General features: G+C 65.4%; 48 protein-coding genes, 3 tRNA genes, 1 pseudogene and 1 riboswitch (2 of these 53 cut by a window edge). Of the genes and pseudogenes, 24 read left to right on the top strand and 28 right to left on the bottom strand.

Translation table 11 applies throughout. From position 1 onward, the window contains the following. Window positions 1-4,956: the 5' portion of an Lhr family helicase gene (locus ACZY0Q_RS13990; RefSeq protein ID WP_463917739.1), read on the bottom strand. Its footprint begins 231 nt before the window's first position; only the first 4,956 of its 5,187 coding nucleotides appear in the window; its start codon is at window positions 4,954-4,956; its stop codon lies off the left edge, out of view. A 56-nt stretch (window positions 4,957-5,012) separates the two neighbouring features. Further along, window positions 5,013-6,566, bottom strand: coding sequence for an FAD-dependent oxidoreductase (locus ACZY0Q_RS13985; RefSeq protein WP_463917737.1), 1,554 nt, complete (start codon window positions 6,564-6,566; stop codon window positions 5,013-5,015). Between the two features lie 146 nt (window positions 6,567-6,712). Here ACZY0Q_RS13985 and ACZY0Q_RS13980 point away from each other — a divergent pair, with 146 nt between their 5' ends. The 5 genes from ACZY0Q_RS13980 (at window position 6,713) to ACZY0Q_RS13960 (ending at window position 13,005) form a co-directional block, all read left to right on the top strand. After that, complete coding sequence (locus ACZY0Q_RS13980) at window positions 6,713-7,756, top strand: LacI family DNA-binding transcriptional regulator (RefSeq protein WP_463917735.1); 1,044 nt, start codon at window positions 6,713-6,715, stop codon at window positions 7,754-7,756. After that, window positions 7,753-8,727, top strand: a complete 975-nt coding sequence (locus tag ACZY0Q_RS13975) for an ABC transporter permease (RefSeq protein WP_463917733.1) — start codon at window positions 7,753-7,755, stop codon at window positions 8,725-8,727. Before ACZY0Q_RS13980 ends, ACZY0Q_RS13975 begins: the two co-directional genes overlap by 4 nt. Before the next feature lie 7 nt (window positions 8,728-8,734). Continuing rightward, window positions 8,735-9,694 carry a carbohydrate ABC transporter permease gene (locus tag ACZY0Q_RS13970; RefSeq protein ID WP_463917731.1) on the top strand — a complete coding sequence of 320 codons (960 nt, stop codon included), beginning with the start codon at window positions 8,735-8,737 and terminating at the stop codon, window positions 9,692-9,694. A gap of 87 nt (window positions 9,695-9,781) precedes the next feature. Beyond that, window positions 9,782-11,389, top strand: a complete 1,608-nt coding sequence (locus ACZY0Q_RS13965; protein WP_463917729.1) for an ABC transporter substrate-binding protein — start codon at window positions 9,782-9,784, stop codon at window positions 11,387-11,389. 104 nt (window positions 11,390-11,493) lie between these two features. Further along, complete coding sequence (locus ACZY0Q_RS13960) at window positions 11,494-13,005, top strand: glycoside hydrolase family 32 protein (protein ID WP_463917728.1); 1,512 nt, start codon at window positions 11,494-11,496, stop codon at window positions 13,003-13,005. 30 nt (window positions 13,006-13,035) lie between these two features. On the opposite strand, the gene ACZY0Q_RS13955 is transcribed toward ACZY0Q_RS13960, so the two are convergent. From ACZY0Q_RS13955 to ACZY0Q_RS13935, 5 genes are all read right to left on the bottom strand, one after another. Next, window positions 13,036-13,659 (bottom strand): DUF4232 domain-containing protein, encoded by a 624-nt coding sequence (locus tag ACZY0Q_RS13955; RefSeq protein ID WP_463917726.1) that lies wholly within the window; start codon window positions 13,657-13,659, stop codon window positions 13,036-13,038. A gap of 104 nt (window positions 13,660-13,763) precedes the next feature. Then, window positions 13,764-14,498, bottom strand: coding sequence for a YcnI family copper-binding membrane protein (locus tag ACZY0Q_RS13950; RefSeq protein WP_463917724.1), 735 nt, complete (start codon window positions 14,496-14,498; stop codon window positions 13,764-13,766). A gap of 87 nt (window positions 14,499-14,585) precedes the next feature. Beyond that, entirely contained in the window at window positions 14,586-15,209 is a 624-nt protein-coding gene (locus ACZY0Q_RS13945; protein WP_463917722.1) for a hypothetical protein, read from the bottom strand. 76 nt (window positions 15,210-15,285) lie between these two features. Beyond that, window positions 15,286-16,626, bottom strand: a complete 1,341-nt coding sequence (locus ACZY0Q_RS13940; RefSeq protein WP_463917720.1) for a hypothetical protein — start codon at window positions 16,624-16,626, stop codon at window positions 15,286-15,288. A gap of 70 nt (window positions 16,627-16,696) precedes the next feature. Continuing rightward, complete coding sequence (locus ACZY0Q_RS13935; protein ID WP_463917718.1) at window positions 16,697-17,773, bottom strand: NAD(P)H-dependent flavin oxidoreductase; 1,077 nt, start codon at window positions 17,771-17,773, stop codon at window positions 16,697-16,699. Window positions 17,774-18,212: 439 nt separating this feature from the next. Here ACZY0Q_RS13935 and ACZY0Q_RS13930 point away from each other — a divergent pair, with 439 nt between their 5' ends. Continuing rightward, window positions 18,213-18,554, top strand: a complete 342-nt coding sequence (locus ACZY0Q_RS13930) for a hypothetical protein (protein ID WP_463917717.1) — start codon at window positions 18,213-18,215, stop codon at window positions 18,552-18,554. Window positions 18,555-18,657: 103 nt separating this feature from the next. Then, window positions 18,658-19,437 (top strand): type 1 glutamine amidotransferase domain-containing protein, encoded by a 780-nt coding sequence (locus ACZY0Q_RS13925; RefSeq protein WP_463917715.1) that lies wholly within the window; start codon window positions 18,658-18,660, stop codon window positions 19,435-19,437. A gap of 183 nt (window positions 19,438-19,620) precedes the next feature. Here ACZY0Q_RS13925 and ACZY0Q_RS13920 read toward each other — a convergent pair whose 3' ends face one another. Next, complete coding sequence (locus ACZY0Q_RS13920) at window positions 19,621-19,980, bottom strand: hypothetical protein (protein ID WP_463917713.1); 360 nt, start codon at window positions 19,978-19,980, stop codon at window positions 19,621-19,623. Between the two features lie 100 nt (window positions 19,981-20,080). Beyond that, window positions 20,081-20,602: a DUF5336 domain-containing protein gene (locus ACZY0Q_RS13915; RefSeq protein ID WP_463917712.1), complete on the bottom strand. Its 522-nt coding sequence runs from the start codon at window positions 20,600-20,602 to the stop codon at window positions 20,081-20,083. Between the two features lie 103 nt (window positions 20,603-20,705). Between ACZY0Q_RS13915 and ACZY0Q_RS13910 the strand changes: the two genes are divergently transcribed. The 3 genes from ACZY0Q_RS13910 to ACZY0Q_RS13900 all read left to right on the top strand — a co-directional run bounded on the left by ACZY0Q_RS13910 (window position 20,706) and on the right by ACZY0Q_RS13900 (window position 22,365). Next, entirely contained in the window at window positions 20,706-21,557 is an 852-nt protein-coding gene (locus ACZY0Q_RS13910; RefSeq protein WP_463917710.1) for a hypothetical protein, read from the top strand. Next, window positions 21,550-21,855, top strand: coding sequence for a hypothetical protein (locus ACZY0Q_RS13905; protein WP_463917708.1), 306 nt, complete (start codon window positions 21,550-21,552; stop codon window positions 21,853-21,855). The genes ACZY0Q_RS13910 and ACZY0Q_RS13905 overlap by 8 nt, the downstream gene beginning before the upstream one ends. An 87-nt stretch (window positions 21,856-21,942) precedes the next feature. Next, entirely contained in the window at window positions 21,943-22,365 is a 423-nt protein-coding gene (locus ACZY0Q_RS13900) for a hypothetical protein (protein ID WP_463917706.1), read from the top strand. 391 nt (window positions 22,366-22,756) lie between these two features. Here ACZY0Q_RS13900 and ACZY0Q_RS13895 read toward each other — a convergent pair. Next, a tRNA-Ser gene (locus tag ACZY0Q_RS13895) sits at window positions 22,757-22,846 on the bottom strand. A gap of 175 nt (window positions 22,847-23,021) precedes the next feature. Between ACZY0Q_RS13895 and ACZY0Q_RS13890 the strand changes: the two are divergent. The 5 genes and pseudogenes from ACZY0Q_RS13890 (at window position 23,022) to ACZY0Q_RS13870 (ending at window position 29,050) form a co-directional block, all read left to right on the top strand. Beyond that, window positions 23,022-24,812, top strand: a pseudogene (locus tag ACZY0Q_RS13890) (HNH endonuclease signature motif containing protein). A 241-nt stretch (window positions 24,813-25,053) separates the two neighbouring features. Next, window positions 25,054-26,115: a zinc-dependent alcohol dehydrogenase gene (locus ACZY0Q_RS13885; protein WP_463917704.1), complete on the top strand. Its 1,062-nt coding sequence runs from the start codon at window positions 25,054-25,056 to the stop codon at window positions 26,113-26,115. Between the two features lie 3 nt (window positions 26,116-26,118). Next, window positions 26,119-26,514 carry a 6-pyruvoyl trahydropterin synthase family protein gene (locus ACZY0Q_RS13880; RefSeq protein ID WP_463917702.1) on the top strand — a complete coding sequence of 132 codons (396 nt, stop codon included), beginning with the start codon at window positions 26,119-26,121 and terminating at the stop codon, window positions 26,512-26,514. 4 nt (window positions 26,515-26,518) lie between these two features. After that, window positions 26,519-27,772 carry a glycosyltransferase gene (locus ACZY0Q_RS13875; protein ID WP_463917700.1) on the top strand — a complete coding sequence of 418 codons (1,254 nt, stop codon included), beginning with the start codon at window positions 26,519-26,521 and terminating at the stop codon, window positions 27,770-27,772. A gap of 90 nt (window positions 27,773-27,862) precedes the next feature. Further along, entirely contained in the window at window positions 27,863-29,050 is a 1,188-nt protein-coding gene (locus tag ACZY0Q_RS13870) for a DNA glycosylase AlkZ-like family protein (protein WP_463918652.1), read from the top strand. Here the strand turns inward: ACZY0Q_RS13870 and tadA are convergent. After that, entirely contained in the window at window positions 29,047-29,550 is a 504-nt protein-coding gene (gene tadA, locus ACZY0Q_RS13865; RefSeq protein WP_463917698.1) for a tRNA adenosine(34) deaminase TadA, read from the bottom strand. The two genes, ACZY0Q_RS13870 and tadA, sit on opposite strands and share 4 nt — an antisense overlap. Window positions 29,551-29,686: 136 nt before the next feature. Here tadA and ACZY0Q_RS13860 point away from each other — a divergent pair, with 136 nt between their 5' ends. From ACZY0Q_RS13860 to ACZY0Q_RS13845, 4 genes are all read left to right on the top strand, one after another. Further along, complete coding sequence (locus ACZY0Q_RS13860; protein WP_463918651.1) at window positions 29,687-30,379, top strand: phosphatase PAP2 family protein; 693 nt, start codon at window positions 29,687-29,689, stop codon at window positions 30,377-30,379. A gap of 42 nt (window positions 30,380-30,421) precedes the next feature. Beyond that, on the top strand, window positions 30,422-31,057 hold the full coding sequence (gene upp / locus ACZY0Q_RS13855) for a uracil phosphoribosyltransferase (protein WP_463917696.1): 636 nt from the start codon (window positions 30,422-30,424) through the stop codon (window positions 31,055-31,057). Between the two features lie 63 nt (window positions 31,058-31,120). Next, window positions 31,121-31,495 (top strand): VOC family protein, encoded by a 375-nt coding sequence (locus ACZY0Q_RS13850; protein ID WP_463917694.1) that lies wholly within the window; start codon window positions 31,121-31,123, stop codon window positions 31,493-31,495. 45 nt (window positions 31,496-31,540) lie between these two features. Next, a complete protein-coding gene (locus ACZY0Q_RS13845; protein ID WP_463917692.1) occupies window positions 31,541-32,239 on the top strand; it encodes an HAD-IA family hydrolase in 699 nt (232 codons plus the stop codon). Here the strand turns inward: ACZY0Q_RS13845 and ACZY0Q_RS13840 are convergent. From ACZY0Q_RS13840 to ACZY0Q_RS13825, 4 genes are all read right to left on the bottom strand, one after another. Next, window positions 32,220-32,663 (bottom strand): DUF1905 domain-containing protein, encoded by a 444-nt coding sequence (locus ACZY0Q_RS13840; RefSeq protein WP_463917690.1) that lies wholly within the window; start codon window positions 32,661-32,663, stop codon window positions 32,220-32,222. The genes ACZY0Q_RS13845 and ACZY0Q_RS13840 overlap by 20 nt on opposite strands. Window positions 32,664-32,838: 175 nt before the next feature. Next, the gene (locus ACZY0Q_RS13835) at window positions 32,839-33,579 is read right to left on the bottom strand and encodes an aggregation-promoting factor C-terminal-like domain-containing protein (protein ID WP_463917688.1); all 741 of its coding nucleotides are present in this window, start codon (window positions 33,577-33,579) and stop codon (window positions 32,839-32,841) included. Between the two features lie 5 nt (window positions 33,580-33,584). Beyond that, a riboswitch (cyclic di-AMP (ydaO/yuaA leader) is annotated at window positions 33,585-33,737 on the bottom strand. 100 nt (window positions 33,738-33,837) lie between these two features. Beyond that, window positions 33,838-35,388 carry a sensor histidine kinase gene (locus tag ACZY0Q_RS13830; RefSeq protein ID WP_463917686.1) on the bottom strand — a complete coding sequence of 517 codons (1,551 nt, stop codon included), beginning with the start codon at window positions 35,386-35,388 and terminating at the stop codon, window positions 33,838-33,840. A gap of 7 nt (window positions 35,389-35,395) precedes the next feature. Further along, on the bottom strand, window positions 35,396-36,136 hold the full coding sequence (locus ACZY0Q_RS13825) for a response regulator transcription factor (protein ID WP_463917684.1): 741 nt from the start codon (window positions 36,134-36,136) through the stop codon (window positions 35,396-35,398). Window positions 36,137-36,742: 606 nt separating this feature from the next. Between ACZY0Q_RS13825 and ACZY0Q_RS13820 the strand changes: the two genes are divergently transcribed. Both ACZY0Q_RS13820 and ACZY0Q_RS13815 read left to right on the top strand, forming a co-directional pair. Further along, window positions 36,743-37,609, top strand: a complete 867-nt coding sequence (locus tag ACZY0Q_RS13820; RefSeq protein WP_160677712.1) for a winged helix-turn-helix domain-containing protein — start codon at window positions 36,743-36,745, stop codon at window positions 37,607-37,609. Window positions 37,610-37,770: 161 nt separating this feature from the next. Further along, window positions 37,771-38,298, top strand: a complete 528-nt coding sequence (locus tag ACZY0Q_RS13815) for a SixA phosphatase family protein (protein WP_463917681.1) — start codon at window positions 37,771-37,773, stop codon at window positions 38,296-38,298. Here ACZY0Q_RS13815 and ACZY0Q_RS13810 read toward each other — a convergent pair. Beyond that, window positions 38,276-39,220, bottom strand: a complete 945-nt coding sequence (locus ACZY0Q_RS13810; RefSeq protein WP_463917679.1) for a LysR family transcriptional regulator — start codon at window positions 39,218-39,220, stop codon at window positions 38,276-38,278. The genes ACZY0Q_RS13815 and ACZY0Q_RS13810 overlap by 23 nt on opposite strands. Before the next feature lie 72 nt (window positions 39,221-39,292). Here ACZY0Q_RS13810 and ACZY0Q_RS13805 point away from each other — a divergent pair, with 72 nt between their 5' ends. Next, window positions 39,293-40,333, top strand: coding sequence for an EamA family transporter (locus tag ACZY0Q_RS13805; RefSeq protein WP_463917677.1), 1,041 nt, complete (start codon window positions 39,293-39,295; stop codon window positions 40,331-40,333). 573 nt (window positions 40,334-40,906) lie between these two features. On the opposite strand, the gene ACZY0Q_RS13800 is transcribed toward ACZY0Q_RS13805, so the two are convergent. The 5 genes from ACZY0Q_RS13800 to ACZY0Q_RS13780 all read right to left on the bottom strand — a co-directional run bounded on the left by ACZY0Q_RS13800 (window position 40,907) and on the right by ACZY0Q_RS13780 (window position 46,210). After that, window positions 40,907-41,521 (bottom strand): TetR/AcrR family transcriptional regulator, encoded by a 615-nt coding sequence (locus ACZY0Q_RS13800; RefSeq protein WP_463918650.1) that lies wholly within the window; start codon window positions 41,519-41,521, stop codon window positions 40,907-40,909. 113 nt (window positions 41,522-41,634) lie between these two features. Beyond that, window positions 41,635-43,671, bottom strand: a complete 2,037-nt coding sequence (locus tag ACZY0Q_RS13795; RefSeq protein WP_463917675.1) for a YhgE/Pip family protein — start codon at window positions 43,669-43,671, stop codon at window positions 41,635-41,637. Continuing rightward, the gene (locus ACZY0Q_RS13790; RefSeq protein WP_463917674.1) at window positions 43,668-44,375 is read right to left on the bottom strand and encodes an ABC transporter ATP-binding protein; all 708 of its coding nucleotides are present in this window, start codon (window positions 44,373-44,375) and stop codon (window positions 43,668-43,670) included. The genes ACZY0Q_RS13795 and ACZY0Q_RS13790 overlap by 4 nt, the downstream gene beginning before the upstream one ends. 120 nt (window positions 44,376-44,495) lie before the next feature. Next, window positions 44,496-46,004: a dihydrolipoyl dehydrogenase family protein gene (locus ACZY0Q_RS13785; protein WP_463917672.1), complete on the bottom strand. Its 1,509-nt coding sequence runs from the start codon at window positions 46,002-46,004 to the stop codon at window positions 44,496-44,498. A 132-nt stretch (window positions 46,005-46,136) separates the two neighbouring features. After that, a tRNA-Arg gene (locus ACZY0Q_RS13780) sits at window positions 46,137-46,210 on the bottom strand. A 275-nt stretch (window positions 46,211-46,485) separates the two neighbouring features. Here ACZY0Q_RS13780 and ACZY0Q_RS13775 point away from each other — a divergent pair. Then, complete coding sequence (locus ACZY0Q_RS13775; RefSeq protein WP_463917671.1) at window positions 46,486-48,312, top strand: phosphoenolpyruvate carboxykinase (GTP); 1,827 nt, start codon at window positions 46,486-46,488, stop codon at window positions 48,310-48,312. Window positions 48,313-48,465: 153 nt separating this feature from the next. Here ACZY0Q_RS13775 and ACZY0Q_RS13770 read toward each other — a convergent pair whose 3' ends face one another. From ACZY0Q_RS13770 to ACZY0Q_RS13755, 4 genes are all read right to left on the bottom strand, one after another. Further along, window positions 48,466-49,626 carry a globin domain-containing protein gene (locus tag ACZY0Q_RS13770; protein WP_463917669.1) on the bottom strand — a complete coding sequence of 387 codons (1,161 nt, stop codon included), beginning with the start codon at window positions 49,624-49,626 and terminating at the stop codon, window positions 48,466-48,468. 154 nt (window positions 49,627-49,780) lie between these two features. Then, complete coding sequence (locus ACZY0Q_RS13765; RefSeq protein WP_463917668.1) at window positions 49,781-50,230, bottom strand: RrF2 family transcriptional regulator; 450 nt, start codon at window positions 50,228-50,230, stop codon at window positions 49,781-49,783. Between the two features lie 17 nt (window positions 50,231-50,247). Next, complete coding sequence (locus ACZY0Q_RS13760) at window positions 50,248-50,757, bottom strand: hypothetical protein (RefSeq protein ID WP_463917667.1); 510 nt, start codon at window positions 50,755-50,757, stop codon at window positions 50,248-50,250. Further along, on the bottom strand, window positions 50,744-52,162 hold the full coding sequence (locus ACZY0Q_RS13755; RefSeq protein ID WP_463917665.1) for a phosphomannomutase/phosphoglucomutase: 1,419 nt from the start codon (window positions 52,160-52,162) through the stop codon (window positions 50,744-50,746). Before ACZY0Q_RS13755 ends, ACZY0Q_RS13760 begins: the two co-directional genes overlap by 14 nt. A 96-nt stretch (window positions 52,163-52,258) precedes the next feature. On the opposite strand from ACZY0Q_RS13755, the gene ACZY0Q_RS13750 reads away from it, so the two are divergent. Next, window positions 52,259-54,439: a RecQ family ATP-dependent DNA helicase gene (locus ACZY0Q_RS13750; protein WP_463917663.1), complete on the top strand. Its 2,181-nt coding sequence runs from the start codon at window positions 52,259-52,261 to the stop codon at window positions 54,437-54,439. Here the strand turns inward: ACZY0Q_RS13750 and ACZY0Q_RS13745 are convergent. The 3 genes from ACZY0Q_RS13745 to ACZY0Q_RS13735 all read right to left on the bottom strand — a co-directional run. Then, window positions 54,363-55,916: an MFS transporter gene (locus tag ACZY0Q_RS13745; RefSeq protein ID WP_463917661.1), complete on the bottom strand. Its 1,554-nt coding sequence runs from the start codon at window positions 55,914-55,916 to the stop codon at window positions 54,363-54,365. The two genes, ACZY0Q_RS13750 and ACZY0Q_RS13745, sit on opposite strands and share 77 nt — an antisense overlap. 232 nt (window positions 55,917-56,148) lie before the next feature. Then, window positions 56,149-56,236, bottom strand: a tRNA-Ser gene (locus ACZY0Q_RS13740). A gap of 169 nt (window positions 56,237-56,405) precedes the next feature. Beyond that, window positions 56,406-56,450, bottom strand: the 3' end of a protein-coding gene (locus ACZY0Q_RS13735; protein WP_463917659.1) for an N-acetyltransferase family protein. The gene runs 453 nt beyond the window's last position; only the last 45 of its 498 coding nucleotides appear in the window; its start codon lies beyond the right edge, outside the window; the stop codon is at window positions 56,406-56,408.

Below are 56,450 nucleotides of genomic sequence, written 5' to 3'. Positions count from 1 at the left end.
GGCGCCGTCCACCATAACCACCAGTGCGCCGGCTTTCCGCCCAGGCCGGTGCCCAGTCCCTGCTTCTACGTTGAGTGCCGGCCACGGCAGCGCCGCGCCATAGGGGTTGGCGGGATCCGTGGCTGCAAGGGCCAGTGCCATTGGCTCGGGCTTGGCGAGCTGGGTGTCCTCGGAATAGGAGCGCAGCCGGTCCACGGTTGCGGGAACAGCAAACTGTGCGGCCCCAAGGTGCTCTATAAAGTACCCGCGGCGGCAGCGTCCAGCCTCTTCCAGCCGGGCCAGGACCTTGTACATCAGGCCGAACCCGCCGAGGATCTGCTCCGCCATGACGGATCCCCGGGTCACTACGCCATAACGGTCCAGCAACAGTTCAGCCGTTACGCGGGCGTGGATGGTGGCGTCGAGCTCGGGCGAGGGCAGGGCAGACCAACGCCCCGCGGCCATTGGCGGGGTTGCCGCCGTGCCCGACAACGAGCCGTACCGTCCGCCGCCCAGCGCAGGGGAGCCCAATCCAGGGGAACCCACCCCGGGCGAGCCCAGCAGGCCGGTACCGTGTGAGCGGCCCAGCCTGCTCAGCCTGGGGGCACGGGCGCGCGGCGAACGGGCCACTTGGCGGTGCGCCGTGTGGCCGCCGGCGATAAGGGCGCGGACCGGGGCGAACGTGTCGCCGGTGATGCGGCCCGCCCACGCCAGATCCCATAGCGCTGACACCACTTCCTGGTCGCTGAGCACCGAGTCCATGCCCCCGGCCACGTCCTTCAGCTGGCGGAAGAAATAACCGCCGCCGTTGTTCCTCAGATGCTCAAGCAGGCGCTGCTGCGCGTCCCCGGGTTCATATTCGATGGCGGGATTCAGTGTCAGTTCGGCGGAATCGGCCAAGTGGAGGCTGACCCAGCCGTCGTTTCCAGGCAGTGATCCGGCCCCGGACCAGAGGAGCTCGCCAGCGGCCATAAGCTCGTCCAGCATGGCGGGCTGGTAGTTGGAAACCCTGCTGGCCAGGACCAGTGGCTCCCACGCCGAAGCAGGTACCGGCACGCCGGAAAGCTGGTCGATCGCGGTGACAATACCGTCCAGCCCCCGCAGGGACGGCTGCCCGCGCCCGGCCCCGGGCGTTCGGACGTGCTGCCAGGCCGGCAGGAAACGCCCATACGCGGCGCCGTCCACCGGTTCCACTTCGGCGCGCAATGCTGCGAGCGAACGACGTCGGAGCTTCCGGAGCACTTCGGCGTCGCACCATTCGCTGGTGGTTGGGGCGGGAAGGTGCGTCTGCGTGGATTCCGCCGACAGTGCCTGAGCTGTTTCGGCATCCTCAACTGCGGCTTCGTCCGATGGCCCGCCGCTGGCCGCTTGCTCCGGCGGGGCGGCGTGCGGCCGGAACTCGCCTTCCACCACCCGGCCGTCCGCGGCGAGCCGTTTCAGTGCGGTGCTGACCACGGCGACGCCAAGCCCCAGGCGTGCCGCGGCTTCCGCCGAGGTGAAAGGCCCGTGTGTGCGGGCGTACCGGGAGACGAGGTCACCCAGGGGGTCTGCCACCGGTTCGATGAAGGCCAGGGGAACGCCCATGGGCAGCGGAACACCGATGGCATCACGGAGCCGCGCGGCATCCTCGACGGCGGCGTAGCGCTCGGCCCCGCCGATATTCACTTTGATGGCCCGGTTGGCCCGCAGGAGTGCGGCCAGGTGCGTCGTGGCCAGCGGGGTATCGGCATGCGTGGTTTCGGCGGGTTCAACCGCAGGGTCCTCCACCGGGGTTTCGACAGGCTCAACCACCGGCGCTGCCTCAACCAGCGGGTCGGGCTCCGCCACCGGGGTTTCGACAGGCTCAACTACCGGTTCCAGGCGGGCCGCGACTTCTGCCGGGGTCAGCGGACCCAGTAACCTGAGCAGGTCGGCAACGCCTTCCATGCCGCGGGCCCGGCGGTCCGGCGCGAGGCGCTGGAGTTCAAGCTCGGTGGCGTCGATGACCTTCGCGTCGAGCAGTTCGCGGAGTTCAACCCTGCCGAGCAGCTCGTTCAGGAGCGTCGAATCCAGGGCCAGGGCTGCGGCCCGGCGCTCGGCCAGGGGCGAGTCCCCTTCGTACAGGAACTGGGCCACGTAGCCGAACAGCAGTGACTTGGCGAACGGCGACGGCTGCTGCGTGGTGGTCTGCACGATCCTGAGTTCGCGGCGTTCCACCGAGGCCGCGATGTCCTTCAACGCTGGAAGGTCGTACACGTCCTGAAGGCATTCGCGGACAGTCTCCAGCACGATGGGAAACGTAGGATACTTCCGCGCGACATCAAGCAGTTGCGCGGACCGCTGGCGCTGCTGCCACAGCGGCTGCCGCTTGCCGGGGGTTTGGCGGGGCAGCAGCAGGGCACGCGCGGCACACTCCCGGAAACGGGAGGCGAAGAGCGCACTGCCTCCCACCTCGGCGGTGACAATCTGCTCCAGCTCATCGGGATCAAACAGGAAAAGTTCGGCGCCGGGAGGCTCGTCTTCCATCATCGGGACCCGCAGCACGATGCCGTCGTCCGCCGCCATGGCCGACCCGTCCATGCCATACCGTTGGTGCAGGCGCTGCCCGACGGCGAGTGCCCAAGGGGCGTGCACCGGCATCCCGAACGGGCTGTGCAGGATCACCCGCCAGTCGCCCAGCTCGTCGTGGAAGCGCTCCACCACCAGCGTGGTGTCGCAGGGGACCACCTCGGTGGCGAGCTTCTGTTCACTGAGGTACTGGATGAGGTTGTTCGCGGCGAATTCGTCCAGCCCGCTGGCTTTGCAGCGTTCGGTGGCAGGGCCGACGTCGGACGCGGACAGTTCACGCACGAAGGCGCCCAGCGCACGGCCCAGGTCAACGGGCCGTCCCAGCGAGTCCCCCTTCCAGAAGGGGAGTTTGCCCGGCTGGCCGAAGGCGGGAGAAACCAGGACGCGGTCATGGGTGATGTCCTCGATCTTCCAGCTGGTGGCGCCCAGCGCAAAAATGTCACCCACCCGGGACTCGTAGACCATCTCCTCGTCGAGCTCGCCCACGCGCCGGCCGCCCTTCGCAGGGGACGCGGCGGGTTTGCCGTCCGCTCCCGGCGCACCGGAGCCTTCCACCTCGGTGCCGATGATGTAGACGCCGAAGAGGCCGCGGTCCGGAATGGTGCCGCCGGAAGTTACAGCCAGCCGTTGGGCCCCGGGCCTGCCTTCGATGGTGCCGGCGTTCCGGTCCCAGATGATCCGGGGCCGCAGTTCGGCGAATTCATCGGACGGGTACCGGCCGGCCAGCAGGTCAAGGGTTGCCTCGTAGGCGGACCGGGGGAGGGACGCGAACGGGGCGGACCGCCGGACAGTGGCGAACCAGTCCTCTACATCGATGCTGCCCAGGGCGGTGGCCGCGACGGTCTGCTGGGCCAGGATGTCCAGCGGATTGGCCGGGACAAAGAGCCGCTCGATCTTCCCTTCGAGCATCCGCTCCACGGTGATGGCCGTGTGCACCAGGTCTGCGCGGTGCTTGGGAAACAGCACGCCCTGCGAAATTTCGCCCACCTGGTGGCCGGCACGGCCCACCCGTTGAAGCCCGCTGGCCACCGACGGCGGCGATTCCACCTGCACCACGAGGTCCACGGCGCCCATGTCGATTCCCAGTTCCAGGGACGAAGTGGCCACCACGCAGCGCAGCCGGCCGGACTTGAGGTCGTCCTCGATCAGGGCCCGCTGGTCCTTGGATACGGAACCGTGGTGGGCGCGGGCCAGCAAAGGATCGGCTCCCGCCGTGCTGCCGGCCTGCGCCATCATGTGGGCCGGAGTGGCGGTGGACGCAGGAGTCGAGGCAGGTGTGAACGCAGGCGTGAAGGCAGGACTGAGTGCAGGGGCGGCGGGCGGAAACCCGGAGTCTGCGGCACCTGCGTCAGGCGGGTCCCAGCCACCGCCCACGGCGATCAGCTGCCGTTCGGCGTAGATCTCGTTAAGGCGGGCGGTGAGCCGCTCGGCAAGCCGGCGCGAGTTGGCGAAAACAATGGTGGACTGGTTGGCCAGCACCAGGTCCACGATCTTCTCCTCCACATGGGGCCAGATCGATGCCTGGGGCTGCAGGCCTGACGCGGGACCGGAGTCGAAGGCGCCCGCGGCACCCTGGAGATCTGACATGTCCTCCACAGGCACGGAGACGGTCAGGTCCCAGTTTTTCCGCGACGGCGGGGCCACGATTTCCACCGGTGCGGAACCGGCCAGGAACTGGGCCACCAGCTCGCGCGGCTCCACGGTTGCGGAGAGCCCGATCCGCTGGGCGGGCTTGGGCAGCAGCGCATCCAGCCGTTCCAGGGAGACCGCCAGATGCGCGCCACGCTTGGTTCCGGCGACGGCATGGACCTCGTCAACGATGATGGTGTCCACCTCGGTGAGGGTCTCGCGCGCCTTGGACGTGAGCATCAGGAACAGTGATTCCGGGGTGGTGATGAGGATGTCCGGTGGGTTGGTGAGCAGCGCGCGACGGTCCGCCGTCGTGGTGTCACCGGACCTGACCCCCACTGTGATCAGCGGGGCGGGAAGTCCAAGCCGCTTGGCCGTCTGGGTGATCCCGATCAGGGGCGAGCGGAGGTTGCGTTCCACGTCCACGCCGAGGGCTTTCAGCGGCGAGATGTACAGGACGCGGGTCTTTCGTTTGGGCGGGCGGGGGCGCCTTCCTTTAGCCGGCTTAGCCCCCTTGGCCGGAGCAGCCTCGAGTCCAGGCAGTTCCGGATCGGGGGCCGGCGCCGAGACGAGCAGCCTGTCCAGCGCCCAGAGGAATGCCGCGAGCGTCTTGCCCGACCCGGTAGGTGCCACCACCAGCGCGTGCGAGCCGGACGAGATGGCGTTCCAGGCGCCGGTCTGGGCCGGGGTAGGCTCCGCAAAGGCGCCCAGGAACCACTCCCGCGTGGGCCGGCTAAAACGGCCCATGGGAGTGCCCGGAACGGCGTCCGGCTCCGCTCCCGGCGGTTGTTGCTCCTGCATTCCTCCATCATGCCCTAACCCACTGACAGGATTGCTGGCGCCGCTGGAAGCGTGGATCAACCCTGCTCGAGCCTGGGCAGGTCTTCGGTGGCGGGTCCTTCCAGGAGCTTGCCGTCGGCGCTGAAACGCGATCCGTGGAGCGGGCAGTCCCAGGTCAGTTCACTGTCGTTCCAGTGGACAATGCCGCCCAGATGCGTGCAGACGGCGGAGAGCCTGCACGTGCTGCCGTCCACTGTGGAGACCGCCGCGGGCCGGGCGCCGTCGCGGTAGACTCTTCCGCCGTCGTCGGCCGGTCCTGGACCTCCGGTGGTTGAGCCTGCCGATACCGGGGTTTCGACAGGTTCAACTACCGGCGTGCCACCACCTGCCTTCCCAACCGCCAGTTTCCCCCAGTCAGTAGCGAGCCGCGCAGCCACACCCGCGTTGACGGCGACGGCGGTCAGCGCCCCGCCGGGCGACGTCACGCGGCGATGGATGGTGTTTGCCCAGCGAAGGCTGCCGCCGAGGATGTCCGCGGAGATGCCTAGGGCGGCGGCCACCGCGTTGGTCATGCCCCACTTGTTGTATCCGGTGCCGAAGAAGATGTGGCCCCGGCCCCGCGGCAGTTTGCCAAAGAAGGGCATGAGGTTGGTGGCCTGGTAGTCCTGCGCCGACCACGTGTGCGTGGCTGCCGCGCCCGGGAAGTGCCCGGTAGCCCAGTCCAGCAGACCCGACAGATGGGACTTCTCCGAGTCGGTCCGCCCCACCTGGTGCCCGTGCCCGCCCACCAGCAGGAACTGACGGCCGCTCGTTTCATAGTCCCGCAGCGAGTGGGTGGGTTCCTCGGCGGAGAGGTACATTCCGGGCGGCGCGGTGACTCCTGCCGGCAGTTCAAGGGCCGCGGCGTAGGAGCGCAGGGGCTTGAGCTTGGTGAAGTAGAGCCCGCGGTCCAGGACAGGGATTCCAGTGGCCAGAACAACGTTGCTTGCTGTCACTGTGCCCTGGTCCGTGTGGACAGTTAACGGCCCGCTCCCTGAGACATTCCGCAGCCGGGTCCCGCCCACTACGCTCCCGCCGCGGGCCCGGACGTCCCCGAGTAGGGCATCCAGGACGTCCATGGGATTGATCTGGGCCTGATCGGGCAGCAGCAGGGCGCCTTGGACGGGAAAGGGCAGGCGTGCATCGCGGACATACTCGACGTCCAGGCCGGCGGTTGTCGCTGCGCCGAGTTCCTCAAGCAGCCGCTCGGTCCCCTGGGCGGTGGTGGCGTAGGTGTAGGCGTCCCGGCGCTGATACGGCACCTGGTGTTCGTCGAGATAGCGGAGCAGCCACGACTGCCCCTCCCGGTTGGCCTCCACGTAGGCTCCAACCTGCTTCTGCGCATACTGCCTTGCCAGGGCAGCCAGGACGGTCCCCTGCAGCAGACTCACTTTCGCCGTGGTGTTTCCCGTGGTCACTGCCCCGGGAAACCGGGCCTCCAGGACCAGGACCCGCTGCCCGGAGCGGGCCAGCAGCAGCGCGGTGACCAGCCCTGTCAGCCCGGCCCCCGCCACCACTGTGTCGTAGCCGGTGCCGGCTTCGAACGTGTCAGTGATGAATGATTGCCCGCGGTCCAACCAGAGCGACGTCATGGAAGCTAAGTGTACTTATTGTCGACGCTGAGGCCCAGAGTCTGGGAGACGCAGCACACTATTGACCCCCGATGTGATGCACGCTACAGTTATCCGGAGTTATACGAATAACCCACAAAAGCAACTGGCCCGAGGAGGTGCCCATCATGGCTGGATCACGGCCCAAGTCAGGACCGACAATGCACGACGTCGCTGCTGCTGCCGGCGTTTCGCAGGCCACCGTTTCGCTGGTGCTGAATTCAGCCTCCGGGTCCAGGTTCTCCGAGGATACCCGTAAGCGCGTTCGGGACGCCGTGAACCGGCTCGGCTACCGCACGAACGCCCACGCCAAAGTCCTCCGCGAAGGCGTAGCCGGCATGATCGGGTTCATCGGCGATTCCGTGGCCACCACTCCTTTTGCGGGCGCCATCATCGAAGGCGCTCAGCAGCGGGCGTGGGAGGACGGACTCCTCCTGCTCTCGGTAAACACCGGTGGTGATAAGCAGCTCGAGGCCGCATCCTTGGACACCATGCTCTCTTATAAGGTCGCCGGCGTGGTCTACGCCGCCATGTATCACCGGCGGCTGGACGTTCCGGAAGCCCTGGCGGGCGTCAGGTCCGTGGTGCTGAATTCGCAGGACCGTGCCGGCCGGGTCGCGAGCGTCGCCCCGGACGAGGTCAAGGGCGGGTACGCGGCCACCAGTCGACTGCTCGAGGCAGGCCACACCAGGGTGGGAATGATCAATATCGAAACCCTGGAGAGCGGTCTTCCTGCCGCCGTCGGCCGCTATGAGGGCTACTGCGCTGCACTTGAAGACGCGGGGCTGGACGTTGATCCGTCGCTGGTCCGCTTCGGTCAAGGCGGTGAGGAGCATGGCTACAAGTACGCGATGGAGCTCATGACCTCCAAGAACCCACCCACCGCGATCTTCTGCGCTAACGATCGTGGCGCCTGGGGTGCCTATCAGGCAGTCTCGGACCTGCGTCTCTCCATCCCCGGGGACGTGTCGATCGTGGGATTTGATAATCAGGCAACTCTGGCGCCGTTTCTTCGCCCGGGATTGACCACTTTTGAATTGCCGTTCGTCGCCATGGGCCGGCGCGCGGTTGACCTGATCCTCCAGGACGCGGAACCCGATGGCCGGGTCGAGCTCATGGACTGCCCTTTGATCGAACGGAACTCAGTGACCCACCCTAAGGAGATGCCATGAGCCGCACCATCCCGGCCCGACGCGGGCGTCCTGTTGCGGCGCCGTTGCCGCAGCGAAAAACTTCTCTTTCGCTCCGCTTGAAGAGGATTTCCCGTGCTTGGCAGTTATACGTATTACTAGCCCCCGCGATCATCTACATCCTGGTCTTCAAGTACTGGCCGATGTACGGCGTGCAGATCGCGTTCAAGAACTACAACCCGGTGGACGGGTTCACTGACAGCCCCTGGGTGGGCCTGACGCACTTCATCAGGTTCGTGAACTCGTACCAGTTCGGCCAGGTGGTTGGTAACACCTTGTGGATCGCCGTACTCGGGCTGTTGCTGGCCTTCCCCATTCCGATCATCCTGGCTTTGCTGGTCAACCAGCTCCAGAGCGAGAGGTTCAAGAAGTTCACCCAGACGGTGCTGTATTCACCCGCGTTCATCTCCACCGTGGTGGTGGTGGGCATCATGTTCGTGGTTCTTTCCCCACGGTCGGGGCTGGTGAACAACGCCATCCAGCTGGGCGGTGGTGAGCCGATCTTCTTTATGGGTTCGGCGGAGTGGTTCCGCCCCATCTACGTCATCTCTGATGTCTGGCAGAACGCCGGCTTCTCCATGATCGTGTACCTCGCGGCCCTGGCGGCCATCGACCCGGCGCTCCATGACGCTGCCAAGGTGGACGGTGCCTCCAAGCTGCAGCGTATCCGGCACATTGACCTCCCGGGCATCATGCCGGTGGTGACCATCCTGTTCATCCTGGCCATCGGCAACCTGCTCAACGTCGGTTTCGAGAAGGCACTGCTGATGCAGACGCCCCTGAATATCTCGACCTCGGAGATCATCCAGACGTACGTCTACCACGCGGGCCTGCAGCAGGCGCAGTTCAGCTATTCGGCCGCAATCGGCCTGTTCAACTCCCTCCTCAACCTGGCGCTGTTGCTCGTCTTCAACACGATTGCGCGCCGGGCCAACCAAGCGACCCTGTGGTGATGCCGAAATGTCTCTGACAACCAACCCCCGCACTACCGAGAACCCGATCCGGCCACTCAGCCAGGTTCGGCCCAAGCAGACCCTGCGGGACAAATACGGCGACCGTGCCTTCAACATCGCCGCCACCGCTGTCCTTCTGCTCTCCATTCTGGCCGTGGTGTACCCGCTGTACTTCATTGTCATCGCTTCCATCAGTGACCCGAATGCCGTGTACGAAGGCAAGGTCTGGCTGTTCCCGTCCGGTGTGACTACCGAGGGCTACGAACGGATCTTCGCCGACAGCCGCATCTGGAACGGCCTGGGCAACACCGTCATCTACACCGTGCTCGGCACCGCCATCAGCGTCAGCACCATCCTCTGCGGCGCCTACGCCCTGTCACGCAAGGACATGCCGGGCCGGAAAATCCTCATGCTCCTGTTCGTGATCACCATGTTTTTCGACGGCGGACTCATCACCAAGTACCTGGTGGTCCGCGACCTGGGCATGCTGGACACCGTCTGGGCCGTGGTCCTGCCGGGAGCGGTGGGTGTATGGAACCTCATCATCGCCAGGTCCTTCTTCGAGCACACCATCCCCAACGAGCTGCGCGAAGCCGCCCAGATGGACGGGGCAACCGACTTCAAATTCTTCTTCAAGATGGTGCTCCCACTGTCCAAGCCGCTGATCATGCTCATGATCATGGTCCACGTCGTGGCTCAGTGGAACTCGTTCTTTGACGCACTGATCTTCCTCAATGACGACTCCAAATACCCGCTGCAGCTCGTCCTGCGCAACATCCTCATCCAGTCAGACGTCTCATCCACCGGAACCACCGGCGGAGACATCGAATCCTATGCCGCCGCGCAACGGATAGCAGAGCTCACCAAGTACGCCATGATCGTCGTCTCGAGCCTGCCACTGATGATTGCCCTGCCATTCATGCAGAAGCACTTCACCAAGGGCGCCATGATCGGCGCCGTCAAATAGTTCCTCCCCGCACACAGACCGCCCGGGCAACCGCCATCGGACGGCAGCACACCCACCCTCAAAATCCACCTCAGAATAGGAATGACCATGGCACTCAGCCGTAAATACGCCGCCCTCGGCGCCGTCCTGGCCGGAACATTGATGTTCACCGCCTGCTCCGGCGGCGGCTCAGGCACCGCGGAAATCAAAGACGCCTCCGCGGACTTCGGTTTCCAGGAAACAGGCTTCCCGATCGTCAGCAAGCAACTCGACCTGACGTTCTCCGGCACCAAGGCAGCACTTGCTCCGGACTACAACACCATGACCGTGGTGAAGGAATGGGAAAAGGCCACCAACGTCCACATCAACTGGGAGAACCTGCCCGAAACGGTCTTCCAGGAAAAGAAGAACCTCATCCTCGCCAGTGGTGACCTGCCCGACGCTTTCTTCAACACCGGATTGACCGACGCCGAGATCGCCACGTACTCCGCCAGTGGCACGCTCATCCCGCTCGAGGGACTCATCGAGAAGAACGCACCCAACCTCTCCAAGCTGCTCTCGGACCGGGCCGACATCAAGGCAGCCATCACCTCCTCGGACGGGCACATCTACTCCCTGCCGTCGATCGAGGAACTCGGCCTGGTCCAGTTCCCCAACGAACTTGCCATCAACACCTCCTGGCTGAAGAAGCTCAACATCCCGATGCCGAAAACCATCGATGAGTTCCACGACGCACTGCTGGCCTTCAAGACCCAGGACGCCTCCGGGACCGGAAAGACCATTCCGCTGAGCTTCATGCCGGGCTCCTGGTGCGGGGACATCGTTGACCTGATCGCCGCCCTCGGGGGAGTACCGGACAACATGGACCACCGCATTGTCCAGGACGACAAAGTCATCTTCACCCCCACCCAGGACGGTTACAAAAAAGCCATCCAGACCCTGCACCAGTGGTACCAGGAAGGCCTGATCGACCCCGAATCCTTCTCCCAGGATGATAAGGCCTACCTGGCCAAGGGCAAGGCGGCCACCGAAAACCTCGGCTCCTTTGTCTGGTGGGAAGTCCCTGAAATGGTCGGCGCTGACCGCGCCAACAACTACTCCCTGGTCCCGGTCCTTGAAGGCGTGAACGGCAAGCGGATCGCCAGCCAGTCCAACAACCAGGAAATCGCCCGCGGCGCCTTCGCCATCACCCGGACCAACAAATACCCGGCCGCGACCATGCGCTGGGCCGACAACCTCTACGACCCCATCCAGTCCGCCCAGGCCAACTGGGGGCCCATCGGTGAAACCCTGCAAAAGGACGCCAGCGGCCTCCTGACCCAGATCCCCGCCGCGGCCGGGACCAGCGAGGGCGAACGACGCCAGAAGGTCGCCCCGGGTGGCCCGAAGGCCAATACCGCCGAGAACTTCACCACCGTTGTCGCTCCCGAACCGCGCGCCGCAGCACGCCAGAAAACCGTCAACGAGAACTACAAGCCCTTCGCCGGCAACGACGGGTACCCCCCGGTGGCCCTCTCCAACGAAGAACTGCAGCAGATCAGCACCATCCAGACGGACATCACCTCCCTGGTGAAGCAGAACATGGCCAAATGGATTGTCTCCGGCGGCATCGAGCAGGAATGGGACGGCTACGTCTCACAGCTCAAGAACGTCGGCGTCGAGAAAATGGTCGAGGTCTACCAGCAGGCCTACGACCGCTACAAGAAGAACTCCTAGCTCCACAACCGGGGTGGGCCGGCGCAACCGGCCCACCCCACCTTCAGGGAGCCCAGCGGACCAGGGTTCTCCACAGAACTGCACAGAAACGAGACCTCACCTTCATGACTGCCGCGACCGCCACCACGGCCGACACCTTCCGGCCGGCCCTGCACTACGCCGCCCGGAACACCTGGCTCAATGACCCCAACGGCCTGATTTTTCACGAAGGCGTCTACCACCTCTATTACCAGAACAACCCACTGGATAACGTCTGGGGCAACATGTCCTGGGGACACGCCACCTCCCCGGACCTGACCACCTGGACCGAACACGCCGTCGCCATCTCCTGGGATGAGGAAGAAGACATCTTCTCCGGGAGCATCGTCTTCGACCGGGACAACACCAGCGGATTCGGGACCGACTCGGCCCCACCCCTGGTGGCCGTCTACACCAGCGCCTTCAAATCCGGGTCCGCACACGCTGGGCTTCAGGCCCAGTCCCTCGCCTACAGCCGCGACGGCGGCTACACCTGGACCAAGCACACGGCCAACCCTGTCCTGAACCGCGGATCCGCCGAGTTCCGCGACCCCAAAGTCATCAGGTACGACGGCGCCGCAGCCAGTTACTGGGTCATGGTCGCCGTGGAAGCGACGGACTTCCAGGTGGTGTTCTACAAGTCCGAGGACCTGAAGAGCTGGGAGCTGCTGAGCACGTTCGGCCCGGCCAACGCCACCGGCGGCGTCTGGGAATGCCCGGACCTCTTCCCCCTTCCCGTCGACGGCGACCCGCAGAACCTGCAGTGGGTCCTCACCGTGAACCTCAACCCGGGTGGGCCCAACAACGGCTCCGCCGGACAGTACTTCGTAGGGGACTTCGACGGGACCACGTTCACCTCGGCCAGCACCGTGACCGAAGGCCTCCAGGACCCGGACCGGCTGGGCGAGTACCAGTGGCTGGACTGGGGCCGGGACTACTACGCCGCAGTCTCCTTCAGCGATGCGCCCGACAACCGCCGCCTCATGATCGCCTGGATGAACAACTGGGAATACGCGAACCAGATCCCCACGTCGCCCTGGCGGAGCCCCATGACGCTGGCCCGCGAAGTATCCCTCCGCACTGTTGACGGAAAAGAGCGACTGGTTCAGAAGGCCGCCGGAGACCTCGCCTCAATTTCCGACCCGGCCCGAACCTTCACCCTCAACACAACGGAAATCGCCGACGGTACCCACATCCTGGATGGTGCAGCGGGCAGCGTCCAGCGCATCGATGTCACATTGAGGCCCGGAAGCGCCACCGAATTCGGACTCGTGGTCCGCGGTGACGGCGGCCAGGGGACCCGCATCGGCATCAGGCCCGTTGAAGGCACCCTCGTTGTTGATCGGCGCGGTTCCGGGCAGACAGGTTTCCACGAAACCTTCGCCTCCATCGACGCCGCCCCTATCCGGGCTATCGACGGCGACTACCAGCTCACCATCTTTGTGGACCGCTGCTCCGTTGAGGTCTTCGCCCAGGACGGACAGGTCACTATGACCGAATTGATCTTCCCGGCACCCGCCAGTACCGACGTCGCGCTCTATGCCATCGGCGGCACAGCCACTGTCCACAGCCTGAACGTCACCCAGTTCGTCGACTGACTGGCAACGGACCGAATCCTTCCCACATTTTCAGGCGGGCTGGAAGGCCCCAATGCTCAGGAGCGTGATGTTCGCGTTGCTGCACGCGCTGGTGGGCTGCGGCAGGAACAAGGATGCCGTGTCTTCCGGCGGGTAGATGCGGTATCCGGCCGCATTCGTCAGGGTGCAGTCGCTGTAGTTCGCGGCCTGGGTGTAGCGGAGAACGGCGGTTCCGGTCTGGCCCGGCGCCAGCAGGACGTCCGCTACAGGGGTGGTTTCGTCGCGGGTCGCGGCCGCGCCAATCGGTTCACTGTCGGCGTTGGCGGCCAGCGACACCCCGGGGAAACCCTTCAGCAGGCAGGGCGCCGTGCCTGTGTTTGTGAGGTTCAGTTTCATGTAGACGCTGCCCGCTGCGCCCCCGCCGGAAGCATCGGTAGCCGCCGACAGTGTCGCCGCCTTGCAGAGCGCGGGACCGGCCGGAGTGGTGGCGGACGACGACGGCGAGGGGGACGAGTCCGGAGACGCCGGCGTGGTGGACGGGCTGGCGGAGTTGGTGCCCGGCGTCGTTGTCCCCTGCGTCTGCGGCTGGCTGGGTCCGCAGGCGGTGAGCATCAGCGCCGCTGCCGCGACCGCCGTCGTAATAACAAACCCTTGTGAAATGCGCTGATACGTCATGGCTCCACCTTTGTTGCTGCTGTGACGGGAGTCAACGATGCCACGGGCAGACGGGACGATTTGATGCCCGGATCGTGATCATCCGGGCACCAAATCCCGCGATGTTACGTGGCGGATTCCTGCTGGCGCTTTGAGTTGCTGCGCACGAAGGCCGCCCCGCCAAGGGCGAGTCCGCCGATACCGGCAGCAAGCCCCGCCCAGCTGCGGGCGTCCGCGCCGCTGTCGGTCAAGGCGGCTACCTGCTCGGTGGTGTGCCCCGCCGAGGCAGCGGCGCCGTGGCCGTCCGCGCTTGCCGCTTCGGTGATGGTGATGGACGGTGCCGGTGCCTTGAGGGAGTGCGGGTCCTGGCCGTCCTTGGCGATCTCCGTCCAGTCAGTCTGCCCTGTTTCGCACGACTGCAGCGTGGGGAAGTAAAGCGTGGAGCCGGCCGCGTCGGGCAGCTTGACCGACAGCACCAGGGCATCGCGCAGCTCATGCTCCAACGGGGCCTTGGCCGTGTACACAATCTGGCTGGTGCGTTTGGTGATGGACGAGCCGTCGGCCAGTTTCTTGGGCTCAGCGAGCTGCTCGGTCACCTTTTCCACGGTCCAGTTCGGGTTCACCGTGGGCTGGGCGTCGTTGAGTTCGGCCGGCAGGGTGATGGCCACCTTGGTGGTGCTGGACTCGTCGCAGCCGTGCGGGATGCCGAAGGTCAGCAGGGCGTAGGAATTGGCTGCGGTCTTGTCCGGGGTGACGCCGACGTGGGCCGACGCCCCGGCTGCTCCGGTCAGGATCAGGACGGCTGCGCCGCCCGTGGCTGCTGCGGCGGTGAGGGTACGGCGAAGGAATGAGGTGGTCATGGGGTTGCCTTTCGAACGCACGCCGGTTGGGGGCGTGCGGGAGTACGGGGTGGGCCCGCGGCCTGCGAAATTGCGGTGCGGGCGGAGTCAGGAAAGTACGACGGCGGAAGGCGGGCCGCGTCGGCTGTGTTGCCTGAGGTTCCGCCAGGGGCGGAGGGGGAGAACCGCCGGTGGGACGGGAACCGCCCGCGGCGTGCCGGCGTCGGGCGTCACTGCTTCGGGGAGCCGGACAAGCGGCCTCAGCCACGCGGCCAGTGCCCACAGCGCGGCCTCGCCCTTGGCAAGCAGGAGGGCGCACGCGCCGGTGGCGAGTGCGTGGGTCAGGAGCATCAGGATGCCCGCTGAGCCGGAATCGTGGACGTGTCCGGCAGCCGCGATGACAGGGGCGGCGGCGCCGGTTAGGTGGGCGTTGTGGAGCCCCGAGGCTGCACCGCTCACAGCCGTCCCCGATGAACTGAAGGCCGTGAAGGCTTCGTGCAGGATGAACTGTCCTGCCCCGAGAACGCTGAGCATGGCTGGAAAATTGAGCCGCAGCCTCGTGGCAGTGGTGGCCGCCAGCACTGTCATGGCGAGCACGGCCAGCAGGATGCCTGGGGCTGGAAGGTCGCCTCCGCCGGCCACGTGGGCGGCGGCAGCAAGAGTCAGGACTCCCGTGGAGAGGGACGCGGTGCGAAGGAAATGGAAGGGTGGCCGGGCGTGGTTGGTGAGCACGGACCCTCCTTATTTCGGTCGCCGGTGACGGTGTTCAGTCGCGTTGTTACGGTGCCTCTTCAGCAACGTTCAGATTCTACCGGCCTTTGGGGCCGCCGGTGTGTGACGGGCCGTGCAGCGGGATCACGTTGGACGGGAACTCTGCGGCGTCGGATGGCTCGTCTGCCAGGTTGAAGAAACCCATTGCCATCTCGAGACACTGGATGGCCACCGGGGGAACGCGGTAGTCAGTCGCGGCCTCCACCAGTCCCATCTCGGCGAGCAGGGTCAGCTTCTGCTGCGCCTGCAGGGCTGCGAACGACGCATAGATCTCCTCAAATGCTGTGTCCTTTAGCTCGGTGTCCTCGAGGTCCATGTCCTGGCGCAAGGCGCCCTCCAGGTCAGGCGACGCCATCCGTTCGAGTTCGGCCACGAGCATCGGTTCATCGGTGGTGCCATAGGTGAGGACGGCCAGCAGTGTCCCGGCAACAGCTTCCTGGTCCCACTCCTCGTCCTCGTCGGTGAGCACGCCGACCAGAAGGACCACCGAAAGCATCCGGCGGATGTCCAGCCGTTCTTCGATCCTGGTGCTGTTCCAGGCGGCCACTTCCGGGCCGGGAATGGCTTTGGTGGATCTCAGCGTGATCAGGTTTGCCCCTACCAAGGCTGACCAGATATCTCGAAGCACCGGTACGTCGTGCATGGTTCCGACTTCCAGCAGCGTTCCGGGCAGGCCCTTGGCAGTTTCCAGATCGAAAAGTGGCGCGGCCCCACTCGCGCCGCGCTTTCCACGGGCCTGGACGCCCACGGCTGCGGCTGCCGGCTCGATGTCCTTCAGACGCAGCGCACCAGTGCTGGTGATGTCCCGGCCGGTTCCGATCCACTCGAGGAGGGCCGAAGCGCGCTTGATCAGCGGCATGGCATTGAACGCAGCCTCCTGGTGGTCGTTGCCGAGGTCAGGCACCTGGATTGCCGGCAGTTGCGGGACTGCCGCGGCGATGCCGTTTCCCAACGCGGAATGGAGTTCCTCGTACGCGGCGTCCGTGCCGGTCCAGCGGCCGGTTCCGTTCAGGAAATGGATGTACGAGTGAAGGGCGAAGTAGATGTCGTCGAAGGCCTCATCCATGTCTTCGGGGTCCAACGACGCCGCAATTGCTCCCGCCGCCTGCTCGAGGGTTTCACTGTCGATGGCTGTGGCCGAGCTCGATCCGTTAATGGCGTGCTGCGACGTGAGGAAGAGTTTGACCAGCTCAAGGCATTCGAAGGCGCCGGCAGGATCAGGATCTTCCGTCGCATGCCATTGGATGAAGTCAAGGGCCATCGAATCAATCACCCGATGGTTCAGGACCAGCTGCAGGGGCATCTTAGGGGCCGAAGGTACGGCCTTGAGGTGCCGCCGGTCCTTGTTCCTCTTGGATTTGCCGGTCTTTTTGGTCAAGGATTGCCTCCGGTGTCAACGGGCGCTCGCCACAGGTTCGAGGCCTGGGATAACTGCGGATGTATCGAGCTTACAAAACCGGGCTGCCGGCGAGCAGTTCGGCGAGGACGTCCGCGGCCGAGTCATGCCGGATCAGCGGTGTGGCCTGCCCCGCCCAAAGGGACATGAGTTCGGTGTTTCCCTGGGCGGCTGCCTCCGGACGGAAACGGCCAGTGAGCCAGTTCTGGGCGGGGAACGGGGCTATTCTTCGCGCTGACAGTTCCGCGATGATGCGGTTGGGGATGCCGCGGGCAAGCCGTCCGCTGAGAGCCCTTGTCAGCACTGTTTCCCCCGCGGCCGGGCTGCGGAGGACGGCCCGGTATGCCGGAACGGCCGCAGATTCGCGGGTGGCCAGGAACGCCGAGCCCACCTGGACCGCGTCGGCGCCGAGGGCCCGTGCGGCAGCGTATCCGCGACGGTCCGCAACGCCCCCGGCGGCGATCACCGGAATGCGGACAGCGTCAACCACCTGCGGCACCAGTGCGAAAGTTCCTATCAGGGACTCCTCCGCGGGCTTCAGGAACGAGACGCGGTGGCCGCCGGATTCCATGCCGCTGGCAACCACGGCATCCACGCCGCCGGCTTCCAGGGCGATGGCCTCCGCGACGGTGGTGGCGGTGCCCACCACCACCATTCCACTCCGGTGCGCCGCGTCGACCAGTTCAGGTGCGGGCACTCCGAACACAAAGCTGACGACGGCGGGACCCGCCGCCAGGGTTGCCTCCACCTGCTCTTCGTAGTCGGCCATGTAGCGGTCCGGCATGGGCGGAAGTGGAAGGCCCAGTTCGTCGAAGTACGGCTTCAGGGTGTCGAGGTACTGCTCGAACGCCGTCTGGGGGAGTGAGGTGGTTTCGTCACCGGTGGGAATCCAGAGGTTGAGGGCGAACGGCTTCGGCGTTGCCTTCCTCAGCTCAGCCGCAGTGTTCAGGATGGCGTCGGCGCCATAACCGTAGAGGCCGTAGGAACCCAGCCCGCCGCCGTCGCTCACGGCTGCTGTCAGCTCCACGGACGAGACGCCGCCGAACGGGCCCAGCACCACCGGAACGTCCGTGCCGAACAGTTCGGTGACGCGGTTTTGCCGGGCTGAAGTGCGGTGCTCGGGCGACATGCGGCGGCTCCTGAGAGGTCGGTTTTTTGGCTTCAGAACCTAGTCTCGCAGGGCTGGCGGCCGCTGCCCAACCTGTGGCCGGGGAATCAGTCTGTTTCCGGGCCTGAGCAGTAGTGGCAGTCGTCGGGGCAGGGATCGGCCACGGCTGGCTCCAAAGGATTTCCAGGCCTTCGCAGACCTGGTTGTTGACCTGGAAGAGCCTGTGGTCGCCGAATAGCGCGATTCGTCGTCGAAGTCACGGTTCTTCCTTAAAGATCGGGTGCCGGCCAGGTGTGCCGGTCCAATTCATCCAACCCGAAGGAGCCTGCTCTACTCAATGGAGGATGTGACCACGCTTACCGCACCTGTTTGTGCAGGCATCCAGTAGGGCCATGTACCGCGGCATTGGGGTGGGGCTAGACTGCTGGCGTAAGTCGCCAACCACCTCAGGGAGCACGTGATGAACTACTCAGGAACTGGCAACGAAAAAGCCACGCCGGCCAGCGAACTCAACCGGACCCATGTGGGTCAGACGGTCAGTTTTGAGCCGGACGAATTCACGCTGGTATTTGGAAAAATCGCGGCCATTGCGCGCAAGGAAGGCGGCGTGACGATTGCCCTGCAGGGTGTCGAAGGAAGTGGCGGCCTGCAGTCCAGCTACAGCCTTCCGGGCACTCAGCACGTCTACCTGCAGCCGGACATGCTTACCAATACCGAGTCCACCATCAAGGACCTCTTCGGCAAGGTCCAGGAAAACCTGCGCGGCGGGCACAAGGGCGATGACAGGACGGACAAGCTCTGACGGGGAGCTTCCGTTGTGTACAGCAAAGGCCCGTGCCTTCTAAGCCGGGGAGGGCTCGAATTGGGCTGGGCGTAGGGTGGAAGGTAGACGGAAGGAGCATTTCATGAAGAAAATCCTCATGGTACTGACCAGCATTTCCGAGATCGGCGATACCGGCGAGAAGACCGGATACAACGTTGCTGAGGCCGCGCATCCCTGGAAGGTCTTCAAGGATTCCGGGCATTTCGTCGACTTCGCTTCCATCCAGGGCGGCCAGCCCCCGCGCGACGAGGTGGACCCAAAAGATCCCATCCAGGTGGCCTTCACGGAGGACGAGACCACGCGCGCCGGTCTCTACAACACTGCCCGCGTCGACGTCGTTGATCCCGACCAATACGACGCCGTCTTCCTCGTGGGAGGCCATGGCACCATGTGGGACTTCCCGGACAGCGAAGGCCTGCAGAACCTTGTAGCCAGCGTCTACAACGCTGGCGGCGTGGTGGGCGCTGTCTGTCATGGGCCGGCCGGACTGCTGAACGTCGAGTTGGCCAACGGCTTTCGGCTGGTCGAGGGCAGGAAGGTGGCTGCCTTCACCAACGACGAGGAAGTTGCCGCAGGGAAGGACAAAGTCATCCCGTTCTTTTTGGCAGACAGGCTTGAGGAACGGGGTGCCACCCATGTCTTGGCTGGTGTCTTTGAAGAAATGGTGGTGGTCGACGACCGGCTGGTGACCGGCCAGAACCCGGCGTCGGCGGCCGGCGTGGCCAAGGAGATGGAGAAGCTCCTGGCAGAAGTCATCCACCAGGAAAAAGCCGAGGAACAACACGAGGCGGAGGCGGTGCGCGCCGAGAAGGACGCCGAGAAGAGCGCCAAGAAGGCTGCTGCGGCAGGCGCCGAGCACTAACGCCCGCAGCGCGCTGGGACATTCCCAAAGGCCCTATCTCCTTTTTACAAGGAAGGTAGGGCCTTTCCCGTTGGCGGCGGTATCACGAATTCGCTGTAACGACGGCGGCGGTGCGCCGCTGCGCTAAATGTCCTGTGCGGTGACTGCGGGCAGACAGGCCAACGGCCCGTGATCTCGCGGAAATCAACGGCCCCCAATAACGGCGTCATGTCGTAAGTGCGCAATGTCGCTGTAGGCGATCAGGTGTTCCTTGCCGAGCACGCTTCGGAAGGCCACCTCATAGGCGCGCGGAGCCACGTAGAAGTTGCGGTACATGGCCACGAATGCCATCCCGCCCAGGAAAATCGCCACCGAAGCAATACGGAACGCGATGGGATCGCGAGCATCGTCAGAGCTGAAGGCCACCACACCCATGATGAGGCCCGCGCACACGCAGATCCAGCCGAAAATCGGCAGCACCTTGGGCATACGGACCTGTTCCGGATAGTCCTTGGACCGGTTGGGGTGCTTCCGCGCCCACCAGGCGATTGTTGCAATGGACAAAGTTGTGAATACCGTGATGGCGATGTTTAGGATCTGCGCTTTCGATACTTTTGGCTTGCTTTCGTATAGGACTCGGAAGGTGTAACCGTCGTAGTGCGACTCACCACGGTCGGCGTTTACCGGGGATTAAACCTGCGAGCGAGGCCAGGCCGCCGACGCAGAAAATAACTCCTACGAAACCGGCGATCCCGTCACTCATCGGCCCGGAGGCGAGAAAGACGCCGAGGCCTAGGCCGGCTACTCCGCAGCCGAGACGCCACGCACGGTTCGCGTTCGGGTTCGACTCGTATCTCGAAACCCCATACTTGCGCCGCTCTCCTCCACTGTTTCCTGGCGGGTTCGGATCAATCTGGGTGGGTCCCTCGACGACCTGGCCGAATTCGTTCACCCACCGGCCGGTCCCTACTTCCGGGCAGTGGGCGTGAACGCTCTCATCTATGGCCGCGAAGTCCGCCGGGAATCCCCGGTACATCACCTTCGAAAGGCTCACGCCGAAGTCCACACGACCATCCGCCCAGTAGGCGTCGTGGCGGACCAGGCGCACAGGGCGGTGCAGCCACCTTGAGGTTCTGGTAAAAGCCGTCGCGCGAACGGCGACGGGCTGATCTGCGGTTTCGGGCATGGACAGATAGTTGCACATTCAGGGGGACCGCGTCCGCGTCGAGGCGATCTTGGCTGCGGCTGGCCCTGCCCTACCCTTGTATCTATGGGGGGGGGTATTTGCTGTGCTGAAGAAAATTGACCAGTGGGACGTGCGGGTCCTTTACGCCGGGATGATTGCCCTGATGCTGGGTCTGTTCGTGTGGTTCGCGGGTAGCAGGCTCCTTGAGGCGTCAGTGTTCCTTGCGGTAGGGGTGGTCTACGCATTTCTCGTGGTTCGCGTCGTCTCACAATCGTTCCGGGCGTTCACGGTGATGCTCTGGACGTTCCTCCTGAACTACTGGACGCTGATCTCGCTCGACGTCGATGGCGCCTTGGATATCCCAGCGGCGGGGCCGTGGTTCATAGGGTTCCTCGTCGGCGGAATCGCCGGCGGATACGTCTGGTCGGGACCGGGTGCCGGGGCAGCGCGCACGCAAACCCGCCCGCGCCGGCCTGACGCCGCAGGCAAGTTCTCCGGCGGGTGGCGCCTCGCACTGATCAACGGTGTGTGTGCGCTTGTGCTGCTGGGTATCGGTACAGCCCAGCTGGTCCTCCTGTCACCGTCGGTCCCTGCCGTTGCAGTTGCTGTTGCCGTTGTCGCCATCGCTGTCATCGCGGGCTGGACCCTCTTCCGCTTCCCACCGCCGCTGCAAGTCAGGAACGGCCTCCTCATCATTGGGCTACCCGTGGTGTGGTTTACCTTGGCGTTCGTGGGCGGTGCCACAGACCAGATGGCCCTCCCACATGCGTGGGCTTACGGTGCCCTCGCCGGCATCTTGATAGGCGGACGGTACTGGGCCGATCCCCGGTTCGGGGAACCGCGACCGCCGTTCAACGGTCCAAGCCGGCGTAGGCGGCGCAAACGCAGGCCCCGGGCGAAGCAGAAGCCGGCGCAAGGACTTGAGAAACCGACCATAGGAGCGGCTTGTGAATAGCGATCGAAGGACCGTTGAACCTGTTCGGGAGGAAATCCTGTCCGCGGTTGCTGAGGTCCGCGCCGTGGCCCGCGCAGAACACGACGAATCGCGGAGAATCACTGCTGACTGGCTGGACGGGCTGTTCGTCGATGTCACGGATGCCCGAAGCCTCCGCGAGGCAGCCACTAGTGCACTCGCGTTGTACGGCGGGGCGGGATCCTTCTCCGACGTTGGGACCGCCGAGTCGCATCATGCGATCACTAATCTGGCTGTGGCGCTGCGTCGTGGGCGGTCCTGGATCCTGCGCAACCCCTAGCTTTCCGCGTCGAGCTGGCAATGTCCCGAATCCTCCGCCAATGAGTATCAAACTGTGAGCAACCATCCAGCAGAGAGTGATAGCAGCATGACCGAACAGATTGAGGTGGTGCCCGCAGGGTTCACGGAGGAGGATCTCCGACTGGGTAGAACGGCGTGCAGGTACTTAGATATTCTCTGCATATCTGCATTGGTAACCTGTGCCGGGATTGCGATCTTCGTGTTCCTGAATGTCCCGTGGAACACTTTCCACCCTGATCCCGGCAAATACGGCGGCTACTACCCGATGCAGATCACATTGGCCCTCCCCTTGATAGGCATACTGTTCCTGGGACCGAGGGGGCGGAGAAGACGGAAACCCGATGACCATCACATGCGGAAGGGGTCGCGGGTCGCGCTATACATCTTGGGCACGTCGATGGTCCTGCTGCTCGTCTGGGCGCAGTGGGTAATAGCGGGTCAGATCCTAGACGACGGGTTTACGGCGCCGTACAGATGGGAAAAGAGGTGAGAGCACTCGCCGCTCCCCTCGCCACGCTCATTAATCACGAGCCTCTGACCGCACATCGCCGGCCAGCTTGGGCTGAAGTACCTTCGCCCCGGCCAGCACTGAAGGCTGCGACCCCACTGATCCGGACGGTCGGGGCAGGAGCGTCGACGGAAGCTCCCGCGCCCAAAAAAACACCAGGTGGGTTCCAACTTGAGCTTCAAGCACGGCCTATCAAAGATTCACGGACAGGCGATGATGAAGGCATGCGCACACATGGGCTGAGACGCAAAGTTGGTGGCTGGCCGACGTCTCCGTAGGCAGGTTTTGCCATTTCATTGCCAACGAGTACGTTCCAGACAAGCGAAAAGGCTCCACTTCCCGTTGTTTGCAAGGGAAATGGAGCCTTTCTCATTGGCGGTGACGGTGGGATTTGAACCCACGTTGGCTTTGACACCAAACAACATTTCGAGTGTTGCACCTTCGGCCGCTCGGACACGTCACCAACCTGAATAGGTTACCGGAGCATACCGCCCATCCACAAAACGGCGCATCCGGCCCGCTCCTGGTACGGTTCTTTTCCCAAATTCCTGCCATGAATGCCAAACGAGGCCGCAGGGTTGTGCACATAGCCATTTAGCCTCCCGTTCATTGTCAGACCCTCCGGGGATGATTTAGGTATGGATAGCAGAGCGGCTGTGGTGACGGCGGAGGCCCTTTCGGTGTCTTACGCTGAGCTTGCTGCACGGCTCCGTGGCGGGGCAAACTGCGGGGGTGCAGGGGGTGCAGGGGGTGCCGGGGATGCTGATCCGCTGCGGCGGGCGGCCGATGGATTCCTGGACGGGCTGGCCGAGATCTCACGACTGGACGCTAAAAGTGCGGCCCTGAAGGTCTGGCTGGCTGCCGGTTACAGCGCCGCTGCCGAGGCTCTCGCGGGCCCGACTGAGTCGCCGCAGGACCACACCGGCCAGGAGGTGGCCGTGGTCGCCGAGGTCGCCTGCGCCATGACCGTCAGCGAACGCTCCGCGGGCGCCCTGCTCGGCGAAGCCCACTCCCTGACGACGGCTCTGCCGCTGACGTTCTCCGCGCTGCAGGCCGGGACGATTTCGTGGCAGCACGCGAGGATCATGGTCGACGAAACCACCAACCTGGACCCCGCCGGCGCGCAGGCGCTGGAAGCGCATTTCCTGGACCCCGACGCGGTGAACGCGGCGAGGGGTGGTTTGGCCGGTGAACTCATCCCCGGGAGGTTCCGGGCCAAGGCCCGGACCTGGCGGTAACGGCACCATCCGGTGAGCATTGAAAAACGCCACGCACGCGGTGTCCAGGATCGGCGGCTGGAGTATGCCCCGGACCGCGACGGCATGGCCTGGCTCTCTGCCTACCTCCCCGCCGATACCGCCGCCGGGATCTGGAACCGCACCACCGCCGCCGCCCGTGCTCTCCAAGGACCGGACGAGGACCGGACTCTCACCCAGCTCCGCGCCGACACCGTCGCCACCTGGCTGCTGACCAACAACACCGCAGGCGGCGCAAAAGATGGTGTGGCCGGCGGAACCGTTGAAGTGCCCGGCGCGCCTGCTGGCGTGACCGGAGGCAGCGGCGCAACGGGCACGGTTGTGGGCGAGGGGGTTCCGTCGCCGCGGGCGCAAGTTCTCGTGACCGTGCCGGTGTTCGCGCTGATGGGCCTCACCGATGAACCGGCCATGCTCGACGGCTACGGACCCATCCCACCCTCCATGGCCCGCCGACTCGTCGCCGACGGTGCCGAATCGTTCCACCGCGTCCTGACAGACCCCCGTGATGGTGCTGCGTTGGAGATTGGGCGGAGCAGCTACCGGGTCACCAAAGCCCAACGCCAATGGCTCCGACTGCGCGATGGCAAGTGCCCGTTCCCCGGCTGCAGCAGCCACTCCCTCGACAACGAAGCCGACCACATCCTTGCCTGGGCCCGCGGCGGCACCACCGGCATCAGCAACCTCGGCCAGCCCTGCCACAAACACCACAGACTCAGACACACCACAGCCTGGAAACCCACCACCGCCACCAAAAACAAACCACCCGGCTGGACATCACCCACCGGACGCCACTACACCAGCGAACACCCCGACTGGGAACCACCCACCTGGCCACAACAACAGCCGGGCCAATGGTCAGGGCTGGCACTCCTTGCAGATCCGGGAGTGGCCGACGCCGAAACGCCGGGCGGACCCGTGGAGGGCGATCTTTTTCCCGACGCTGGCAGTGCCGAATTTCAGCTGCCGGACCATGAACCGCGCGACGATGAGCTGCGCGACAAGGAACCGCGCGACGATGAGCTGCGCGACCATGAACCGCTCGACGATGAGCTGCGCGACAAGGAACCGCTGGACCATGCCCCGTTCTCGGACGTCGCGCTGCCGGACGGACCCATGCCCGAAGGCCCGTTCCCGAGCTGGGCCGCCTCTTTCACCGCCCGCAGCACTTTCTGACCGCCAACCCGAAAGAACGCAGTGTTAGTGCCGTGGCAGGGCTAAAGCGCGGGCGGGGCTGGGGCAAGGCCTATGCTGCGGCGGGCTGAGCCGGGGCAGAACAGGGCTCCGCTCTCCACCGGGCTCTCCGCCCATCAAAAGCGCGAACGGGCATTTATTGCCCCGATTCCAAAGACTCCAAGTGTCCACTCGCGCCGGTGGGTGTCGCGGAGAGCCCTCGCGGACTAGATTCATAAGCAAGATGACTAACTCAGGCACAGAGGCACAAGCAACCGCGTACTGGACTACGGGCCCGAAGCACGGCGAGCTCCGGAACGAGGCTTTGCATGCCCCCGGGCCCGGCGAAGCTTTGGTCCGCACGCTGTATTCAGGAATCAGTAAGGGCACAGAAATTGTGGTCCACACCGGCTCCGTCCCGCCCCGCGTGGCTGAGGAGATGCGTGCGCCGCACCAAGAGGGCACCTTCCCGTCGCCGGTGAAGTTCGGATACCTTTCGGTGGGCATTGTGGAGGAGGGGCCCGAAAACTGGGCGGGCCAGAAGGTCTTCTGCCTCAACCCACATCAGGACCGCTACGTCATTTCCACGGACGCCCTCACTAGGATTCCGGACGGCGTCCCGGCCCGGCGTGCCGTCCTTACCGGCACCGTGGAAACCGCCGTCAATGCGCTTTGGGAAGCTGGCCCGAGGCTGGGGGACCGGATTGCCGTTGTCGGCGCCGGTCTGGTGGGTGGCATGGTGGCCACACTGCTGCGGACTTTCCCGCTGGCCCGGCTCCAGCTGGTGGACCTTGACCCGGAGCGAAAGCACTTGGCGGACAAGCTTGGCGTGGACTTCGCCCTCCCGGATGATGCCACACCGGACTGCGACATCGTGTTCCACTGCTCCGCCTCCCAGGAAGGCCTCGCACGCAGCCTGCAGCTGGCCGGCGATGAGGGGGAGATCATCGAGATGTCCTGGTACGCCAACCGCGAGGTCACGCTGCCGCTCGGTGAGGACTTTCACGCACGCCGGCTCTCCATCCGCGCCAGCCAGGTGGGGGTCGTTGCCAGGGCACGGCGGCACCGCCGGACCACGGCCGAGCGCCTGGAATTGGCTGTTGAGCTCCTCAAGGACCCTGTCTTCGATGCCTTCCTCACCGGCGCCTCGCCGTTCGCAGAGCTTCCGGCAGTGGTGCAGAACCTGGCCGACGGCACGCTCGAAGCCCTGTGCCATGTGATCGAATACCCCAACGCGGACAGCCCGGGACACTACAACCCCACGCAGGACAGCCCCGCACGCACCGACCCCAAAGACAGGAAGTAGCCAGTGTTCAGCCTGACCATCCGACGCCACTTTATGATCGCCCACAGCCTCCCGCGGGAGGTCTTTGGCCCGGCCCAGGCCCTCCACGGGGCGACGTTCGTGGCGGAGGTGACGTTCCGCCGTCGTGCGCTGAACCAGGACTCGATAGTCCTGGACATCGGGGCTGCGGGCGGCATCATTGAGGGGGTGCTGTCCGGCCTCAACTACAAAAACCTGGACGAGCATCCGGACTTCGCAGGCAAGCTCAGCACCACCGAGGCTCTGGCCGAATACGTCGCCCACGCCGTCGCGGCCAAGCTCAAGGATGAAGACGACGGCCGCGAGCTCGCGGGAATCGACGTCACCCTGCGCGAAAATCCGGACGCCTGGGCCACCTACGCCTACGACCTGTCCGCCTGATCCCATGCTGGTGAGATTCCTGGTCCCGGCCAACATCCGCCACAACTCCGGCGGCAACGTCTACAACGCGCGGCTCACCCAAGGCCTGAGGACGTTGGGCGTGCCAGTGGAAACTCTGGCGGTAGAGGGTTCCTGGCCTGAGGCCAGCGCCAGGGAACGACGGCGGCTGGGCGGCCTGTTAGGCGCCTGGGACGCAAGGGCGGACTCACCACGGGCGGACACCACCCCGGAAACCGTCACCCTTGTGGATGGCCTGATTGCATGCGGTGCCCCTGACGAGCTGGAGTACGCCGCGGCCGCTGGACAACACGCCTGGATTTTGCAGCATATGCCGTCGCCCAACCACGCCGACGGCGAGGGGCGGTCATTGCGGGCGGCCGCCGGAGTGATCTGCACCAGTTCGTCCGCCGCCGCTTCGGCAGGAGAAAAACATGGGCTCCCCACCAGCCGGGTTGCCCTGCCCGGGACGGACCCCGGACCGGTGGCGCCGGGTTCGGTGCCGCCCCACATCATTGCGGTGGCCGCGTTGCTGCCCAACAAGGACCAGCTGCTGACCGTGGCCGCGCTGGCCAGGCTCGAGGACCTCGCCTGGACAGCGTCCCTGGTGGGAACGGACGACGCCGACCCCGCCTACGCAGCGCAGGTCCGGGCAGCCATCGCCTCCTCTGGATTGGAGGGCAGGGTGCGCGTGACCGGCCAACTGGTCGGGACCGCCCTGGCCGACGAGTGGAACCGGACAGACTTGAGCCTGCTGGTGTCCCGGGCCGAAGCCTTTGGGCTTGTGGTGACGGAATCGCTGGCCCGCGGCATCCCTGTCATTGTGCGGGAGGGAACCGGCGCCGTGGACGCGTTGGGCCTCGCCGGGAGACTCGCCGGGCGACTCGCCCCAGGACAGCCCGGAAGACAGTCCGGAAAACAGGACGGCGGGCGTGGTGGCGAGCGGGATGGCCAGATATATGCGGTACCAGGAGCCGTCGTCGGACTTGCCGGACCCGGAGACGACGCATCTGAAGGCGACGGACCTGGAGACAGCGGACGCGAAGACCACCGTGCGGACGTGCTCGCTTCCGTCATCCGGCATTGGCTGCTGGACGGAAACCTCCGCGCCGGCTGGCGTGCGGCTGCCCTGGCGGCACGGGAACAGCTGCCCGGCTGGGACTCCACCGCCCGGAACGTCCTGGAAATCCTCGGTGGGTCTCCTGAAGAAACCGCCGCCGAGGGGAAGCCTATCGCCCCGGGCACCGTCGGTGGACAATAAGCCATGACCTCGCTCCCGAGCTCCGCCACCGTGTTGATCCCACAAGCACTGAACACGGACACCCCGGGTCCAGATGCCCCGGATCCGCAGATGCTCACTCCAGAGCTCCTCAGGGCATGGGCCTGGCATAAGCAGGGTCTCGACGGCACACTGCTGGGCGCGGATGCCGCCGACGTGTTCAGCAGGGCCGGCTGGGCACGTTCCGTCGGCGGAGCCAACCCGTACCTCACGCTCTTTGCCCGCGCGGGCACCAGCCGCGCACAGGCAGATGCCGACGTCCTGTCGCTGAAAATCCATGAGCTGCCCACTGCCCGCGGCTGCACCTATGTGTTGGGCCGGGATGACTTTGCGTGGGGCCTCCAGATCGGTCGGGACGCCGCCGTGGCGCCGTTCCGTGTGCTGGCAAGAATGGGCGTCGAGCGCGGCGAGATCACTCTGCTGGAGGAAGAGATCCTCCACGCCCTGGCCGAAGCCGGCAGCCCGCTGGACCCCAAGCAGCTCAAAGACCTCCTGGGCGATTCGGTCCGGAACCTCGGCGAGGAAGGCAAAAAGAAGGGCGCTGCCACCACATTGCCCACGGCGTTGGGCCTCCTCCAGGCGGACGGCCGGATCCGGCGCGTCCCCGCCAACGGCCGGCTGGATCAGCAGCGCTACGCCTACACGCTGTGGGGGCTGCCGCGCACCGCCATGGACGACGACGACGCCCGCGGCCTCCTGCTGCAGCGCTATCTTGGCTGGACTGGCGGTGCCACGCTCAAGCAGTCGCAATGGTTCACCGGGTTCACCCTGGCCCACACCAAGGCGGCGCTGGCCGCCACGGGGGCGGTGGCGGTTCCCACCGCCAACGGTGAGGTGCTGTGGATGATGCCCGACGACGTCGGGCGGCTTGCGTCGTTCGAGGCGCCGGGGGAGGAACAGATTCAGCTGCTGGCCGGAACGGATTCGCTGGTCCTGCTCCGCAGGAACTCGGGGGATCTGTTTGCCGAGCAGGACAAGGGAAAGCAGGTCCTGGGGTCCACGTTGGCTTTGCAGGCTGACTTGCCGGACCACCCCATCTTTGACCGCGGCCGGATCATCGGGCTGTGGCAATACGATCCCGCGAATTCGAGGATTGCCCATTGGCTCTTTAACGGGGCCACGCCCGCAGTGTCCCGGCGTATCGCCGAGGTGGAGGCCTGGATCCGGGACGAACTGGGCGACTTCCGCTCCTTCAGCTTGGACTCACCGGCCTCGCGCCAGGACAGAATCGACGCCCTGGATGCCGCCGGTACGACTTAAGCTCTGCGGTGCGCTGCGAAAAAGTCCCTGAGGAGCGCTCCGCACTCCTCTTCCCTGACGCCGCCGTACACCTCAACCCAGTGGTTGAGGCGGCGCTCGCGGAGGACATCAAACACGGAACCCGCCGCTCCGGCTTTCTCATCCCAGGCGCCGAAGACCACCCGGGGAATCCTGGCCAGCACCACCGCGCCGGCGCACATGGCGCACGGCTCCAAAGTCACCACCAGTGTGCAGTCCGCCAGCCGCCAGCCGTCCCCGGTGCCGCCGTCGAGCCTGGACAAGGAACGCAACCGGTCCGCCGCCTGGCGGATGGCCACCACCTCGGCGTGCGCAGTGGGGTCTCCGAGCTCTTCCCGCTGGTTCCGTCCGGAACCCAGCACGGCGCCGTCGGGCCCTATCACGACAGCGCCGATGGGCACGTCCTCGGTGGCCAGCGCGCGCCGGGCCTCATCCAGGGCAAGACCCATCCATTCGCTGTGTTTCTTTTCGCCGGGGGACATGGCTCAATGATAGTTTCGAGGGATATCCATCCTTGACACCCGCTGACGCCAGGAGGAGTTCGAGTTCGTGGACGTCGATACATTCAGGGGCCGTGTAGGCCAATGGTTTAAGCCGTATGCCGCTCTGTGGATCACCATGCTGGTGGGTGGTGCCTTGGTGGTCGCCATGGCGCTCCTGGGTGCCGAGGTCTATGACAACGTGGTGGATGAAGAGGGCCTTACCGCCCTGGACCTGCCCGCGCTGGAGCTGTCCCAGGGCCTGCGGAACCCCGCACTGGATGCCGGGGTGACCGCTTTCACCAACATCGGCGGCGGTATCGGCATGCCCATCCTGGCAAGCATCCTGACGGCCTGGCTTACGTTCCTGAGCCGGACCTGGCGGCCCATCATCCTGGTGGGCGGCGCCGCGGCCGTGTCCACGCTGGCCACCACGGTGGGGAAGCGGCTGGTGGGCCGCACCCGCCCTGACCACGCCGAAGCTGTACCGCCGTACGAGACGTCGCCGTCGTTCCCCAGCGGCCACACGCTGAACACCACAGTCGTGATTGGTGTGCTGGTGTACATCATGTGCCTGCAGTTCGAGATTGCCTGGGCGCGCATCACCGCCATTGCTGCGGGGGTGGTCTTCATCATTGCCATGGGCCTGAGCCGCGTTTTCCTGGGCCACCACTGGCTGACGGACGTTATGGCCGGCTGGTTCCTCGGGCTGGCGTGGGTGGGGATCGTGATCCTGGCGCATCGGCTCTTCCATGTCCTGCGGAAACGCGAGCACGCCGGTCCGGCACCAACGTTCGAGCACCCCGCCATCCGGGACGAACAGCCGAGCTGATTCCCGGCCGGAGGCTGCCCCCCTGGGTGATAGTTTTGACCCATGCGCACTCTTGTTGTGGACCACCCGCTGGTCGCCCATAAGCTCACCGTCCTGCGGGACAAGAACACCCCGTCGCCCGTCTTCCGGCAGCTGACGGAAGAGCTGGTGACCCTCCTGGCCTACGAAGCCACGCGTGACGTCCGCACCGAACCGAAGACCATCGAGACGCCCGTCAGCACCACCATCGGCACTTACTTCACCAAGCCCACGCCGCTGGTGGTTCCCATCCTGCGCGCCGGGCTCGGCATGCTCGAGGGTATGACCAAGCTGGTCCCCACCGCTGAGGTGGGCTTCCTGGGCATGGCCCGCGACGAGGAAACCCTGGACATCATCACCTACGCGGAGCGGCTCCCGGAAGACCTGACGGACCGGCAGATCTTTGTGCTGGATCCCATGCTTGCCACCGGCGGAACCCTGCGCGAGGCCATCAAGTTTCTGTTCAAGCGCGGCGCCTCCGACGTCACGTGCATTTGCCTCCTGGCCGCGCCGGAAGGCCTGGCCAAGCTCGAAGAGGAACTTGCCGAGGCCAACGTGACAATCGTTCTGGCGTCCATTGACGAACGGCTTGACGAGAAGTCCTACATCGTTCCGGGTCTCGGCGACGCCGGCGACCGCCTGTACGGCATCGCCGGCTAGTTCTGGGCTGCTCCAGAATTTAGGTCTTCCGCTTTCCCCGCCGCCGCCGTTAGCCTGTGGCGCATGGACTGGAAACTTGAACTCGTTTTTGTGCCCGTATCCGACGTGGACCGCGCCAAGGATTTCTACGTCAACAAAGTTGGATTCAACCCGGATTTCGACGAGCGGCCCATGGATGGCATCCGCTTCGTCCAGCTGACCCCGCCGGGTTCCGCCTGCTCCATCTGTATCGGCGAAGGCCTCAATGACGCCCCTCCGGGTACGGCGCCAAGCCTGCAGATGGTGGTCAGCGACATCCAGGCCGCCCACGACCACCTCAAGGGCAACGGCGTAGATGTCAGCGACATTGACGTGCAGGACTGGGGGCACTTCGTTTATTTCGCTGATCCCGACGGCAACAAATGGGCGGTGCAGTACATCCCGGGGCGCGACGCCTAAGCCTGTGACTCACAGGCCTGCGGCGCCTAAGGCAAAATAGGCAGCATGAACATCCCGACACAAGCCGCCACACGCATGCCTGCAGCCACACGATCGCTGACCTGCCGTGCCGTCCTTTTCGATATGGACGGCACGCTGGTGGACTCCACGGCAGTGGTCGAAGAGGTGTGGGGAGAATTCGCTGCCCGGTACGGTCTGGACATCGGCGAAATCCTGCGCACTTCGCACGGCATCCAGGCTGCGGATACCGTCCGACGCTTCGCGCCGGCCGGAGCCGACGTTGTGGCGCTCACTGCCGAACTCGGCGCCATGGAACGGGTGCGGACTGCCGGTATTGTCGCGTTGCCGGGGGCTGCCGAGATGCTTCGCAGCCTCCCGGCCGAGGCAGTGGCGCTGGTGACCTCAGCGGACAGGACCCTCGCGGACATCCGCATGGACGCGGCGGGACTGGCCGTGCCGGCCACAGCCGTGACGGCGGAACTGGTCACACGGGGCAAACCGGACCCGGAAGGGTATCTGATGGCAGCCGGGCTGCTGGGCGTGCAGCCGGAGGACGCCTTGGTATTCGAGGATGCACCCGCCGGAATTGCGGCAGGGGTTGCCGCGGGGATCCGGACGGTGGCAGTGGGTCCCAATACGGGTGAATTGCCGGCAGGCGTGCTCCACATCCCGGACTACCGTGCAGTGACTGTCTCCGTGGAACGGAACGCCGGGGGACTGCCGGTCATTTCTTTCCGGCTTTGAGGTCGGCGACCATCTTCGTGATCCGCCTGGCCCGGGTTTCGTCCGTCTTGGCATCTCCGATTGGCTCCACGTACCGGCGCTGCGTGCTGTAGTTCAGCGTGGCGTAAAACACCTGCGCTTCGGGTTCGGCGGCCAGGGCTGCGGCCAGATCCTCGGGGACCTCGATGATGCGCGGCTGTGTGTCCAGTTCCACGTCCACCTCGATGGTGTCGCCGGCGGCGACTCCGGTGAATTCCCGGTTGGCGGTGCTCACCCCGATCAGGTTCTGTCCCCCCATGACCGCGATGCTGCTCCGGTAGCTCTTGCCGTTGATGGTCACCACCACCGGCGGACGCTTGCCCGCGCCGAGAGCCGAGATAACTTCCTCGGGAACCTCGATGCCCGCCTTGTTGCCGCTGCCCAGGATGGTGGTGGTGAATTTCATGGCCCAAGTATGGCGCGGAGCCGCCAGGCACGGAACCCCTGACCGCCACACCGGTAGCCACTGAGCGCCACAGCCACTGACCGCCACACTGGCAGCCCGAGCATTGGCAGCCTTGGCGCTGGTAGCCCGAGCGCCGGGACCCGGGCGCAGGGGAGCCTGGTAAGGCGGAGTCGGCCTAGTACCAGTTGTGCGACAGGTGGAAGTTCAGCGCGCCACACGGTGACTGGTAGCGCTCCTGGATGTAGTTCAGGCCCCAGTTGATCTGCGTGCGGTAGTTGGTGAGGTAGTCCCCGCCGGCGCTTGCCATCTTCTCAGCGGGCAATGACTGGACGATGCCGTATGCGCCGCTGCTGGCATTGGTGGCCGTGGTGGTCCATTCGGATTCCTTGGTCCACAGCGTCTGCAGGCACTGCATCTGGTCAGCGGACCAGCCGTAGGTCGCCAGCTGCCCGGCGGCGTAGGCCTGGGCTCCCGCAGGGTCGTTGACGGCCACAACGGGTGCGGGTACAGGCTCGGGAGCCGGTGCCGGTGCCGGTGCAGCCTCCGGGGCGGGGACCTGCGCAGGTGCCGGTTCGGCAGCCTGGGGCGCGACTTTGATCTCGGCCGGCGCAGCCTCTGGGGTGGCCGGGGCCTGAATCTCGGCGGCTTGGACGCTCAGCTTCGACTGGGCGCTGGCTTCTTCGGCGGCCTGGTTGGCGTTGGCAGCAAGCGACGCGGACTCGGAAGCGTGTGCTGCGGCAGTGACTCCGACCAGCAGGGCGCACGCCGTCGCGAACACCGCGGCGCGCTGGCCCATGGAGGGAATCCGGGCCGCCTTGGACAGTGGGGACATAGCTGCACCGATGCGGGTCTGCTTGCGGTGGCTGGCGGACTTTGTATCGCCCTGCGGACGTGTTTCTACCTTGAATTCAGACATGATGGATCGCCTCTCACACCTGCGGAGTTAGCTGTCGGGTTCGGATGAGGGCATCCGGCCACACGGCACAATCACGTGTTGGCTTAACCCCAAAGGGCACTTGGTGCCCGGGACGGTGGGTCCCCCGCCTCTGCCTCTGAAGACGGAATCCGGGAAGTGGCAGAGCTTGGCGTCATCCGGATATGCGGCCCAATCGGGATCCGCACCTGTTCGACGGTACAGGAGCTGGGCGCTTAAGTCACATTTTGGTAACAGGAATCACGAAGCCGGTGTGTCGCCTTGCTGCACTCCGGCTTCGGTGGTCTGCGCCACGGCTCCGGCGGGGAAGAGTAAGGCAAACTCTGTCCGCCCGGCCCGCGAGGTCACTGCCACGCTCCCGCCGTGGGCCTCCAGGATGGACTGGACAATGGACAGACCCAGGCCGCTGGTGCCCTCAGACGCCCCGGCGCCCACGGCCGGTGCCGTTCCCTTGCGGGCCGCGTCTGCGCGGGCAAACCGGGAGAAAACATGGTCCACGAATTCCGCAGGGATGCCGCCGCCGTCGTCCGCTACGGTCACTGCAGCGCCGCCATCCGCAGACTTCGTAACAGCGGTGACCACGGTGGTCCCGGGCGGCGTATGTTTACGCGCGTTGGAGAGCAGGTTGACCAGCACCTGACGCAATTGGGAGGCATCACCGGTGACGGCAAGCGGTTCGTCGGGCAGTTCAAGGCGCCAGTGGTGTTCCGGGGCTATGACTTTCTCGTCACTGACGGTTTCGATCACGAGTTGGGTGAGATCAACTTCGCTGAGCTTAAGGGGCTGTCCCTCATCGAGCCGGGCCAGTAGCAGCAGATCCTCCACCAGTGTGGTCATGCGTTCGGACTGGCTCTGGACGCGGGCCAGGGACTTCCGGCCGTCCGGCGTGAAGTCCTCGGTCATCCGCATCAGCTCCGTATACCCGCGGATGGCGGTCAGCGGGGTCCGCAGCTCATGGGAAGCGTCGGCAACGAACTGCCGCACCTTGGTCTCGCTCCGCTGCCGAGCCTCGAGGGCACTGGCCACATTGTCCAGCATCAGGTTGAGGGCGTGCCCTACGCTGCCCACTTCGGTTCCGGGATTGGAGTTCGACGGCGGGACGCGCACCGCGAGTGCCACCTCGCCGGCGTCCAGCGGGAGTCGCGAGACCCTCGTGGCCACCTCCGAGAGTTGTTCCAGCGGTTTCATGGTGCGCCGGATGAGCACGGTTCCTGCCAGCCCGATCAGCGCCAGGCCGCCGAGGGAAACGAACACAAAGGTCCATACCAGCGACGCCAGCGTACTTTCCTTGGCGGCAAGCGGAAGTCCCGTGACAAGGACATCCCCGTAAGAGGTTTTGACGGCCACCAGCCGGTAATCGCCGGTGGACAGGGTCCGGTTGACCGGCTGGCCGTCCGTGGCCAGATCCAAAAGGATGGGTTTGTCGGCAGCCGACAGGGGAGTGCGCGTGGTGTCCGAAGCGAGGAAGCCGCCTGTGTTGACCTTCCCATCCCTGATGCTGGCATTGACAGTGCCCACACTTTGCCCCCGGGAATCCAATGGGTCCCGGCCGTTGAATCCGCCGAATGGTGGCCGGCCGGGGCTGTCGGAGAGCTGGGCAGCCTGACTCAGCCGGTCATCGAGCTGTCGGGTGAGGAAGGCATCCATTGAGGCGAAGCTGGCCACCCCCACGGCGCCGCAGATGGCCACCAGCAAGGCCATGGCTAACAGGATCAGCCGTGTGCGCAGGTGCCAGGTATCCGGTTTCAGCCAGCTCCGGGCTGGTGCTGGGGTTGCTCGCGGTGAGGACATGGAGCAGCTACTCTGCCGGCTTGATGACGTAGCCAGCGCCGCGGACCGTGTGGATCATGGGCGGGTGCACACCGTCGATCTTCTTGCGCAGGTAGGAGATGTAGAGCTCCACAATGTTGGCCTGGCCGCCGAAGTCGTAGTTCCAGACGCGGTCCAGGATCTGGGCTTTGCTGATCACGCGTTTGGGGTTCTCCATGAGGTACCTGAGCAGTTCGAACTGGGTGGCGGTGAGCTGAAGGTCGTCGCCCGCGCGGGTCACTTCGCGGGTGTCGATGTTGAGGACAAGATCGCCCACCACCAGTTCCGCTGTGTCCATCGCGGCAACGCCGGAGCGCTGGACCAGGCGGTGCAGGCGCAGCAGGACCTCCTCCATGCTGAACGGCTTGGTCACGTAATCATCCCCGCCCGCCGCGAGGCCCAGGATCCTGTCCTGAACGGCGTCCTTGGCAGTCAGGAACAGCGCAGGTACCTCCGGCGCGAAGGCGCGGATCCTGCCCAGCAGCTCAACGCCGTCGAACCCTGGCAGCATCACGTCCAGCACCAGGACGTCCGGGCGGAACTCCTTGGCAACCTTGACGGCCTCCGGGCCATCCGAAGCAACGGCAACAGACCAACCTGCCATGCGCAGCCCCATGCTCATGAGTTCGGAAAGGCTGGGTTCGTCGTCCACTACCAGGGCACGGATGGGGGAGCCGTCCGGGTGGGTCAGCTGCGGAAGGTTGTCGGTCATGGAATGCGAAGTGGCCATGGGACAACTCTCCGATCATTCGGTTAACCCGCGCTATGGGGTTCCTGTGCGCACGCTGTGAATGCCAGCCTAGCGAGCTGGGTGGGCGCCCGGAGCGCCGAGCGCACGCCGGGCCGCCGTCGTTTCCGTTGGACAGGTGGCCAAAGGCCGCGAGCAATTTCGGCAAGTCATGGCACGGTGAATCAAATGGGCCTAGCGCCATGAATGGGCGAAGATTATTCGTTGATAAGGGCCATTTGAGCACTCTTGGCGGACAACAACTCACGATTTGCCGTCATTTCAGAATGGTGATCTATCACACAAAACCGCATTTTGTCTCACTATGCGGAACAACTCACCCATTGTTACTTGCAAGTTCTCATTGTTACGTTGCACACTTTGAATTGTGAACAAGAACTCAACAGCACCTGCAGCCGCAGAATATTGGCCCAGCACATCCGCTGCTGCCGACATGCGCTGTTGTCGAATGCACGCCTGACCTTCAGACCCCACGAAGTTCCTAGGCATTCGCCCCCAGCCCAGCGTAGGGCGCCCTCCCCAGATCCCATTGCGGGGAATTCAGCATTCGAGCCGCGATGACGGCCATTCACATTGAGGTAAGCATTCATGTCAGTTGCATCCGGATACGTCCACATCTCCGTCCGTAACGCAGGCAAGGCGGGCCAGGCTTCCGGCCTCCGCCAAGGCTTCGGCGCCCGACCGGCATTCGCCCCGGCAGCCCCCGGCGCCAGCTTTCCCGCCCCCGGCTACGCACCCCAGGGCTACAATCCCAACTCCTACGGCCAGCTCCGTGCTGTCCAGCCTGCCGAAGCCGCGCCGCTGACCGCGCCCACCCCGGTTATCGCGGGGCCAAACGCCGTGCGGCCCGTCGCCAACGACACCGTAGCCCGCGGATTTGTCCTCTACATGGGCATCGACGAGGAAACCGCAGCGGCCGCCGGAACCTCCATTGCCAAACTTGCCCAGGAAATCCGCGCTTACGCACAGTCACTCGTGACCGGTGCCGAAAGCTACGCTGCGGTGGCCGTGGCCCCGGCCGGCACCCCCGGTTCCGCGCTCGACGTCGTCCGTTCCACCTTCGGTGACCCCACCGTGAACGCACAGAAGCGCACCGAAACCGCCCGGCTGCAGCAGCCCCAGGATCCGCGCCCGTCAGGTGTCCTGATCGATCTTGCCCGCCGCGAAGTCCACCTTGACGGCGAATCCCTGAACCTGACCTTCAAGGAATTCGAACTCCTGAACTACCTCGTTGAAAACGGCACCCGCACCGTGGGCCGCGATGAGCTGCTCGAGGGCCTGTGGCGCAACGCCGAGGAAGTCCCCAACGAGCGCACCATCGACGTCCACATCCGCCGCCTCCGCTCGAAGCTGGGCCGCCTCGCCAACACCGTTCGCACCGTCCGCGGCCAGGGCTACCGCTTCTACGAGCACCCTGAAGTTATTGTCTGGGCCGCTCCGGAATACTCGATCTAGTCCTTCAGCTACGCACCAAAGCGGCATTTCGCCGTGCCTTAGACACCTCCTTCGTTCCTCAGTCGGCGATGCGGCACTACGCGAAATGCCGCTTTTGTGCGTCCGGGATCGGCGAGTGTTGGCCTCCGCGGCTGAAGGGTATGGGCGCTAGGCTTGGAGGCATGAGCGACCACCACATCAAACGCCTGGTGATCATGCGGCACGCCAAGGCCGACTGGCCCGGCGGCGTGGCGGATCATGAGCGGCCGCTGGAGGAACGGGGACACCGCGAGGCGCCCCTGGCCGGCAACTGGCTGGTCAAGCACGGCATCCTCCCGGATTTCATCCTGTGTTCCAGTGCGCTACGCACCCGCCAGACCTGCACCTGGGTCTGCTCAGAGCTGGGGGATAAGGCCCCGACGCCGAAGCTTGAGGACGGCCTCTACGCCGCCTCTGCGCTGCGGATGCTTGCCGTGGTCAACCACGTGCCTGACACCGTCACCACCCTGATGCTCATCTCGCACATGCCTGGCGTCCAGGACCTCGCCATGCACCTTGCCTCACGCGACTCAAACCACGACGCCTATATGGACGCCGCCATGCGCTACCCCACCAGCGCTCTCACGGTGCTGGAAACGGAAAAATCCTGGGCCGAGCTGGACGGTCAGGATGCCAGGCTGACCAAGTTCAAGGTCCCGCGAGCCCACTGACTCCCGCGAGCCCACTGACCTCGCGCGTCCCGGCGACCTCGCGCAGCAGCCCGGCGACGTGCTGGATACCGGGGCTGGCCGCCATGGTCCGGCGGTACACGATGCCCACCTGCCTGACCTGCGTGGGGTTGATCACGGGCAGGCACACAACGTCTTCAGGCAGTGGGGGCCGGCCGAGGCGGGGGACCAGCGCCACAACGACTCCCTGCTCCACCAGAGCGATGTGGGTAGCGAAGTCAGGATCGTAGACCCTGATGTCCGGCACCCGGCCCAGATCGGCGAAGATCCGAAGCAGCGCCTCGTTGCAGATGGCGCCGTGCGGGGTGCTGATCCAGCGTTCGTCCACGAGGTCGGCCGGTTCCACCTGGCTGCGCCCGGCCAGCGGATGGTCGCGGTGCACCAGGACGTCCGCAACGTCCTCGCACAGCCAGTCGAGCGTCATGTGCTCCGGTATGACCAGCGGGACGGAGTTCCAGTTGTGGACCACACCCAGGTCCGCCTCCCCGTTGGCCACTCGCGCCACGGCTTCCCGAGGGTCCTCGGCCAGCACACTGATGTCCAGGTCCGCTTCCGAAGAAGCCAGCCGTCCCAGCACTGGCCCCACAAGGCCACGGCACGCGGTGGAAAAGGAAACAACCTTGAGGTGCCCGGTGGGCTTGGCCGGATCCGCCAACAAGGTGGACTCCAGTTCCTCGAGCTCCGACAGGATGCGCCGGCCGTAGGCTGCCAGGGTGAGCCCCCGCTCAGTCAGCAGCACCCCGCGGCCGCGGCGCTCCAGGACGGGGAACCCGGTCTGCTTTTCAAGCTTCTTGATCTGTTGGGAGACGGCGGACGGGCTGAAGCCCATCACGTCCGATGCCGCTATGACCGAACCGTGTTGTTCGATTGCCGCCAGCGCCCGCAGCGAACCTATCTCAATCATGAAGCAAACGTACATGATTCGACGCAGAATTCAACGCTGGTGCTTCATCTGGCCTTCTGTAAGAGTGGGACCGTGAACCTCCGACACTCCCTCCTCGCCACCCTGGTCGCCGTACTCTGGGGCTTGAACTTCGTGGCCATCGACTTCGGCCTGCATGCAAATGGCCGCGAGGTTCCCCCGCTCCTTTTTGTGGCCATGCGGTTCCTCCTGGTGGTCTTCCCCGGGATCTTCTTTATCAGGAAGCCGGACGTCAGCTGGAAGGCGATCATCGGCGTCGGCGTCTTTATGAGCGCGGGCCAGTTCGGCCTCCTCTACCTGGCCATGGCGCTGGGCATGCCGGCAGGCCTCGCTTCCCTGGTCCTACAGGCGCAGGTGCTCCTTACCGTGCTCCTGGCTGCCGGTGTACTGCGCGAGCGGCCAAGCCGGAGCCAACTGGCCGGCGTCGTTCTTGGCGTTGCGGGCCTGGCCGTGGTGGCCGTCGGCCGCAGTGCCGTGGCCCCGCTGCTGCCGCTCATCATCGTTCTGGGAGCCGCGCTGTCCTGGGCTGCCGGCAATGTCATTGCGCGTCAGGCCAAGGCCGCCTCCGGGCTGGGATTGGTGGTCTGGTCCGGCGCAGTAGTACCCCTTCCCCTCGCCGGACTGTCGCTGCTGGTGGACGGCCCGGAGGCGGTTTTCGGCACGCTGGCAGACCTCCAGCCAGCCACGATCCTGAGCGTGCTGTACACGGCGATTTTCGCATCGCTGGTGGGGTACGGAATCTGGAACCGGCTCCTGGCCAGCTACCCGTCGTCGGCTGTGGTGCCCTTCACCCTGCTGGTTCCCGTGGTGGGCATGAGCGCCGCCTGGCTGGCATTGGGGGAGGTCCCGACGCCGGCCGAACTGGCTGGCGGGCTGCTCCTCCTGGGCGGGGTGGCGACAGCTGTACTGACTGGCCGGGGCCGGCGCGGTCCGCGGCAGGATCAGCGCCTGGGTCAGCGGCGGGACGCGGGTTTGGCAGCCGTCTTGGTGCCCGGTTTGGGTGCCGGCTTGCGGACCGGGGAAGCGGACGACGACGGCCGCTTGGCTGCCGAGGCAGGCATCCGTGCGGGCGCGCGGAGCCCTGACTCGCGCTGAGCTGTTGCGGTACCCAGGGGCGCCGCGCCCCTGGTTGCGGCGCCCCTGGTTGCGGCGCCCCTGGTGGCCGCGGTCCGAGATGCTGGGTACCTCGCAGCGGGCCGGCCTGCGCCGGACGCGGGCCGCCGCTTGGCGGGCGAGGGCTTCCGTTTCGCAGTTCCCGGGCGCCTTCCCGCGGGCCAGGCAGCGCCAAGGAAGGGGACCGCTAGTGTGGCAACCGCTGAGGCCGCACCCCAGTAGAAATAGTTGTCCGGATCCCCTGTGGGGAGCGGTGTGCCGAAGAACGACGACTGCTCGGCAAAGGCCAGTTCCCAGGTGCTGACAAAGGCCAGGGAAAAGGCAATGGTTAAGCTCGATCCCGCAGCGGTGGCAACCAGCACAAAGCGGCGCCCGCGTTTCAGCACCTCCGCTACAGCCGCCACGTAGGCCAGCGCAACCAGGCCCAGGAACGTGACCATCACGGCCTCTTCCAGGGTGATGGCGGTGAGCACCAGCATGCCCAAGGCGGCGACAGCCGCGATCACGGCAAACTTTCCGCTGTTACCCATGTGGCGCATGTGTTCAATCATCGCGCTACTTCACAACATAGCCGCGCATGATGGCCATGATTGCTGCAACGCTTTGGTCACGGGTGCGTTCGGGATTGTAGGTCTGCCGGTCCAGCCCCACCACAAAGCAGGCGCCAAAGATCGCTGTCTCCAGGCTGCCCCGTGAGATTGTTTCGTCCACTTCATACGCGGCAGCCACGTTCTCTATGGCAGCACCGATCACCGCCAGGAGTTCAGACCGGAGCACCGCGAACGTGTCCCGCCATTCGCTGGGAGTCCGCCAATTCTCGCTCACCCATAAGCGGGCGAAGGACGGGTAATCGGCCATAAAATCCATGGCCTGGCCGATCATGGCCTCCATGGCCAGCAGCGGATCGGCCCCTGGTTGCCCGGCCTCGCTGAGCAGGCGTGCCTTCAGGATGTCCACGCCGTGCCGCAGCAGCTGTGCGATCAGATCCGATTTGCTGCCGAAGTTATAGTAGACAGTGCCCTTGGAGACGCCCGCTGCCGCGGCGATCTCGTCCACCGTCACCCCAGCTGCGCCCCGCTGGCCGATGAGTTCCATGGACGCATCGAAGAGCTTCTGCCGGGTCGCTTTGGTCCGGGCCGGGCGAAGTTTCTTTTCCGCCGGCCCGTGCATGGCCGGATCCTGCCCGCCGGGATCGTGCCCAGCAGGATGGTGCACTCCCGGATCAGGCACCCCAGAATCAGGCACGGCAGGATCAGGCGCGCCGGCTCCGGGCACGGGCTTGCTCATACCGCGATCTCCGGTTTGAGCGTTTTGAGCGTCCAGTACTTGTGCTTCCGGACGGCAAGGGTGGACATCGCCGCGCCCAGCAGCGTGTAGCCGAGCAGCCCCAGGACAGTGGGCACGATCCCGGACAGGTCCGCGCCGTAGATCAGGTGCCGCATGCCCGTGACCACGTAGCCCATGGGCAGGATTTCGTGGACCACGTGAAGTGGCTGCGGGGTGGTCTGCCAGGGGAACGTGCCGCCTGAGGACACCAGTTGGAGCACGAGCAGGATCAGTACCACCAGCTTGCCGGGCGACCCCAGCAGCGCCACGATTCCTTGGATGATGGCGCTGAAGGCCATGGCCGCGGCCAGCATAAACAGCCACATGAGCACCGGATGCGCGGGGTTGAGGCCCAGCGCCAGGTTCACCACGAGGGTCAGCAGGCTCGCCTGCACCACCGAAACGGCCAGGAACGGAAGCCAGCCGCCGACGGCGATTTTCCAGGCCGGGGCGTTCGACGCCAGGGCCCGCTGGGTGATGGGCCGCATCGCCTGGATCAGCATAAAGATGCCGATCCACAAGGCGAGCGTCAGGAAGAACGGTGCCAGCCCGGCGCCGTAGGAGTCCGCCTTTGCCTGAGAGACGTTGCTGACCGCAACAGGATCGGCAATCACCTCTGAGAGGCTGCTCTTCTGCGAATCGTCCGGATTGGGCACCTGCCCCGCTCCCTTGGCAATTTCGTCGGCCAACGTCCGCGAGCCGTCAGCTGCGGTGGCGGTCCCCGCCTCAAGCTGCCCCGCGCCGGCGTCGAGCGTCTGCGCTCCTTCGACGAGGCGCCCGGTGCCGTCCAGCGCCGACTGCTCGCCGGTGGCCAGCGTGGCCGCCCCGGTGTGGAGCTGGTCTGCGCCAGCGGACGCCTGAATAATGGCGTCCTTCAGGGCAGGGGTGGCCGTTGCCAGCTGAGCTGCGCCGACGCTCACGGCCTCGGATCCGTCCGCGAGCTGCTGGATTTGGGTGGCGTCGGTCTGGATCCGGGTCTTAGCTGCGGCAACAGGGCTGGAGGCCGCCACAGTGTCGAAGTCGGCCAGGATTTTGTCCGCCTGCACCTGGGTGATCACTTCGGACGCGACCAGGCGGGCATTCGATTCGATCACGCGCGTCCGGAGTCCTTGGTCAGCTGCATCAAGCTGCGTGACGACGTCCTGGACTTTGGTGTTGAGCTGCGCATTCCCTACGGCCACCTGTGCCGCGCCGTTGGCCAGGGTCTGGGTGTCGGTGGGCAGCATGGCGGTCTTGTCCTTCAGGACGGAGAGCCCGCTGCTGAGCTGCCCGGCGCCGTCGGTCAGCTGGTTGGCCCCGTCACGCAATTTCAGCTGCCCGTTGTAGAGCTCGCCGGCTCCTGCGCTGAGCTCACTGGTGCCCTTATGGAGGGTGACCGTCCCGTCGCGGACTGTTGCCACGCCGTCCGCCAGCTGCCCGGCGCCGTCTGCGGCCTTGAGCATCTGGGCGTGGATGGTGCCGAAGCCGGTGAGCAGCTGGTTCGCCGTCTCTTCGCCCACTTCCTTGGCCACAGTTGTGTGCACCGCGGTGGTCAGTTTGTCCACGATGGTGCTCAGCAGGTAGTTGTTGGCATCGTTGGTGGTGACGTTCAGCATCGCCTGGCTGGCTGAATCGAAGCTGCCGGGGGAGACCAGGTTCGTGGAGAACTCGGCCGGGATTTTCAGTGCAAACGCGTACTTGCCGCTGCTGACCCCTGCATCGGCCTCGGCCGCTGTGGGGACCGCCTGCCAGTTGAAGACGTTGCCCTCCACGAGGCCGTCGGCCACCTTCTTGCCCGCCTGGAGCTGGGTGCCGTCGCTGGACTTGGCGCCGGTGTCTTCAACCACCAGGGCGGCCTCGATCTGGTTCAGGTTCCCGTAGGGATTCCAGTTGGCGTACAGGTACACGGCCCCGTACAGCAGCGGCACCATGATCAGGGCCAGGATGGTCAGCTTCGGCAGCAACCCGCCGGTCATCCGCTTGAGTTCGGAACGGGCCAGCCGCAGCACGGTCACTTCGCATCCTCGGTTTCGAGTAAGAGGGATTCGGTTTCTTCGTCGGTGAGAGCCGGCGCATCGGGTGCTTCGTCGGCGTCGGGGATGGCGTTGCCAATCACCGCGGCCGGCCCCGTCCACCCTGCCGGGAGGGCAGTAACGGTGACGACGACGGCGAGCGGCCGGCCGGCGTCGTACGCCAGCTCCTCAAGCCGCGGGAGCCAGTCCGCAGCGTGCGCACCGTGCCTGTTGGGGGAGTCCACCACCAGGAGGTCGGTATGAGGGTTGGCGAGCGCCAGGGCTGTCAGCAGTTCAATGCGCCGGTCCGGGGCCAGCTGCTCCGTCCACAGGTCCGCGATGTCCTCGAAGCTGTTGACTTTGAGCCAGGGCTTGCTGAGCAGCGCGCCACGGTAGCGGCGGGGGATCAGGGCGAGGTCCTCGGTGACCAGGTCCCGGACGCTGAGGTGCTGCTCGGGCTCGTTCACATTGGGGGAATCCACCAGGGCACTCGCAAGGCGGAGGGATTTGGTGCGTTCGTTGGCGTCCCAAGCGATCTTGCCGCCAGTGGGTTTCATGCGCCCGCTGATGGTCAGGGCGAGGGCTGTCCGCTGGTCCTGACGTTCGGCGGTGACGAGGAGGAGCTCACCCCGGCCGACCCGCAGAGAGGTGGGCGGGAGCAAATCGTCGCGCCGGCCTTTCACATGGAGCTGCTGTACGGAGAGCAAAGATGGCCTTTCGACGGTGTATGTCCGCCCCCAGCCTAACTGAACTGACTGGTCAGTTCAAATAGAAGGCGGAGTGGCGCAGGGGAGCAGGCCGGCGCGAACGGTCGCTTGCAGCCCCGACTACAAGCCGTACTTCTCCAGGAGCCGCAGCCACACCTCGCTGACGGTGGGAAACGACGGCACCGCATGCCACAGCCGCTCCAGCGGGACCTCGCCCACCACGGCGATGGTGGCGGCGTGCAGCAGCTCACCCACGTCCGGCCCGGCAAACGTGGCGCCGAGTAGGACCCGTCGATCCTCGTCCACCACCAATTGCGCCCAGCCTTCGTAGTGTTCCGAATGCAGCGACGAACCCGAAACCTCGATGGGCAGTTCCACGGACGACACGTTGTAGCCGTCCCGCCTCGCCTGTTCCACCGTGCGCCCCACCGCTGCCAGTTCGGGATCCGTGAACACTACGTTGGGGACGGCATGCTCGTTGGCGGTCTGGGCGTACCGGCTCCAGGCTGCGGGCGCACCGCGGAGCTCACCCTTGGCGCGGGCCGCGATGGCGTCGCCGGTAGCGCGGGCCTCGTACTTGCCCTGATGCGTGAAAAAATTCCTGCCAGCGGCGTCGCCAACAGCGTAGAGCCAGGGCTCCGCGCCATCCGCCTTCCCGTCTGGGAGGCCCGGAGCTTCCGGGAGGCTCTGGACGCCCTGGACTAGGCCAGTGGAGTCGGTGGTGAGTTTCAGCTGCCCGTCCCGGGCCTCGAAGCCCAGGCTCTCCAGCCCAAGTCCTTCAAGGGCGGGATGCCGGCCCGTTGAAACGAGGACCTTGTCGGCAGTGACAGTGGTTCGGCCGTCTGCCGTCTCGTCCTGAAGTGTCAGGGTGAACGTACCGTCGTCGTTTTCCCGGACACGTTCGGTGGACGTGTGGAGGCGGACCGCAACGCCGTCCGCGCGCAGCCCTGCGGTCACAAGTTTCGTGGCCTCTGCGGGAAACGCGCCCAACAGCCCGCTCCTGGCCACCAGCGTCACGTCCGAGCCCAGTCGAGCAAATGCCTGTGCCAACTCGGTGCCCGCTACGCCCCCGCCGATCACAGCCAGGCGCTCCGGCACCTCCTTGGCCGAGGTGGCTTCGCGGGTGCCCCAGACCTGCAGGTCCGCCAGTCCCTCGATAGGAGGCATGGTTGGCGTAGAGCCGGTGGCGAGAACCACCGCGTGACGGGCCTTGAGCTCGTAAGTGTTGCCGTCCAGCCCGGCTACTTCAACCGTGCGCGGCGCGGTGATCCACCCGTGGCCGCGGATCAACTCGATACCGGCGCCTTCCAGCCACTTCACCTGGCCGTCATCCTGCCAGTTTCCGGTGAAATAGTCCCTGCGCTTGAGGACTGCCGCTGCATCCAGTGTCCTGGTGACGGCTTCAGCTGCGCCGGGTACTACCTGGGCGCCGTGCAGGGCCGTGCCGGGGCGGAGCAGGGCTTTGGACGGTATGCAGGCCCAATAGGAGCATTCGCCGCCTACCAGTTCGGCCTCAATGAGAACGGCCGTCAGGCCACCCTGGACCACCCGGTCGGCCACGTTTTCCCCCACGGCACCGGCGCCGATCACAATGACATCGAATTCCCGTTGCAGCGTCTCAGGCGTCATTCGTCCAGCCTACGCCCGCCTCGCGAGGCGGGGTTGTGCCCGTTGCTCCTGCGGCTGGGGACGGGTGCCGCGTCGGCCATCGTGTTAAAGACAAAAGGCCCGTATCGGCGAACCGATACGGGCCTTGCTCTGTGCGCCCAGAGGGATTCGAACCCCCGGCCTTCTGTTCCGTAGACAGACGCTCTATCCAGCTGAGCTATGGGCGCATATTGTGTTTCGTGGAGTTTCTTGCTCCCCGAACCTCGAATTACTTTACGCGAGGGAGGCCCGGAGTTCCAAATCGAGAAGCATGTAATCTAGCTGACTAGACCGGTCTAGGTGACCTTCGTCACTTAATTCCAATAGTTTGTGCGCCGTTTCCTTGAATTTGCGCGGTTTTTGGTTCAAACGCTCACCAACGTGCACGGTTGGACCAGTTTGAGGCCCTTGGGTGGCCCATAGCATTTAGTCCACACCGATGAACCTGAGGAAGGGAACCGCAATGGGCGATCTCGCAAGACTGCCGCTGCTTGAGAAAGCACCCACCACGCATGCCGGCCTACTGGCATGGGTCGAAGAGGTTGCTGAACTCACTCAGCCGGACCGCATCCACTGGGTTGACGGTACCGAAGACGAAAACAACCGTCTTACTGACGAACTCGTCGCAGCGGGGACACTGACGCGCCTGAACCAGGAGCTCTTCCCCAACTCTTTCGCTGCATTCTCTGATCCCGCGGACGTAGCCCGTGTGGAAGAGCAGACCTTCATCTGCTCCGAGAAGGAGCATGACGCCGGCTTCACCAACAACTGGATGGCTCCGGCCGAGATGAAGCAGAAGCTGCGTGGGCTGTTCGCCGGCTCCATGCGCGGCCGCACCATGTATGTGATCCCGTTCGTCATGGGCCACCTGGATGCCGAAGATCCCAAGTTCGGCGTCGAGATCACCGACAGCGCTTACGTTGTTGCCTCGATGCGCATCATGGCCCGCATCGGTACCGATGTGCTGAACCGCATCACCGAGACCAACGCCTTCTTTGTCCCGGCCCTGCACTCCCTGGGCGCGCCGCTCGAAGCGGGCCAGGCGGATGTGCCGTGGCCGTGCAACCCGGACAAGTGGATCGTTCACTTCCCCGAGGAGCGCTCCATCTGGTCCTACGGCTCCGGTTACGGCGGAAACGCGCTGCTGGGCAAGAAGTGCTACGCCCTCCGTATCGCCTCCGTGATGGCCCGCGACGAAGGCTGGCTGGCCGAGCACATGCTCATCCTGAAGCTGACTTCGCCGGAGCAGAAGACGTACTACGTCTCGGCTGCCTTCCCGTCCGCCTGCGGCAAAACCAACCTCGCGCTGCTCGATCCCACCATCGAGGGCTGGAAGGTGGAAACCCTTGGCGACGACATCACCTGGATGCGTTTCGGCAAGGAAGGCGAACTCCGCGCCGTCAACCCCGAGGCCGGCCTCTTCGGCGTGGCTCCGGGCACCGGCTGGGGCACCAACCCCAATGCGATGCGCGCCATCGCCAAGGGCAACAGCATCTTTACCAACGTCGCACTGACCGACGACGGCGGTGTGTGGTGGGAGGGCATGACTGAGGAAGTGCCCGCTCACCTGACCGACTGGCAGGGCAACTCCTGGACCTCAGACTCCGATAAGCCCGCAGCCCACCCGAACTCGCGCTTCTGCACGCCGATCGACCAGATCGACATGCTCGCCGAGGAGTACAACAACCCGGACGGTGTTGAGCTTTCCGCGATCCTGTTCGGCGGCCGGCGCAAGACCACCATCCCGTTGGTCACCGAAGCGCGCAGCTGGTCAAACGGCATCTTCATGGGTTCCACGTTGTCCTCCGAGACCACTGCCGCGGCAGCCGGCGCCGTGGGCGTTGTCCGTCGCGATCCGATGGCCATGCTGCCATTCATGGGCTACGACGCAGGCGATTACCTGAACCACTGGGTCAACCTGTCCGCCAAGGCCAACCCGGAGCGCCTGCCCAAGATCTTCCTGGTCAACTGGTTCCGCCGCACGGCCGAGGGTGGCTTCGCCTGGCCTGGCTTCGGCGACAACGCCCGCGTCCTCAAGTGGGCCATCGAGCGGCTGGAAGGCAAGGCGGACGCCGTTGAAACGCCGATCGGCTTTGTTCCCACGGGCGAATCCATCGACCTCAAGGGCCTGGACATGACGCCCGCGCAGGTCGAAGAGGCCGTCCGTGTCGACCCGGCAGAGTGGGCCACCGAGCTCGCATCCATCGAGGAGTGGTACGCCAACTTCGGCGATTCCCTCCCCGAGGCGCTGCAGTCCGAGCTTGCCGGCCTGAAGTCCCGCCTGGGCTGAGTCCCCACCGCCTCCACACCACAACGCGGGGTCACTCGTTGCCCAATAAGCCACCGTTTATGGGCAACGAGTGACCCCGCGTTGCTGCTTAAAGTGCGACGGCGGCCCCGCACCTTTTGCAAGAAAGGTGCGGGGCCGCCGTCGTTGGGCTATCTAGCTGGCGAGCCAGATGTCCGGTCCGAAGACCTCGTAGTGGATCTTCGTGGCTGGGATCCCGGCGTTGATGGCCTCGTTGCGGATGTGCTTCATAAAGGGCAGCGGCCCGCAGAGGTACAGCGAAGCGTTGGCCGGCAGGTCTACTTCACGCAGGGACATAAAGCCCTCGTGGGATCCGGCGCGTGGTTCCTCCAGCCACAGCTGGAGGTCGGCGCCGTCCAGGCGTTCGACGTCGTCCGTCATCTGTCCGCGCAGCGCCCAGCTGTCCAGCGTGGTTTCCGCGTGCAGCACCAGCACCTGCCGGTCGGAGCCCGACTCGGCGAGGGACCGGAGGATCGACGCCGTCGGCGTGCAGCCGATGCCGGCCGATGCCAGGACCACCGGGCCGTCGCCGTCCTTGAGGGTGATTTCGCCGTAGGGGTTGGAAATCTCCAGGATGTCGCCAACCTCGACGCCGTTGTGCAGCACGGGGGAGACCTCGCCGCCGTCGTCGAGCTTCGTGGTGAAGCTGCGGCTGGTGCCTGCATCGCCCGACAGCGAGTACTGCCGGACCTGGCGCAGGCCGTCGGGGAGCTGGACCTTGACGCTGACATACTGGCCGGGCAGGGCGGGTGTGACCGGGGTGTCGTCTGCGGGTTCCAGGGTGAAGGTCAATGAGCCGATGCCGGCAGGGCTCTTTGCGGCAACCTTCCAAGGCGTCCACATCTCGCCGTTGGCCTGCGCTGCGTAGAGGCCCTTTTCAAGCTTGATGAGAGCGTCGGCCATCAGCCAGTACACCTCGGTCCAGGCTTCGGCGATCTCCGGCGTGATGACCTCGGCCAAATCCTCCGCGATGGCCGCGAAAAGGTGCTCGTAGACCACCTGGTACTGGGGCTCGGAAATCCCGAGCGACGCGTGCCGGTGGGCGATGCGGGACAGCACGGTTTCGGGGAGCGTGCCCGGGTTGTTGACCAGGTGCGTGGCGAAAGCGGCGATGCTTCCGGCCAGCGCCTGCTGCTGGTCGCCCGAGCGCTGGTTGGAGCGGCTGAACAGGCCATCCAACAGTTCCGGGTGTGCGGCGAACAGCCGGGCATAGAACTTGGGAGTGATGGCGCCGATCCGGGAACCGACGAGCGGCAGCGTGGCCTCAATGACGGGGCGGGATTTGTCCGAGAGCATGTGTACTCCTGCGATAGGGACCGGGCTTTCGTCCGGTCAATGTGAATACCGACATTTGAAATGCGTATATTCGTACCTCAAGTTCTACACCTCGTAGAAGTTTGAATCAAATCAGTGGGGGTGTGGACGCGCTGTACCGGGTTCAGGCTACCGGCTACAGCCCGGGGCGCAGGCCGATCATCTCGAAGACGGGTGTCATCTGCCGCGAGCCGGGAAGCTCGGCCACAACCACGCCGTCAAGTTCCCGGTAGAACGCTTCACGGGCGCGGGCCAGCGCGACGCGTAGCCTGCATTCGTGAATCAGCGGGCAGTTGCCGCCCGGAGCCACACAGTCGGCGGCGTCCGTCCGGGTGTCCAGGTCCCGCAGGACCTGGCCCACCGTTGCCTGGCGGCCAGCGGAGCTGAGCCGGGATCCGCCCGACCTGCCACGTTCCACCTCGATCAGGCCCAGGGTCCGCAGTTTGGCCATCGCCTTGCTGACGTGGTTGTACGGAGTGCCCACGGCATCGGCGACGTTCTGTGTAGTCAGGAGGGTGGCGGCGGGCGCAGCCGCCAGAACCATCAGCGCCCGAAGGCTGACGTCTGCGAAGGCGTTGATTTTCATGGCAACCGGGGTCCGGTCTAGTCCACCCAGACGGTGGGTTCGCTGGTGTCAGCGGCGAGCTGGCCAAACTCCCATTCGTGCGTCCCGGTGTTGGCGGCGTAGGGGAGGACCGCGGCGAAGACGGATCCGTCGCGGTGTTCGGCGGCTACATGGATGGCATCTGTTTCTTCCTCGACCAAGAGGATGTCGCAGACAATGGCGGCCGCGCGGAAATCAGCCCGGTTCTGCCGGAGCAGCTCGGTGAGGTCGCTGATCATCGTGTCCGCATCGAAGTCAGCGTCGGAGCCGTCCTGGGCATCAGCCGGTGTGACGGCCACAAGGCGGACTTCGCCGTCGTTCTCCACCACCAGCGCGAACGGCAGGAAGCCACCGTTTCGCTCAAGCTGTTCCTGGGCGGCGCCGACGCCTGTGCCCAGCAGGTTTTCCAGGTCCGTGGCTGAGGCCTCGGGAACGGAATCCCGCCACGAAGCCACTCCGGCCTGGCCGTCTGTGGCTGCGGGGGCCACTTCCGGCTTAGCGCCTGACATGGGAGAGCACGCGGTCGCGGACGCGTTCCATCGTGGCCCGGTCCGTTGCTTCCACGTTCAGGCGGAGGAACGGCTCCGTGTTGGACGGGCGCAGGTTGAACCAGAAGCTGCCGTCATTTGCCGTGAACGTGCTGCCGTCCATGATGTCAACGGTGATGTCCTGGGCGGCGAAGTCGGCGCGGACGCGCTCCACGGCGCCGGCCTTGTCCTCGATTTCGGAGTTGATCTCGCCGGAGGAGACATAGGGTTCGTACTCGCGGCCGAGCTCGGACAACGGCCCGTCCTGCTCTCCGAGGGCTGCGAGCACGTGCATGGCTGCGAGCATCCCGGTGTCTGCGTTCCAGAAGTCGCGGAAGTAGAAGTGGGCTGAGTGCTCGCCGCCGAACACGGCACCTTCCTCGGCCATGACTGCCTTGATGAAGGAGTGGCCCACGCGCGTGCGGACGGCGCGGCCGCCGTCGTGCTCCACCAGTTCCGGCACTGCACGGGAGGTGAGCAGATTGTGGATGATGGTGGGCGTTGCCTCGCCCTGAGCCTGGGCGCGGGCAATTTCGCGGCGTGCCACCATGCCGGTGACCGCCGACGGCGACACGGGCTCGCCCTTTTCGTCGATGACGAAGCAGCGGTCGGCGTCGCCGTCGAAGGCCAGGCCGAGATCGGCGCCGTGCTCAATGACGGCGGCCTGCAGGTCGCGGAGGTTTTCGGGCTCGAGGGGGTTGGCCGGGTGGTTCGGGAAGGAGCCGTCCAGCTCGAAGTACAGGGGGATGATCTCGAACGGCAGCTTGGGCAGGAGGGCGTTGCCCAGCACCGCCGGCGTGGTGAGGCCAGCCATGCCGTTGCCTGCGTCCACAACTACCTTCAGCGGCCGGGATCCGGAGAGGTCCACCAGCTGGCGGAGGTACTCGGAGTAGTCCTTCAGGACGTCGTGGACGCCGATCAGGCCGCGGGCGGGGGCCGCCGGGATGGAGCCTTCGTTGAGGTACTGCTCGGCGAGGGCCTGGATTTCTTTGAGGCCTGATTCGGATGAGATGGGCTGCGCGCCGGCCTTCGACATCTTGATGCCGTTGTATTCGGCAGGGTTGTGGCTGGCGGTGAACGTGGCGCCGGCGGCGTTGAGGGAGCCGCAGGCGAAGTACAGCTCATCGGTGGAGATCAGGTCAAGGAGCTTGACGTCGGCGCCGCGGGTGGCAGCGCCGTCAGCGAAAGCCTTGGCGAACTCGGGGGAGGAGGGGCGCATGTCGCCGCCTACCAGGATCGTCTGGCCCGCCAGTTCCAGGACATCAACGAACGCGGCGCCCACGGCTTCGACGATTTCAGCGGTGATGGATTCGCCCACGATGCCCCGGACGTCGTAGGCCTTGAAGGATGCCGAGAGGTCAAAAGTCTTTGTCTGTTCGCTAGTCACGGGTCTTATCTTACGTGGACCTGCGGACCTTCCCGGTTGTCCACATACGGAGGTCCCGGCTTTATGGGTGTCGGTGGCGGCTGGGATACTTAATCAATGGTCGATACCCAGAACGCCGCCCTTCTTTCCGCTTCCCCTGATTCACCGTCCGCCACAAAAAGCCAGGCCTTGGAGGTTCTCCGCGAACTTGTGGGGCATCCGGCGGCGGATTTCCACGACGGACAGTTTGAGGCGATTGAAGCGCTGGTCGACGGCGGCCGGCGGGCTTTGGTGGTCCAGCGCACTGGTTGGGGAAAATCGGCGGTGTACTTTGTGGCGTCCCTGCTCCTCCGGCGCCGCGGGGCCGGCCCCACCCTGATTGTTTCCCCGCTGCTCGCCCTGATGCGGGACCAGGTGGCAGCCGCCGCCCGCGCCGGAGTGCGTGCAGTGGCCATTAACTCCGCGAACCAGCTGGAATGGGACACCGTCCGGGAACAGCTCGCCAACGATGAAGTCGACGTGCTGCTGGTTTCGCCGGAACGGCTCACTAACCCGTCTTTCCGTGAAAACCAGCTGCCGGAGCTCATCCGGCGGACGGGTCTGCTGGTAATTGACGAGGCACACTGTATTTCGGACTGGGGCCACGACTTCCGGCCGGACTACCGCCGGATCGCTGACTTGATCACCCAGCTGCCGGAGTCTGTTCCCGTCCTGGCCACCACTGCCACGGCTAACTCGCGCGTGGTCCACGATATCGAGGAACAGTTGGGCGCGGGGGTCCTCACCATCCGCGGAACCCTTGGCCGTGATTCCCTGCGGCTGGGCGTACTCACACTCCCGAATTCCCGCGAACGGCTGGGCTGGCTGCTGACGCACCTGGCCGACCTGCCCGGCAGCGGCATTATTTACACGTTGACAGTTTCCGCCGCGGAGGACACCGCCCGGCTTCTCGCCGAAGCCGGGCACACCGTGCAGGCATACACCGGCAGGACCGATCCCGCGGACCGGGAGCGCGCCGAGCAGATGCTCAAGGACAACCAGGTCAAGGCGTTGGTGGCCACCTCGGCGCTCGGCATGGGCTTCGACAAACCGGATCTTGGTTTCGTCGTCCACCTCGGCGCGCCGTCCTCCCCGGTGGCTTACTACCAGCAGGTGGGCCGTGCGGGCCGTGGCGCGGCGAACGCAGATGTCCTGTTGCTGCCCGGTTCTGAAGACCGGGATATCTGGCAGTACTTCGCCACCGCTTCCATGCCCTCGGAGGAAAAAGCCACAGGGGTGCTGACGGCGTTGGCTGAGGCCGGCAGTGCCGTGTCAACGGTTGCGTTGGAGGCCAGGGTTGACCTCCGCCGCACTCCGCTGGAGCTGCTGCTGAAGGTCCTGGCCGTGGACGGCGCCGTGGAACGGGTCGGTGGCGGGTGGCGTTCCACCGGCCAGCCCTGGATCTACGACGCCGAGCGCTACCGCCGGATCGCCGAGGCCAGAGTGGATGAGCAGGACTCCATGGTGATCTATCAGGACACCGCAGGGTGCCGGATGGAATACATCACCTCGGTCCTCGATGACGAGACAGCGCACCCCTGCGGGAAGTGCGATAACTGCGCAGGCCGCTGGTTCCGGGCGGACATAGCCGCGGATGCCACGGCAGCGGCGGGCCAGACCCTCACCCGTGCCGGCGGTGTCCTGGAGGCACGGCTGCAGTGGCCCAGCGGCATGGACCGCCTGGGCGTGCCGGTCAAGGGCAAGATCAAGCCCGATGAAGGACTGGCCGATGGCCGTGTGCTGGCTAGGCTGACTGATCTCGGCTGGGGCGGGGCGCTGCGGGAACTCTTTGCTGCCGGCGCCGCGGACCGTCCAGTGGACCCGGCCATGTTGCAGGCCTGTGTCCAGGTCCTGCGGGAGTGGGCTACCGGTGACGGCCGGAACCCGGGCTGGAGCGGTGCAGGCCGGCCGGCCGCAATCGTCAGTATGCCCTCCCGCAGCAAGCCTGAACTGGTTCGGTCCCTTGCCCAGGGAATTTCGGAAATCGGCAGGATCCCCTACCTTGGCGAGCTGGGCCTGGGCCACGGCGGACCCACTGGAAGCCGCGGCGGCAACAGCGCCTACCGGCTGGCGGGCGTCTGGGACCGCGTGGTGGTGGGTCCGGAATTGGAGGCGGCCATGGCATCACTCCGTGGTCAAGGCGTGATGCTGATCGACGACCTCGTGGACAGCCGGTGGACCGTTACCGTTGCTGGACGTGCCCTGCGCCAGGCGGGGGCGGGGGCTGTTCTTCCGCTGGTGCTTGCCCAGGCCGGCTGACATGGGGATCACCGGATTGGGTGAGTTTCCGATCGGCGGATTGGTTGGCTTTTGCTCCGCCCGGCCGGCTGACCTCGGCGCCGGCCTGCCGGTGCAGTGACAGGCTGTCCGCCGTGCTGAAGAGCATCAGCAAGGCCATGGTGAGGAAGGCTCCGCGGAAGGGGCCCGCATCATCCGAGGGGAAGGCCGCCACGCCGTCGAAAATCCGGATCAGCAGGGCACCAACGGCGATGCCGGCACCTGCGGCGAGCTGCACCAAGGTGGCCGACACGGAATTGGCCGACGTCAGCTGGGCTGGCGCTATGTCCGCGTACTGCACCGACGCGTAGGCGGAGAAGCCGATGGAGCGGAAAGCCCCGCTGCAGACCAGCAAGGCGAAGGTCAGGGCCTGCGGCGTGTCGGGCGTGAGCAGGGCGCACAGGGCGAAGGTCACTGCCGAGGCCAGGGAGCCGAAGACCAGCATGGCCCGGAAACCGAAACGTCGGATGAGCGGCGTGGTGGCCGGCTTGATGCCAATATTGCCGATGAACACGGCCGCCACCATGATTCCTGCGTGCAGCGGTGACCAGCCGAAGCCGGTCTGGAACATCAGGGGCAGGAGGAACGGCACCGAAGAAATGGTCAGCCGGTAGACAAACCCGCCGGTGGCCATGGCCCGGAATGTCCGCGTTGAAAAAACACTGAGGTCGAACAGTGGGTTTTTGGTCCGCCTCATCCACAACACGGCGGCCGCGAGGGCACACGCGCCTGCCGCGGCGCTCAGTGCTGCCCATGGACCGTCGGGGTGTGCGGTTGCAAGTTCCAGGCCAACCACCAGGGCGCCCACGCCTGTGGTGGTGAGGAGCAGGCCCAGCCAGTCCAGCCGGCGAGTACTGTCTCCTGCGCCGGTTGGGACCAGCCTCAGTGCGGCGATGAAGGCGGCCGCGCCCAGTGGGAGATTGATGAGGAAGATCCAGTGCCACGACAAGTAAGTGGTCAAGGCGCCGCCCACCAGGGGCGCCAGTACTGGCGCCAGCAACGCGGGCCACACCAGGAAGGCCGTGGCGCGCAGGAGCTCCGATTTGGGTGTGCCGCGCAGTACCAGGAGGGTGCCCACCGGAACCATCATGGCCCCGCCTGCGCCCTGCAGGATCCGGCTTAGCGTCAACACGGTCAGGTCCGGGCTGACGGCGCACGCCAACGAGGCGAGCGTGAAGAGGGCAATCGCGGCGCAGAACACTTTGCGTGCCCCCACGCGTTCAGCAAGCCAGCCGCTGAGCGGGATGCCCATGGCCACGGTCATGAGGTAGGCCGTCATGGTGATGTTTACGTCGGCGGCTGGAACGCCAAAGTCGCTGGCGATGTTGGGGATGGCGGTGGTGAGGATGGTGCCGTCCAGGAACTCCATAAAGAACGTGGCAGCCACCAGTAGTGCCAGGCGGGGATTCCACGCCTGGCTTGTGCTGATCTCCGCGCCCGGGGAATTGCTAGCTGCCATTCCACCATCCTGCCACCGCTGGCGGGGGTGAAGCCTCGGGCGTCCGCACCCCGGACCGGCAGCCCGCCCGTCCCGCGCACCGCACTACGCCCGGTTTCCGCCCATGTAGGTAGCGCCAACTGTCGTTATGACGGCTCATAACGACAGTTGGCGCTACCTAGTTTGGGGTGGTGGCGTAGGGGAACGTGCCCTGGGAACGCAAAAGGCCCCGGTCCAGGACCGGGGCCAAACGCGGAGACGGGGGGATTTGAACCCCCGGTGGAGTTGTGCCCCACACTTCATTAGCAGTGAAGCCCATTCGGCCGCTCTGGCACGTCTCCAATGGCTATTACTAGCCCACCAAGGATACGCAGAACGGGGCACGCAGTGCAAAACGGCCATCGAACGCCTGTCTCAGGGCCGGCACATAGCCTTCGAGGCGCCGCTCGCCCGGCGAAAATACCTGGGCAGAACAGCCGAACCTGAGCAGAACAGCCGAACCTGAGCGGATCAACCGGAGCGGATCATCCTGATTTCGTGAAGGTCTTCCCACTC

The sequence above is a fragment of the Pseudarthrobacter lactosi genome (assembly GCF_055412785.1).
Note: the sequence above shows the minus strand (reverse complement) of the source record. Positions and strands in the feature narration are given on the sequence as shown.

Excerpts from the sequence above, each read along its gene's own strand:
- ACZY0Q_RS13985 (WP_463917737.1), bottom strand. The coding sequence starts at position 6,566 with ATGACGTCGCTCTGGTTGGACCGCGGGCAATCATTCATCACTGACACG.
- ACZY0Q_RS13980 (WP_463917735.1), top strand. The coding sequence starts at position 6,713 with ATGGCTGGATCACGGCCCAAGTCAGGACCGACAATGCACGACGTCGCT.
- ACZY0Q_RS13975 (WP_463917733.1), top strand. The coding sequence starts at position 7,753 with ATGAGCCGCACCATCCCGGCCCGACGCGGGCGTCCTGTTGCGGCGCCG.
- ACZY0Q_RS13970 (WP_463917731.1), top strand. The coding sequence starts at position 8,735 with ATGTCTCTGACAACCAACCCCCGCACTACCGAGAACCCGATCCGGCCA.
- ACZY0Q_RS13965 (WP_463917729.1), top strand. The coding sequence starts at position 9,782 with ATGGCACTCAGCCGTAAATACGCCGCCCTCGGCGCCGTCCTGGCCGGA.
- ACZY0Q_RS13960 (WP_463917728.1), top strand. The coding sequence starts at position 11,494 with ATGACTGCCGCGACCGCCACCACGGCCGACACCTTCCGGCCGGCCCTG.
- ACZY0Q_RS13955 (WP_463917726.1), bottom strand. The coding sequence starts at position 13,659 with ATGACGTATCAGCGCATTTCACAAGGGTTTGTTATTACGACGGCGGTC.
- ACZY0Q_RS13950 (WP_463917724.1), bottom strand. The coding sequence starts at position 14,498 with ATGACCACCTCATTCCTTCGCCGTACCCTCACCGCCGCAGCAGCCACG.
- ACZY0Q_RS13935 (WP_463917718.1), bottom strand. The coding sequence starts at position 17,773 with ATGTCGCCCGAGCACCGCACTTCAGCCCGGCAAAACCGCGTCACCGAA.
- ACZY0Q_RS13930 (WP_463917717.1), top strand. The coding sequence starts at position 18,213 with ATGAACTACTCAGGAACTGGCAACGAAAAAGCCACGCCGGCCAGCGAA.
- ACZY0Q_RS13925 (WP_463917715.1), top strand. The coding sequence starts at position 18,658 with ATGAAGAAAATCCTCATGGTACTGACCAGCATTTCCGAGATCGGCGAT.
- ACZY0Q_RS13915 (WP_463917712.1), bottom strand. The coding sequence starts at position 20,602 with ATGCCCGAAACCGCAGATCAGCCCGTCGCCGTTCGCGCGACGGCTTTT.
- ACZY0Q_RS13900 (WP_463917706.1), top strand. The coding sequence starts at position 21,943 with ATGACCGAACAGATTGAGGTGGTGCCCGCAGGGTTCACGGAGGAGGAT.
- ACZY0Q_RS13885 (WP_463917704.1), top strand. The coding sequence starts at position 25,054 with ATGACTAACTCAGGCACAGAGGCACAAGCAACCGCGTACTGGACTACG.
- ACZY0Q_RS13875 (WP_463917700.1), top strand. The coding sequence starts at position 26,519 with ATGCTGGTGAGATTCCTGGTCCCGGCCAACATCCGCCACAACTCCGGC.
- ACZY0Q_RS13870 (WP_463918652.1), top strand. The coding sequence starts at position 27,863 with ATGCTCACTCCAGAGCTCCTCAGGGCATGGGCCTGGCATAAGCAGGGT.
- tadA (WP_463917698.1), bottom strand. The coding sequence starts at position 29,550 with ATGTCCCCCGGCGAAAAGAAACACAGCGAATGGATGGGTCTTGCCCTG.
- ACZY0Q_RS13860 (WP_463918651.1), top strand. The coding sequence starts at position 29,687 with ATGCTGGTGGGTGGTGCCTTGGTGGTCGCCATGGCGCTCCTGGGTGCC.
- upp (WP_463917696.1), top strand. The coding sequence starts at position 30,422 with ATGCGCACTCTTGTTGTGGACCACCCGCTGGTCGCCCATAAGCTCACC.
- ACZY0Q_RS13850 (WP_463917694.1), top strand. The coding sequence starts at position 31,121 with ATGGACTGGAAACTTGAACTCGTTTTTGTGCCCGTATCCGACGTGGAC.
- ACZY0Q_RS13845 (WP_463917692.1), top strand. The coding sequence starts at position 31,541 with ATGAACATCCCGACACAAGCCGCCACACGCATGCCTGCAGCCACACGA.
- ACZY0Q_RS13840 (WP_463917690.1), bottom strand. The coding sequence starts at position 32,663 with ATGAAATTCACCACCACCATCCTGGGCAGCGGCAACAAGGCGGGCATC.
- ACZY0Q_RS13835 (WP_463917688.1), bottom strand. The coding sequence starts at position 33,579 with ATGTCTGAATTCAAGGTAGAAACACGTCCGCAGGGCGATACAAAGTCC.
- ACZY0Q_RS13830 (WP_463917686.1), bottom strand. The coding sequence starts at position 35,388 with ATGTCCTCACCGCGAGCAACCCCAGCACCAGCCCGGAGCTGGCTGAAA.
- ACZY0Q_RS13825 (WP_463917684.1), bottom strand. The coding sequence starts at position 36,136 with ATGGCCACTTCGCATTCCATGACCGACAACCTTCCGCAGCTGACCCAC.
- ACZY0Q_RS13820 (WP_160677712.1), top strand. The coding sequence starts at position 36,743 with ATGTCAGTTGCATCCGGATACGTCCACATCTCCGTCCGTAACGCAGGC.
- ACZY0Q_RS13815 (WP_463917681.1), top strand. The coding sequence starts at position 37,771 with ATGAGCGACCACCACATCAAACGCCTGGTGATCATGCGGCACGCCAAG.
- ACZY0Q_RS13810 (WP_463917679.1), bottom strand. The coding sequence starts at position 39,220 with ATGATTGAGATAGGTTCGCTGCGGGCGCTGGCGGCAATCGAACAACAC.
- ACZY0Q_RS13800 (WP_463918650.1), bottom strand. The coding sequence starts at position 41,521 with ATGCACGGGCCGGCGGAAAAGAAACTTCGCCCGGCCCGGACCAAAGCG.
- ACZY0Q_RS13785 (WP_463917672.1), bottom strand. The coding sequence starts at position 46,004 with ATGACGCCTGAGACGCTGCAACGGGAATTCGATGTCATTGTGATCGGC.
- ACZY0Q_RS13775 (WP_463917671.1), top strand. The coding sequence starts at position 46,486 with ATGGGCGATCTCGCAAGACTGCCGCTGCTTGAGAAAGCACCCACCACG.
- ACZY0Q_RS13770 (WP_463917669.1), bottom strand. The coding sequence starts at position 49,626 with ATGCTCTCGGACAAATCCCGCCCCGTCATTGAGGCCACGCTGCCGCTC.
- ACZY0Q_RS13765 (WP_463917668.1), bottom strand. The coding sequence starts at position 50,230 with ATGAAAATCAACGCCTTCGCAGACGTCAGCCTTCGGGCGCTGATGGTT.
- ACZY0Q_RS13760 (WP_463917667.1), bottom strand. The coding sequence starts at position 50,757 with ATGTCAGGCGCTAAGCCGGAAGTGGCCCCCGCAGCCACAGACGGCCAG.
- ACZY0Q_RS13750 (WP_463917663.1), top strand. The coding sequence starts at position 52,259 with ATGGTCGATACCCAGAACGCCGCCCTTCTTTCCGCTTCCCCTGATTCA.
- ACZY0Q_RS13745 (WP_463917661.1), bottom strand. The coding sequence starts at position 55,916 with ATGGCAGCTAGCAATTCCCCGGGCGCGGAGATCAGCACAAGCCAGGCG.